Source organism: Bacillus sp. DB-2, from assembly GCF_003315125.1.
Lineage (GTDB): Bacteria > Bacillota > Bacilli > Bacillales > Bacillaceae_G > Bacillus_A > Bacillus_A mycoides.
Genome location: NZ_QNRN01000007.1, coordinates 96,365 through 153,849 on the forward strand (window position 1 = coordinate 96,365; position 57,485 = coordinate 153,849).

Below are 57,485 nucleotides of genomic sequence, written 5' to 3' on the forward strand. Positions count from 1 at the left end.
AAGTAAGAAGAAAGAGAGAATAAAAAAATAAGACCATCACATATAGGATGGTCAAGGGAAGGGGACAATTTATGTCAATTTAATTAGGGATGGAAAGCTGTTCAAAGACACTGGGGAATGTCTTATAAATTAGGGAGGAACAGCTCCGATACATACAATATAAAAGATAGATGTGACCTAGATGTGAACATAGAGTGAAAGAGAGAGGGAGTTTTAAGTAAGAAGAAAGAGAGAATAAAAAAATAAGACCATCACATATAGGATGGTCAAGGGAAGGGGACAATTTATGTCAATTTAATTAGGGATGGAAGCTATTCAAAGACACTGGGGAATGTCTTATAAATTAGGGAGGAACAGCTTCGGTACATATACTATAAAAGGTGGATGTGATCCTCGTGTGAACATGGAGTGAAAGAGAGAGGGAGTTTCAAATAAAAGATAGAAAGAATAAAAAAATAAGACCATCACATATAGGATGGCCTAGGGAAGGGGACAATTTATGTCAATTTAATTAGGGATGGAAAGCTGTTCAAGACACTGGGGAATGTCTTATAAATTAGGGAGGAACAGCTCCGATACATATACTATAAAAGGTAGGTGTGACCCTCGTGTGAACTTGGAGTGAAAGATATGGGAATTTGAAAAGGGATAAAATAGTTGTTGTAAGAGTTATAGTATAAGTGGAGATATAATAGAAAATATTCTTTTGTAAAACGATAGGAGTCTGAATATAAATAAAAGTTGAAATCTATGAAAAAAAGGATTATGCTCAACTATATTATGAGAATATAAGGTTTATCCCGCTACTTGTAGGCTCTTAAAGAGTCTTTATTTATGAGGGGATAAAAGCTTCACTTGATAAAGGGAGTTAGTGATATGGAAGTAGCAAAAAAACAAGGGTTGTATAATCGTTTTATACGATTGAATCCACCACAAATTTTAGCATTAGGCTTTTTTTGTTTAATTGTGGTCGGAGGATTGTTATTAAAGTTACCGTTTGCAACGAAAGTACATATTAGTTGGGTAGATGCTTTCTTTACAGCTACGTCGGCGGCGACTGTAACTGGTTTAGGTGTTGTAGATACTGCGAGTACGTTTACGATGTTTGGTGAAATTGTTATTATGTTTTTAATTCAAACGGGTGGTCTCGGTCTTATGACGATAGCCATTTTAATTGTTTGGGTATTAGGGAAAAAAATTGGTTTACGCCACCGATTATTAATTGGAGAAGCATTTAATCAAACAAATATTGGTGGTCTTGTGAAATTAGTAAAACGTGTTTTTATTTTTTCTATTTGTATTGAGCTAATTGGAGTTATCTTTTTATCGATTCGCTTTATTCCAGAGTTTGGTTTTGGAAAAGGTTTATACTATAGTATTTTTCACGTTATTGCGTCATATAATAATGCCGGCTTTGCGCTTTGGCCAGATAATTTAACAAGATATGTAGGAGATCCTATTATTAATATTGGGATTTGTTCTTTAATTATAATAGGAGGGTTAGGTTTTACGGTATTAATTGATATATGGTATAGCCGTAGTTTCCGAAAATTATCACTGCACTCCAAAATTATGATTGTTGGAACGATAGCACTTAATGTTATTGCGATGATTGTGATTTTTGTATTGGAATATAATAATGTGAAGACTTTGGGGCACTTATCTTTAAATGAAAAATTATGGGCTTCGTTCTTCCAAGGAATTACACCTCGTACAGCTGGTTTTAACACGGTAGATTATGGGGGGATGGAAGAGTCATCGATACTATTTACAATGGTATTAATGTTTATTGGTGCGGGAAGTGTATCGACAGGCGGTGGAATTAAGTTAACGACATTCGTTATTTTAATTACATCAGTTCTTTCTTTCTTTAGAAAGAAAGAGGATTTTGTTTTATTTCAGCGTACGATTAAAATGTCGACAGTAACGAGAGCGTTAGCAATTGTCGTTGCTAGTCAAATACTTATTTTTACAGCGGTATTTGTATTAATGCTTACAGAAGACTTTAGTTTTATTCAGTTATTATTTGAGACAATTTCAGCGTTTGGTACAGTAGGGTTAACAATGGGAATTACTGCGAAGCTATCGGCGTTTGGAAAATGTATTATTATGTTTGTTATGTTTTGTGGATTAATCGGACCGTTAACACTTGTGTTCTCTTTGGCACGACCAGCAAAACAAAAAATTAAATATCCATCAGAAGATGTATTTACAGGATAAGGTATCCCGCATAAAGCGAGATACCTTTTTCTTTTTAAAAAAGAGAGAACAATAAACCAATAAGCGCCACTCGGAATAAAATCGCAATGAGTGCAGCGATACCACCCACAATGGCAGCGGTACCGCCAGTTACAGTAGCCCCGCGATTATAAGCGTAAATACCAAGTAGAACAGACACAAGACCAAATAGTGTTGGGAATGTGAATAATGATAATATTGCTAAGGCAAGAGCAATGAAACCAGCAGTCGATCCAGCTGCAGACGATCTTACATCATCGTTATCTTTATCATCATAATCGATATGCTGTGGTGCAACTTCAGCTGCGTATTCTTCTTTATAATCACTATCTATTCGATCTCTTTTTTTATATTCATCAAATTTCTCAGTCAAAGTAAGGACTCCTTTCATAACAAGGTTCAATAGTAGTATGTTTCTCTTTACTGTTTTTATCCCGCTATTTGCGAGCAGTAAGACTCCTACCTCAAAATTTGGCTGGAGCCCTGCGGCTCGTAAACGCCCGATTGGTGTGGGCTAATAATCAGTGGGGGATGAACAAAACCTCCACTGATTAAAGTTTCACTTTATCCGAACTTGTACAGGGAGTAATATCCAATTGGAAAGTGGAAAATGTTTTTTCAAAATAGGAAAACTTAGTATGACTTCCTCTATTTTGGAAAGTATAAAAAAGAATAATGAGGAAAGGGTGTAGTACATAATGGAACATCCAATTGAAAATTTAATGAAAACAGCAATGACAAATTTAAAAGAGATGGTAGATGTAAATACGATTGTTGGAAGTCCGGTTTCAACAGCTGACGGAAATGTAGTATTAACAGTATCTCAAGTGGCTTTTGGTTTTGGAGCTGGTGGAAGTGACTTTAAAGGGGATTTTATTTCTGAAAAACATAACGGCGGACAAGGGCAGCATAAAGAGAACAAGCAAAGTCATCCATTCGGAGGCGGAAGCGGGGCTGGGGTTTCTATTAGCCCAGTTGCTTTTTTAGTAGTTGGTTCTAACGGTGTGCAAGTGTTGCATCTCAATAGTAGTACACATTTAATTGAAAAAGCGTTAAATACTGTGCCAAGCACTGTGGATAAATTTGTGAATGGTCGCCAAAAGTGAACTTGCATTTTTTAGGAATTATGATATATTAGAAAAAGTGCGCTTTATGACGATCGGAATAATTGAACTGTAAATATATATGATGTGTGGAATAAGGGAGAGGAATTTATGATTAATATCAAAAACTTAGTAGTTGGCTTGTGTATGTTAGTAAGCGGTTTTGTTGTATATGTAATAAAAGAAAAAGCTCCATTCTAAAACAGACAAACCGTTAATGTCTGTTTTTAATTTGTAAAAAATGTTGACAAGTTATTGTATTGGTGTTAAAATTTTAATTCGTGTCTCGGTTAAAGCTAGTGTAAAGTAAATAAATCTTATGAATATAATACGAAAAGTTTGCGAAAGATCGGGTAGTCTTACCAACAACTTTTGTGAACAAACCCTATAAATTGTATATGTAAGCTTTATATGTATACTAGTGAATCAAGGAGCGGTCAGTGGAACCGTAATGATGAGAGAGAGGTAGGGCTTTCATCCAGTATATGTTACTTTCCCGTTAGGTGAATATAAAAAAGAGGGCTCCTTTTGAAAAGGAGCCCTCTTTCTATAAATAAATTGAAACTATAATCAGTGGGACCATTCCATTCCCTTTACATGTTAGCTCACAAATAATGTGATAAAAATGATTAAGTGCGGTTTTCAACTTGCTGACAAATTTCATCTGTTGTTAAACCATGTGCTTTAATTACAGATCCTTTTATCGATGTATCTGCAATGCCCATCATATTAGAATCTTGCCCGGTTACAACGCAACAATCACACCCATGTGCATCATTTTCAGAGTTAAGTGAAACGACTTCATGTCCTTGTTGCTGAAGAGCTTGTTGAACATCTGTTAAAGAGTTCTCAACACCAATTCTAGCCATAATTTTCACCTCCTACCATCTAGTTGCTAGTATGCCCAAGTCCATAGCATATATTTATCCCGCATTAACGGGGCAGTAAAACTTCCACCTCAAAATTCGGCTGGAGCAAAGAAGTTAGGTGGGAGATCAACTGCCCGTAAATGCCCGATTGGTTCAACTAATAATCAGTGGGGGATGAACAAAACCCCCACTGATTATAGTTTCACTTTATGAAAAGATGGTAGGAAGAGAATATTTGTTTAGTCGTTATATACACCAGTAAGCATTTGACTAACGAATTGATCATTTAATGTATCTTGTGCTGAACTGTTATTAGACTGAATATCGATTGAAGCTGTGTAGTTGTTATGTTTCCTACTATTTGGTTCTACTTCAACGTAATTATCGAATTTACAAAATCCTTTCGTATCCATTAGATCAAATAGTTGTAACATTTCTACTACCTCTTGTCTCGTTCCTTTAATTTGTACACACGCCATTGTTATTTCCTCCTTCAATTTGACAAATTGTTTTTTAAAAATAGGATTATGATTACTAAATGAAAAATATGAATGTTATTTTTAGACAGCGTTATTTTTGTTATTTTCCCCCTTTTTCACCAAAAGTCGTTGTATATTCCCGGATTTATAAAATCGGACGTCCGTTTATTGAATACAATAGATTCGTATCAATTGGCGAAAACCCTTCTTTTAAACAAATATTTTTTTAGTAGAATTTGACGAAAAAATTTTTTTGACTTTTTGTAAACGTTAACAATGTTATTAAATCAATATAAACAAAGATGTACGTACGATTAAAAATTAAAAATTTTCTAAAAATTCACTTGATTTATTTGAAAAGGAGAGTAGACTAGGAAACAATAAAAAACTCATAGAACATAGGGGGCGCTTTCAAGTGAACGAGCAGTGGATTTTCTTAAATGGAGAATTTGTTCCAAAAGACGAAGCAAAGGTTTCAGTATATGATCATGGCTATTTATATGGCGATGGAGTGTTCGAAGGAATTAGGGTATATAGCGGTAATGTTTTCCGTTTGAGAGAGCATCTTGTCCGGTTATATGAATCAGCGAAATCCATCATGTTAGAGATTCCATATACGTTAGAAGAAGCAACGAAAATCGTTGTTGAAACGATTCGACAAAACAAACTATCTAATGGATATATCCGCCTCGTTGTATCAAGAGGACCTGGGAACTTGGGATTAGATCCCGATTCTTGTACGAAACCAAATGTAGTAGTAATTGCAGAGCAATTATCTTTATTTCCACAAGAATATTATGAAAAAGGGATTCCGATTATAACAGTTGCAACGCGTCGCAATCGCCCGGATGTTTTATCGCCTCAAGTAAAATCTTTAAATTACTTAAATAATATTTTAGTTCGCATTGAGGCGAAATTAGCTGGAGTACAAGAAGCACTTATGTTAAATGACCAAGGATATGTAGCTGAAGGCTCTGGAGATAATGTATTTATTGTGAAGGGAAATAAATTAATTACACCACCAAGTTCTGCTGGAGCGTTAGAAGGTATTACACGAAACGCGATTTTAGAAATCGGCGAAAAACTTGGATATGACGTAAGAGAAGAATTATTTACAAGGCATGATGTATATGTAGCTGATGAAGTGTTTTTAACAGGAACAGCTGCTGAAGTAATTGCTGTTACGACAGTAGATGGAAGAACGATTGGTTTAGGTAGAACAGGGCCACATACGAATCGTTTATTAGAAGAATTCCGTAAATTAGTTGTAGAAGATGGAGAGAAAATTTACGAAGAAAATAAAGTTGGATAATAGCTCTTATGACATGATAAAGCGTTGATAGGGAGGAGTAGTTGACTGTGAAGCCTCACAGAGAGTCGGTGGTTGCTGGAAACCGATGGTTCACGTCGACGAACATCACCCTTGAGTGCTAAGCTGAAACGTTTGTTTAGGCTTAGACGGTAGCTCCGTTATTAGCTAGACTCATATCCCGAGTCACTGAGGCAAGAGTAATCTTGCAAAGAAGGGTGGTACCGCGAAATCTTTCGTCCCTTCAGCACATAGCTGGAGTGTGGACGTAGGATTTTTTTATTTTATAAATGTTTTAAAAAAGGGGGCTTATAAGAAAAATGTCTTCAAAAACGGAAGAGAAACTGGCAACTGGTGCACAGCTATTGTTAGAAGCGCTAGAAAAGGAAGGAGTAGAGGTGATTTTTGGTTATCCAGGTGGTGCGGTTTTACCTCTATATGATGCGCTTTATGATTGTGAAATTCCGCATATTTTAACGAGGCATGAGCAAGGTGCAATTCATGCTGCTGAAGGATATGCAAGAATTACAGGAAATCCAGGAGTGGTAATTGCAACAAGTGGACCGGGTGCTACAAATGTTATTACTGGTCTAGCTGACGCGATGATTGATTCATTGCCACTTGTTGTATTTACAGGGCAAGTAGCAACAACGTTAATCGGAAGTGATGCTTTTCAAGAAGCAGATATTATGGGACTTACGATGCCGGTGACAAAACATAATTATCAAGTGCGAAAAGCATCGGATTTACCCCGAATTATTAAAGAAGCATTTCATATCGCTAGAACAGGAAGACCGGGCCCAGTCGTAATTGACCTTCCGAAAGATATGGTAGTAGAGCAAGGTGAGCGATGTAGCGACGTACAAATGGATTTACCAGGATACCAGCCTAATTATGAACCGAATCTACTACAAATAAACAAATTATTACAAGCGATTGAGGTCTCAAAAAAGCCATTAATTTTAGCTGGAGCAGGTGTATTGCATGCGAAAGCATCGAAAGAATTAACAAGTTTTGCTCGCAAATATCATATTCCAGTTGTTCATACATTACTTGGTCTTGGTGGGTTTCCACCAGATGATGAACTATTTCTAGGGATGGGAGGAATGCACGGTTCATACACCGCAAATATGGCGTTATATGAATGTGACTTACTTATTAATATAGGTGCAAGGTTTGATGATCGTCTTACTGGGAATTTAGCTTATTTTGCTAAAGAAGCGATTGTCGCACATATAGATATTGATCCAGCGGAAATTGGGAAAAATGTGCCGACTGAAATCCCTATTGTTGCGAGTGCAAAGCAAGCATTAGAGGCTCTACTTACTTTTAAAGAAGGGGAAGTACATCACAATGATTGGCTTTCGTTATTGAATAGTAGAAAAGAAAAATACCCTCTTTCTTACAAAGAACATGCAGAGCGTATTAAACCTCAATATGCAATTGATATGCTATACGAAATTACGAAAGGAGAAGCGATTGTAACAACAGATGTTGGGCAACATCAAATGTGGGCAGCTCAATATTATCCGCTGAAAAACCCAGATAGATGGGTAACCTCTGGGGGGTTGGGAACAATGGGATTCGGGTTTCCAGCAGCAATAGGTGCACAAATCGCAAAGCCTGAAGAACTAGTTATTGCAATTGTCGGTGATGCGGGATTTCAAATGACCTTGCAAGAACTAAGTGTATTAAAAGAGCATTCTTTACCAGTTAAAGTGTTTATTTTAAATAATGAAGCTTTAGGAATGGTAAGACAATGGCAAGAGGAATTTTATAATGGGCGATATTCGCACTCCTTACTTTCATGCCAACCAGATTTTGTTGCGCTTGCCAATGCTTATGGCATAAAAGGTGTTCGTATTGAAGACCCACTTCTTGCAAAGCAACAATTACAGTATGCAATTGAGTTAAGAGAGCCTGTTGTAATTGATTGCCGCGTACTTCAATCCGAAAAGGTAATGCCGATGGTTGCCCCAGGAAAAGGCGTTCATCAAATGGAGGGAGTGGAGAAAAGGTGAAGAGAATTGTAACAGCGACAGTTCGAAATCAAAGCGGTGTGTTAAATCGAATTACAGGTGTTATGACACGTAGACATTTTAATATTGAAAGTATTTCAGTAGGTCATACGGAATCATCGGATATTTCGAGAATGACGATTGTTGTACACGTTGAAAATGAACAGCAAGTTGAGCAGTTAATTAAACAACTTCATAAGCAAATCGATGTACTGAAAGTATCAGATATTACAGAAGAAGCGATGATCGCTAGAGAACTTGCACTTATTAAAGTAGCAACGTCTGTAGCAAGAGCAGAATTATATAGTTTAATTGAACCGTTCCGAGCCGCTGTAATAGATGTTGGGAAGGATTCCATAGTGGTGCAAGTAACAGGTACCCAGGAGAAAGTAGAAGCGTTAATTGAATTACTTCGTCCATATGGTTTGAAAGAAATTGCTAGAACAGGTGTAACGGCATTTACACGTAGTATGAAAAAACAAGATAAACAAGTTATGTTAATTCAATAATTATTTAAAAAATAGGGGGAAATGAAAATGGCGAAAGTTTATTATGAAAAAGACGTAACGGTAAATGTATTAAAGGAAAAGAAAGTAGCAATCATCGGATATGGATCGCAAGGCCATGCGCATGCACAAAACTTACGTGATAACGGATTTGATGTAGTAGTTGGACTGAGGAAAGGGAAGTCATGGGATAAGGCGAAAGAAGACGGTTTTTCTGTATACACAGTAGCCGAAGCAGCAGAAAAAGCAGATGTAGTAATGATTCTACTACCTGATGAATTACAGCCAGAAGTATATGAAGCTGAAATTGCACCAAACTTACAGGCAGGTAATTCTCTTGTGTTCGCACATGGCTTTAATGTTCACTTTGATCAAGTAAAACCGCCAGCTAATGTAGATGTATTTCTAGTAGCACCGAAAGGTCCAGGACATCTAGTACGTCGTACGTTTGCGGAAGGTGGAGCTGTTCCTGCATTATTTGCAGTATATCAAGATGCAACAGGAGTTGCGACTGAAAAGGCACTTTCATATGCAGATGGAATTGGGGCGACGAGAGCAGGTGTATTAGAAACAACGTTTAAAGAAGAAACAGAAACAGATTTATTTGGAGAGCAAGCTGTACTTTGCGGCGGAGTGACTGCACTAGTAAAAGCTGGGTTTGAAACGTTAGTTGATGCTGGTTATCAACCGGAAGTTGCATATTTTGAATGTTTACATGAACTAAAACTAATTGTTGACCTTATGTATGAAGGCGGACTTGAAAATATGAGATATTCAGTTTCAGATACAGCGCAGTGGGGCGACTTCGTATCAGGACCACGCGTTGTAACGGAAGATACGAAGAAAGCGATGGGTGCAGTGCTAGCAGAAATTCAAGATGGTACATTTGCAAGAGGCTGGATCGCAGAGCATAAAGCAGGAAAACCAAATTTCCATGCGACAAATGAAAAAGAAAATGAACATGAAATCGAAGTAGTTGGACGTAAATTACGTGAAATGATGCCGTTTGTACAGCCGCGAGTAAAGGCAGGGGTCAAATAATATGAAGCAAATTTTGTTCATGGATACGACGCTACGTGATGGCGAACAATCACCAGGAGTTAATTTAAATGAACAAGAGAAATTACAGATTGCGAGGCAACTAGAGAGACTTGGTATTAATGTAATGGAAGCTGGATTCGCAGCAGCTTCTGAAGGTGATTTTCAATCGGTAAAACGTATCGCAAATACCATTCAAAATGCTACGGTTATGAGTTTAGCTAGAGCGAAAGAAAGTGATATTCGAAGAGCCTATGAAGCTGTGAGAGGCGCTGTCTCTCCTCGTTTACACGTATTTTTAGCTACGAGTGACATTCATATGAAATATAAGCTTTGTATGTCAAAAGAAGATGTATTAGATAGCATACATCGCTCGGTTACGCTCGGGAAATCACTATTTCCAACAGTTCAATTTTCAGCAGAAGATGCAACAAGAACATCGAGAGCATTTTTAGCTGAAGCAGTAGAAGTCGCGATTCGCGCAGGAGCGAATGTAATCAATATTCCTGATACAGTTGGATATACGAATCCTGAAGAATACTATTCTCTTTTTAAATACTTACAAGAATCCGTTCCTTCTTATGAAAAAGCAATTTTCTCTTGTCATTGTCACGATGATCTTGGGATGGCAGTAGCGAATTCGTTAGCTGCGGTTGAAGGCGGAGCGTTACAAGTAGAAGGAACGATTAATGGAATTGGAGAAAGAGCGGGGAATGCGGCGCTAGAAGAAGTCGCGGTTGCTCTCCATATTAGAAAAGATTTCTATGAAGCAGAATCCTCTATGACATTAAAAGAAATTAAAGCGACGAGTACGTTAGTAAGTCGGTTAACGGGTATGGTTGTACCGAAAAATAAGGCGATTGTTGGAGCAAATGCTTTTGCTCACGAATCAGGTATTCATCAAGACGGTGTATTAAAAGAAGTAACGACGTATGAAATTATTGAACCATCACTGATTGGAGAGTCACAAAATTTATTTGTATTAGGAAAGCATTCCGGGCGCCATGCGTTTACTGAAAAAATGAAAGAACTTGGTTATGAGTTTACAAAAGAAGAACGAGATGTGGTGTTTGAAGCATTTAAAAACTTGGCTGACCGTAAAAAAGAAATTACAGAAGAAGATTTACGTGCGCTTATGCTTGGTGAAGCAGCATTTGCGGCCCAGCAATATAGCATTACTCAATTGCAAGTACATTTCGTATCAAATAGTACACAGTGTGCAACGGTTGTACTAAAAGATGAGGAAGGAAATATGTACGAAGATGCAGCAACTGGTTCTGGAAGTATTGAAGCGATCTATAATGCAATTCAAAGAATTTTAGGATTAGAATGTGACTTAGCGGATTATCGCATACAATCTATAACGCAAGGTCAAGATGCACTTGCACATGTTCATGTTGAATTAAAAGAAGGAACTCATCAAGTATCAGGTTTTGGTGTTGCGCAAGACGTATTAGAAGCATCGGCGAGAGCGTATGTTCATGCGGCCGGAAAATTAAAATCTTTTATTACTCTTGTGAAGTAACTGTTTGATAAGTGAGGGGATCGTCCCTTACTTATCAAAATATATTTCTGAAAATTCAGATAAAAAGGAGTGTTTTAATTGGAAAAACGTATCGTTTGTTTAGCGGGTGATGGTGTTGGTCCGGAAATTATGGAAAGCGCGAAGGAAGTATTGCATATGGTAGAGAGGCTATATGGACATCACTTTCATTTACAAGATGAGTACTTTGGCGGAGCGGCTATCGATTTAAATGGGCAACCATTACCACAGCGAACACTTGCCGCTTGTTTAGCAAGTGATGCGGTTTTACTTGGAGCGGTTGGTGGACCGCGGTGGGATGATGCGAAAGAAAGGCCAGAGAAAGGATTATTAGCTTTAAGAAAAGGACTTGGTGTATTTGCAAACGTTCGCCCTGTAACAGTAGAAAGCGCAACTGCACATTTATCGCCATTAAAAAACGCAGATGAAATTGACTTCGTTGTCGTTCGTGAACTAACAGGCGGTATTTATTTCTCTTATCCGAAAGAAAGAACGGAAGAATCGGCAACTGATACACTTACGTACCATCGTCATGAAATTGAACGTATCGTGTCGTATGCTTTTCAATTAGCGAGTAAGAGAGAGAAAAAAGTAACCTCTATTGATAAAGCGAATGTTTTAGAATCTAGTAAATTGTGGAGATCTGTTACAGAAGAAGTAGCTCTTCGTTATCCTAATGTTGAATTAGAGCACATTTTAGTAGATGCAGCTGCTATGGAGTTAATTCGAAACCCAAGGAGATTTGACGTTATCGTAACAGAAAATTTATTTGGTGATATTTTGAGCGACGAGGCTTCTGTATTAGCAGGGTCATTAGGAATGCTTCCATCAGCGAGCCATGCGGAAAACGGGCCGTCTTTATATGAGCCTATTCATGGATCAGCGCCAGATATTGCAGGTAAAAATAAAGCGAATCCAATTGCGATGATGCGTTCAGTAGCGATGATGCTTGGGCAATCATTTGGATTAACGAGAGAAGGGTATGCGATTGAAGAGGCAATTTCTGCAGTTCTTCAATCTGGGAAATGTACAGCTGATATTGGGGGGAATGAGACGACAACTTCATTTACGAGGGCAGTTATTCAAGAAATGGAAGAGCAGGCACTAGTAGGGAGAGGAAGATAATGGGGAAAAGGTTACTAGATAAGCTTTGGGAGAGACATGTAGTTGTAACGAATGAAAATGGATTGGATTTATTATATATCGATCTTCATCTCGTTCATGAAGTAACGTCACCGCAAGCCTTTGAAGGCTTGCGGCTTGCAAATCGAACTGTTCGGAGACCGGAATTAACGTTTGCAACGATGGATCATAATATTCCAACGAAAGATGTTTGGAATATTACCGATCGCATTGCGAAGCAGCAATTGGATACACTTCGTGACAATTGTAAACAATTTAAGGTGCGATTAGCCGATATTGGTGATGAAGAGCAAGGAATCGTTCACGTTATAGGACCAGAGCTTGGGCTCACACAACCGGGGAAAACGATTGTATGTGGTGATAGCCATACAGCAACCCACGGTGCTTTCGGTGCTTTAGCGTTTGGTATTGGTACGAGTGAAGTAGAACATGTATTAGCAACTCAAACGTTGTGGCAACGAAAACCGAAAGCGATGGGGATTGAATTAAAAGGAAAGTTACCGAAAGGCGTTTATGCAAAGGATATAATTTTGCATCTTCTCTCAAAGTACGGTGTAGCGGTTGGAACGGGTCATGTAATGGAATTCTACGGAGAGACGATTCGTGATATGGGTATGGAAGAGAGAATGACACTTTGCAATATGGCAATTGAAGGGGGAGCGAAAGCTGGCATCATTGCACCAGATGAGAAAACATTTTCTTATGTAAAAGGGCGTGAATATGCACCGAAAGACTATGAAACGTTTACGGGAAAATGGTCGGAGCTTTATACAGATTCAGATGCAATTTATGATTTACATATTTCGGTAGATGTTACGGATTTAGCACCGTATGTCACTTGGGGAACAAATCCTAGTATGGGTGTTCCTATTGATGAAAAATTACCAGAGAAGCATAACGAAAATGATGAAAGAGCATTTTCATATATGGGATTGAGCCCTGGGCAAAGTACGTTTGAAATTCCTGTTAAGCATGTCTTCATTGGTTCTTGTACAAATTCACGTTTATCTGACTTAGAAATTGCTGCATCTGTTGTAAAAGGGAAAAAGGTAAAAGAAGGTGTGCGAGCACTCGTTGTACCAGGATCAAAAAGTGTGAGAGAGCGGGCGATGCAAAAAGGCTTACATCGCATATTTGAAGAAGCGGGATTTGAATGGAGAGAGCCTGGATGTTCAATGTGTCTTGGGATGAATCCAGATCAAGTACCTGAAGGAGAACATTGTGCTTCTACTTCAAATCGTAATTTTGAAGGAAGGCAAGGGAAAGGAGCACGAACACATTTAGTAAGTCCAGCTATGGCTGCAGCAGCTGCGTTATATGGTCATTTTGTTGATATTAGAAAGGAGAGTTACGATGGAACCATTTCATATTCATAAAGGTACTGCCGCAGTACTTATGAATGATAACATTGATACAGATCAAATTATCCCGAAGCAATATTTGAAGAGAATTGAAAGGACGGGATTTGGAAAATATTTATTTGATGAGTGGCGTTACGATAATGAGCGCCATGAAAATCCTAATTTCCCCCTTAATGCACAAGAACGAAAAGGAGCAAGTATATTAATTACAGGTGATAATTTTGGATGTGGTTCTTCAAGAGAACATGCTCCGTGGGCGCTTGCGGATTATGGTTTCCGCGTTATTATCGCCGGAGGATTTGCAGATATTTTTTATATGAATTGTATGAAGAATGGTATGTTACCGATTGTAATGGATAAAGAGATGCGTGAACAACTTGCCAAAACGAATGCGAGAGATCAAATGGAAGTTGATTTAGAGAATGAAGTAATTATTACGAATACGCACAGGTTTCATTTTACAATCGAGAAAATGTGGAAAGAAAAATTATTAAATGGTCTAGATGAAATCAGCATTACGATGCAATACGAACGAGAAATTGGAGAGTATGAAAGAGAGATAGCCTTATATTAAGAAATAACGGAATATTAAAAATGTATTTACATTCAGAATTAACTGTTATATACTATGTGAAAATCAGAGGAGAAAGGGAGTAAGTATTATGAATATCGTGCAATCTATAAAAATGCTTACACAACTACATCATCATACATGAAACCCTTGAACCTAACGTGAAAACGTGTAGGCACAAGGGTTATTCCCGTTGTACCTACACTCTACTAAAGAGCCTTGTAGGTATTTTGTCTACAAGGCTCTTTTTATTTTCGGTTTGGGTGGATCGAATGGGCATAAATTAAAGAGGGAAAGGTGTGTGAAATGAGATGACAAAGTGGAAACGGGCAAATCCGAATGGAACGAGAGATTACTTATTCGAAGAATGTACGTTAATTGAAGAAGTGGAACAAAAATTAAGACGGACCTTTTTAGAGAGAGGTTATGAAGAAATAAGGACACCTACAATTGAATTTTATGATGTTTTTGCATTTCAAAACAGGCCGATAGATGAAGAAAAGATGTATAAATTTTTCGATGAAAAAGGACGGATTATCGTTTTACGCCCAGATATGACAATTCCTTTAGCAAGAGTAATTGGAACACAGAGAGGGGATATTCCTCTTAAAGTAACTTATAGCGGGAATGTATTTCGGGCGAATGAGTCCCTTACTGGGAAATATAATGAAATAGTGCAAAGTGGTATTGAAATTATCGGGATTGAAAATGTAAGGGCTGAAATTGAATGTGTGATAAGCGTAATTCAAGCACTTCAAAAATTAAAGGTGCAATCTTTCACAATTGAGATTGGGCAAGTGCAGTTATATAAATGTATCGTAAAAAAGCTCCCCATTAATGATGAAGAAGAGAAGTTACTTAGAACGTATATTGAAAGTAAAAATTATGCTGGACTCTCACACTTTATAGAAGAAAAGAAATTAAATCGGTGTGATGAAACAGTAAGGTTACTTGAGAAACTACCAAGGTTATTCGGGAGTTTAGATGTTGTTGAGGAAGCAGAAAAACTCGCCTCAAGTAATGAAATGAAAATGGCCATTGCGAGAGTGAAAGAAATATATGAAACAATTGAACAGTTAGGATATGGCTCTTACATATCAATTGATTTAGGTATGGTTCAACATTTGGATTATTATACGGGTGTTATTTTCAAAGGGTATATATATGAAATTGGAGAAGAGATTGTTAGTGGCGGAAGATATGATGAGTTAATTGGAAATTTTGGAGAGATGATGCCAGCGGTTGGGCTCGCGGTGCAAGTAAATCAAATAGTTAAGGCACTTCAAGAGCAGCAAGAACCATATAAACGAAAGAGAATAGATATTATGATTCATTATGAGTTAAATAGATTAGCAGAAGCGGAAAGGTTACGAAATTTACTGCAAAAGGACGGGAAGAATGCCCAGTTATCTTTATTCTCTAATTTAAACGATACTTTTCAATTTGCAAACAAGAATAAAATAATGACAGTCGTTGAGGCGAAGAGTGAGTCACTAGTGGAATATGTATGGAGAGAGAAATGGATCATCCAGAAAGAAGGGGAGGCTTCATGCGTAACATTCAAATTGCGTTGACGAAAGGAAGATTAGAAAAGCATGTTATTCCACTGTTTGAAAAAATTGGAATTGATTGTTCGGAGCTCAAAGATAAAGGAAGAAAACTTGTGTTTAAAAGTAAAAACACAAACATTTCATTTATTTTAGTGAAAGCGGTAGATGTTGCTACTTATGTAGAACATGGCGTAGCTGATATTGGAGTCGTTGGAAAAGATATATTAATGGAATTTGAGAAAGATATATATGAGATGGTCGATTTAGGAGTGGGCGTGTGTAAATTTTGTGTCGCTTCTATTCCTACGTATAATCCGAAGAGTTATCGAAAAAAACGAATTGCTACGAAATATCCGCACATTACTTCTACATATTTTCATGATAAAGGGGAGGATGTAGAAATTATTAAAATAGAAGGATCTGTAGAGATTGCTCCACTTCTAGGTTTGGCAGATGCAATTGTTGATATTGTTGAAACAGGAAAAACATTACAAGAAAACGGGTTAATTGTATTTGAGGAAATGTGCTCTATATCAGCTCGAATGATTGTGAATAAGGCTGCATTGAAAACTAAAAAAGACGAAATATTCTGCATTATAAATATGATGGAACAAGAAATTTTGTCAGGGAAATAGGGGGGACTTTAAATGGAGATAGTTTTTGAAGATTTCCAAGAGGCTTTATCGAAAATAAAATCGCTACGAGAAAGCGCTAATATAATAGAAGAAACTGTTCAAAGAAGTGTAAGTGAAATTGTTCAAAACGTAAGGGAGAGTAAAGATGAGGCTTTATCGTTCTATACAAAAAAGTTTGATGGTGTAGAGACAAAAGATTTTCGTGTAAGTGAGGAAGAAATAAAACAAGCAAGTAAGTTTGTAGAACAAGCTTTTTTAGAAGCGTTAAAAGAGGCGAAGAAAAATATTATCTCGTATCACGAAAAGCAAAAAAGACAATCTATGTTTGATTGCGTGAGTGAAGGGGTAATTAGAGGGCAGCTTATTCGTCCGTTAGAAAATGTAGGTGTATATGTGCCGGGCGGGACTGCTTCGTATCCTTCATCAGTATTAATGAATGTATTGCCAGCAAAACTCGCAGGAGTGAAAAAAATTGTAATGGTAACACCGCCGAAGCAAGGAGGAATTGATCCGCATATTTTAGCTGCTGCAAGTCTTGCAGGTGTAGATGAAATATATATGGCCGGTGGTGCTCAAGTAATTGCTGCTCTAGCATATGGAACGGAATCGATTCCTAAAGTAGATAAAATAGTTGGACCAGGGAATTTATATGTCGCGCTAGCGAAGCGAGAAGTATATGGGATAGTCAATATCGATATGATTGCTGGACCATCAGAAATTGTAGTTATCGCAGATGAAACAGGAAATGCCGAATATATTGCTGCTGATTTATTATCACAGGCAGAACATGACGAGAGGGCAACAGCTATTTGTATTACAACAAATATAAAGCTTGCTAAAGAAGTAGAAAGAGAAATAGAAAGGCAGCTAGAGACGTTGCCTAGAAGTGAAATCGCTCGTGAATCCATAAAAAGAAATGGAGCAATTTTTATTGTCCCTTCTTTAGAAGAGGCGTTTCATTTATCAAATGAAATCGCTCCAGAACATTTAGAGTTACACATAAAAGAGCCAATGAATGCTCTAGCTTATGTAAAGCATGCTGGATCAATTTTTCTTGGTCCATATGCACCTGAACCGCTCGGAGATTATTTGGCGGGGCCGAATCACGTATTACCGACAAGTGGAACGGCAAGATTTTTTTCTCCGTTATCCGTCGATGATTTCGTAAAAAAATCAAGCTTCGTTTCGTATACGGAAGAAGCGTTAAGAAGTGTACAGCATCATATTGTAGAACTTGCAAATAAAGAAGGTTTACATGCACACGCAAGAGCAATCCAAATTAGGTTTAAGGAGGAAGAATAATGCGCGAGTCTAGTCAAGTACGTGAGACGACGGAAACAAAAATTAAATTAAGTTTGCAACTTGATGAAAGTACGAATGTTTCTGTGCAAACAGGAGTTGGATTTTTTGATCATATGCTAACTTTATTTGCTAGACACGGAAGATTTGGTTTGCAAATTGAAGCTGAAGGTGATGTATTCGTTGATGCTCATCATACGGTTGAAGATGTTGGAATTGTACTCGGAACTTGCTTGAAAGAATCATTGCAAAATAAAGAGGGGATTAACCGTTACGGCTCAGCGTATGTACCGATGGATGAATCTTTAGGATTTGTAGCGATTGATATAAGCGGGCGCTCATATATTGTATTTCAAGGTGAATTAACAAATCCAAAGCTAGGGGATTTTGACACAGAATTAACGGAAGAATTTTTTAGAGCAGTTGCTCATGCTGCAAATATTACGTTACATGCTCGCATTTTATACGGAAGCAATACACATCACAAAATTGAAGCTTTATTTAAAGCGTTCGGTCGAGCGCTTAGAGAGGCAGTCGATAAAAATGCCAATATTAATGGTGTAAATTCAACGAAAGGGATGTTGTAATTGATTGCAATTATAGATTATGGAATGGGAAATATTCGTAGTGTGGAACAAGCATTAAAATATATTGGAACAGAGTACATCATAACGGATGATAAAAAAGAAATATTGAGAAGTGATGGAGTTATTTTACCAGGAGTAGGCACATTTCCGAAAGCGATGGGCGTTTTAGAAGAAAAAGATTTAGTATGTGTGCTAAAAGAAGTTGGGAGTTTAGGAAAACCGCTTCTGGGTATTTGCTTAGGAATGCAGCTTTTATTTGAAAAAAGTGAGGAATTACAAAATTGTAACGGATTAAATTTATTGCCAGGTGTTATTCGAAAGTTAAAAGTTCCTTATAAAATTCCACATATGGGGTGGAATGAATTAAAAAAAGAAGGAGAAATATCGCTTTGGAATGGAGTAGAGGACGGTTCTTTCGTATATTATGTCCACTCTTATTATGCAGATTGTCCGAATGAAATTGTGTATGGGGCAAGTGAATATGGAGTGAAAGTACCTGGTTTTGTAGCAAAAGGAAATATATTTGGCGCACAGTTTCATCCTGAAAAAAGTGGGGAAATTGGGATGCGAATGTTAAAAAATTTCAAAGGGGTGGTAGAAGCATGGAAATCTTCCCAGCTATCGATATAAAAGAAGGACGATGCGTCAGGCTTTATCAAGGAGAGTTTAGTAAAGAAACGGTGATGAATGAAGATCCAGTCGCACAAGCAATCATATTTGAAAAACTTGGAGCGAAAATACTACACGTTGTTGATTTAGATGGAGCGATTGTTGGGGAGTCAGTAAATTTACCTGTCATTGAAAAAATATGCAAGGCGGTACGTATTCCGGTGCAAATTGGAGGAGGAGTTCGATCACTCGCGGCAGTGGAGAAGTTGTTGTCAGTAGGTGTAGAAAAAGTGATATTAGGAACGGCTGCCCTTTACGATAAATCATTTTTAGAAGAAGCGGTTCGTCTATATAAGGAGCAAATCATAGTTGGAATTGATGCGAAAAATGGTTTCGTAGCAACGAGGGGCTGGTTAGATGTGTCTGAAATTTCGTACATCGATTTAGCGAAGCAAATGGAAAGTATAGGTGTTCAAACGATTGTGTTTACGGACATTTCAAAAGATGGGACACTTGCAGGACCAAATTTTGAGCAATTAGAGTTACTGCAAAAAAGCGTGGGTATTCGTGTGATTGCATCTGGAGGTGTCGCATCTATTCAACATGTGAAAAGATTAAATGATATGAACATATATGGCGTCATTATTGGGAAGGCACTTTACGAGAAAACGATTGATTTAGAAAAAGTGTTACAGGTAACAAAACTATGTTAGCAAAACGAATTATTCCATGTCTAGATGTGAAAGAAGGGCGGGTAGTAAAGGGTGTGAATTTTATAGGGTTACAAGACGTCGGTGATCCTGTTGAAATAGCCGCATTATATAATGATGCGGGAGCAGATGAAATCGTATTTTTAGACATTACTGCGACGCATGAAGGGCGAAAAACGATTATAGATGTTGTAGAAAAAACTGCTTCAAAAGTATTCATACCTCTCACAGTTGGCGGGGGGATTTCAAGTGTTAAAGATATGTACAATTTACTAAGAGCTGGAGCAGATAAAGTTTCAATAAACTCAGCGGCAGTGAGAAATCCGAAGTTAATCCAGGAAGGTGCGGAGCATTTTGGCTCACAATGTATTGTCGTAGCAATCGATGCTAGAAAAGTAGCAGAAGATAAATGGAATGTATACGTAAATGGCGGAAGACTTAATACGGGAATGGATGCAATCGAATGGGCGAAGCACGTTGCCCAGCTCGGGGCAGGAGAAATTTTGTTGACGAGTATGGATGCAGATGGAACGAAAAACGGATATGATCTTCGTTTAACAGGAGCAATTTCAAACAGCGTTTCTGTTCCAGTAATCGCATCAGGGGGATGTGGTCATGTGAATCACATTATAGAAGTATTTCAAAAGACAACAGTTGATGCAGCATTAGCAGCATCAATCTTTCATTATGGTGAAGCGACTGTACAAGATGTAAAGAGAAAATTAAGAGAAGCAAACGTTGAGGTGCGGTTATGAAACCTAATTTTGCAAAAGGATTGATACCAGCTGTTGTTATCGAGGAAGATACGAAAGAAGTTTTAATGTTAGCTTATATGAATGAAGAAGCGTATGACAAGACGCTGGAAACGAAAAGAACATGGTTTTATTCCCGTTCGAGACAATCGTTATGGAATAAAGGAGGTACATCGGGAAATGTCCAATATGTGCAATCACTTTATTTAGACTGTGATCAAGATGCAATCGTTGTTGTCGTAAAGCAAGTAGGGCCTGCTTGCCATACGGGAGAAAAAACGTGTTTTCACTACAAAATTATATAGGGGGATACATATGGAAGATATCCTTAAGTTATTATTTGAAACAATTGAAGAACGAAAGAAAAATCCACTCTCTGAATCATATACGAATTATTTATTTTCAAAAGGTGAAGATAAAATTTTAAAGAAAATTGGTGAGGAGTGCACCGAAGTAATTATTGCGTCTAAAAATAATGATAAAGAAGAAATAGTAAAAGAAATGGTTGATGTGTTCTATCACTGTTTTGTTCTATTAGCCGAAAAAAATATTCCATTAGAAGATGTCATGCAAGAAATGAAAGAAAGAAATGGAAAGCTTTCGCGAGTAGGGGACAGAAGAGAAATAGATACATTATAAGGGGGAATATGGATGAAAGTGGACTATCACATTCATTTAGAAGAAGGGCCATATTCAATAGGGTGGCTAGCTAAAATAAATGATGCGCTACAATATTTTGAACCGCTTAAAGAAGAAAAACATTCCATGGAATGGCTTATGAAAACACAAGAACGCCTGCAAAGACGTGTGAAGGAAGGTCCATTTACAGCGAAATGGATTGATTTATATTTAGAAGAAGCTGTGCGAAAAGGTATAAAAGAAGTTGGTATTGTCGATCATTTATATCGTTTTCATGAAGCGAAAGGATATTATGAAAAGTATGTAGATATTAGTGATTCTAAGCTTGGTCGCCTGCAAAAAGAATGGTTAGATCAAGTAAGAGTAACGTCTATTTATGATTTTACAAAGGCGATTGAAGAGGCAAAAGAGCGATGGAGTAAACGAGGGATAACGCTCAAACTTGGAATTGAAGCGGATTATTTTATCGGGGGTGAACAAGAGTTAAAAGGTTTACTAGCATTAGGAAACTTTGATTATGTAATCGGTTCGGTCCATTTTATAGATGGATGGGGATTTGATAATCCAGATACGAAAGAGTATTTTGGTACGCATGAGTTACATACTTTATATCACACGTTTTTCGCTACAGTTGAAAGTGCTGTTCGTTCCGAGCTTTTTGATATTATAGCTCACCTCGATAACATAAAAGTATTTAATTATCGATTGGATGAGAATGAACAGCTTTCTTATTATAAGGAAATTGCTCGTGCGTTAGTGGAAACAAATACAGCAACAGAAATAAATGCGGGATTGTACTATCGATATCCTGTGCGCGAAATGTGCCCAAGTCCGCTTTATTTACAAGTATTAGCTAAGCATGGAGTTCCGATTACTCTATCCTCAGATGCCCATTATCCGAATGATTTAGGAAAGTATGTGGAAGAGAATATAAAGACATTACGCAATCATGATATTTCTCACATAGCTACATTTACGAAACGAGTAAGAACGATGAGATTGCTTGAAGAAGAAGGAATAATTTCAAAATGAAACAAGATTTTTTGATGAAAATCACCCTTTTTGTTCAAAATAAGAAAGAATGAAAAGGAGGATAAAAAATGGCGAAACAACAAAATAAACAAAACGTACAAGCGGCAGATCAAGCCTATACTTCTGAAACAAATAATACTGCTAACTCAGTTATTGAGGAACAAATTAGCGATACAGTTGCAGAAGGAACAATCGATGCGAAGCTTGGGAAAGAATCGCAAGAAAAAGCGTAAAAAGAGGGGAGAGTTGCATCTCCTCTTTTTTTATGGAAAAGTGTCGATTTTCAAAACTATAATCAAATTCCTTGGTTTTTATATGTAGATTTCTTACAATGAAATATAAGAGATATCATATTTTGTATAGAAGAGGTGTTAGTAGTGGCGAAAATATTAGTAGCAGGAAAAATTCCAGAAATCGGATTAGAATTATTGAAAAATCATGATGTAGAAATGTACAATAAAGAAGAATTAATTAGTGTAGAAGAGTTAACAGAACGTGTAAAAGATAAAGATGCACTTTTAAGCTTACTTTCTACGAAGGTATCGAAAGAGGTTATTGACGCAGCACCAAACTTGAAAATTATCGCAAATTATGGTGCTGGTTACGATAATATTGATTACACATATGCAGGAGAAAAAGGAATTGCGGTAACGAATACACCGAAAGTATCAACTGAAGCGACAGCAGAATTAACATTTGCACTTCTTTTAGCAGCGGCACGTAGAATTCCTGAAGGTGATACGTTATGTCGTACAACTGGATTTAACGGATGGGCACCGTTATTCTTCTTGGGCCGCGAAGTACACGGTAAGACAATCGGAATTATTGGCCTTGGAGAAATCGGGAAGGCAGTTGCAAAGCGTGCGAGAGCATTTGGAATGAATGTTATATATACAGGACCAAATCGAAAGCCTGAAGCTGAAAGTGAACTGGAAGCGACATACGTAACGTTGGAAGGATTATTACAAACAGCGGACTTTATTACAATTAACTGTGCTTATAATCCGAAATTACATCATATGATTGATGAAGAACAGTTTAAAATGATGAAGAAAACAGCATATATTATAAATGCTTCACGTGGACCAATTATGAATGAATCAGCACTTGCTCATGCACTAAAAACGAATGAAATCGAAGGTGCAGCTCTTGACGTATTTGAATTTGAACCGAAAATTACAGAAGAGCTAAAAGGATTAAAGAATGTAGTACTTGCTCCTCACGTAGGAAATGCAACATTCGAAACACGTGATGCAATGGCTGAAATGGCAGTAAGAAATATTTTAGCTGTATTAAATGGTGAAGAACCTGTAACACCTGTAAATCAAAAAGTATTAGTTACAAAATAAAAAAGAAACCTTCCGAAATACGGAAGGTTTTTTTATTTTTCTTTATTCGCTTTTTTAGAAGGTCTTTGTCTAATAAATTGAGATAACATATACAAAATGTATAGTGGAATGGCAATGAATAAGAAAACAGAAATGTTGCCAAAACTTGTTTGGTACATTGTGATAATAATTCCAACTAAAAATAGTGTAATAATTATGCTATATCGTGGAATTGGTACATCTTTTAAACTTGGGATACGAACACGGCTCACCATTAAAAATGCGAACGTTACAAATACGGTAATGAGAACGATTTTTGGAATGGTATGTGAAAATAATGTTAAGAAAGCAACAAGCCCTCCTGCTGCAGTAATCGGAACTCCAGTGAAATATTTCATAGAAGTAGAAGATGGTGTTACATTAAATCGTGCTAAGCGATATGCTCCGAACAGAGGGAATAATCCCGCTATGTATAGTCCAATGATTCCGTAGTTGGAAAAAGATGTGTAATACATTAAAACAGCAGGTGCTGCGCCAAATGTTACAACATCCGCGAGTGAATCAAGCTCTTTTCCCATTTGTGAATCAACGCGTAATAAACGAGCGACACGACCATCAAGACTATCTAACATCATCCCGATCAGTACTAAAATAGCAGCTGATTTATAATATCCTAAAGATGCATAGCCGATTGACAAAAATCCGCTATATAAATTCCCGAGCGTAAATAAGTTTGGAATAGCTGCTCTATACAAAATCTGATCCCTTGCTTTCTGTTATAAATTCTTAATTAGTGTATGAAAGTTTACTTATTTTATCATACCATAAATTTCTTTCTCAAACGAAAAAAATTCCCAATTTGTGAAAGATTTGAAGTGTAAGTAAAAAAGAAGCAACTTTTCACAAAGTTGCTTCTAACATTATTCAAATTTCGTTGTCATCGTTCCATTTTTATATCGATTGTTAGGATCGAACCGTAATAAATCTCCATAAATCAGTTTGTCAGAGAGTTTTAAATCTGTTTTTGCTTTTTCAATATACGGCTGACATAGCGCTACATCTGCCTCTTCACCGGAGCTTTTTTTGTAGCACATATTTTTTGTGTACACATAATCCTCTGTTACAAAACTACCATCGCGCATTATCATAAGAGGATCTTTTTCTTTTATAAATAAGTCAGTTCCAAATTCAACTGATTGATTCGTTTTAATACCAAGTAAATGAAGTAACGTTGGTTTAATATCAATTTGACCAGATACTTTAGAGATGACCTTTCCCTCTTGGCCAGGCACATGAATAATGAGAGGGACGCGTTGTAATTGCATAGAATCAAACGGTGTAATAGCGTCTTTCCCAAGGAACTGAGCCATAGCTGCATTATGGTTTTCAGAAATGCCGTAATGATCACCATAAATGACAATAACGGAATTATCATATAGTCCTTCGTCTTTCAATTGTTTAATAAATAATTTAAGAGCTTCATCCGTGTAACGAACGGTTGGGAAGTAGCGATTTAAAACACCACTTTCGGAATTAAATTCATCAACATATTGATCTTCTGGATTTAGAAGAAATGGAAAATGATTTGTTAAAGTAATAAATTTCGTATAGAACGGTTGTGGTAAAGATTTTAACTTTGGAATAGATTGCTCAAAGAACTCTTTATCTTTTAATCCCCAACCGACAGACATTTGTTCAGTGCCTGCGTAATCATTTAAATTAAAGTAACGATCATATCCAAGCGCTGGATACATTACGTCACGATTCCAAAACGTTTTATCGTTTGAATGGAAGACAGCAGAAGAATATCCGTATTTCTTTAATTGTTCTGGTGTGGCAGTGTATTCATTTGTTGCATGAGTAAAGAATACAGAACCACGGTCTAACGGATAAAGGGAATTTTCAACGATAAATTCAGCATCAGAAGTTTTACCTTGTCCCGTTTGATGATAGAAGTTATCGAAGTAAAAACTATCTTTTATAAACTCATTTAAAAATGGAGTAATCTCTTTTCCATTTATTTTTTTATTAATAACAAAACTTTGTGTAGATTCCATTGAAATTAAAATTACATTTTTACCTTTTGCAGCTCCAAATAAGTTTTTATCAACTTGCTTATCTTTTGAGTCTGTATAGTTTTTAATTTCAGAGAATCCATCGCCACTTGCAAATACACGCTCAGCTGAAGACTTAGATTGAAGTGTAATATCAAATAGATGATATGTGTATAACCCTAAATTTTTCACGACAGTTTGACGATCAAATGAGCGTGAGAACATTTGTGGTTTATATATAACTGAAACAACAATTTGTAGTGCTAATAATACTGTTACACCGCTAAAGAAAGTTCGCTTCTCAGAGCGAGAAAGGGGTGTTTTATCACCAAATGATGGGAATTTACGCGAAATAAACATTAAAATAATTGCGTCTGCAAATAAAAGTAATGTTTTATACGTAAAGAGTTCTTTTATACTCGTCCCTAAGTCAGCCATATTATTTGTTTGGAATAAAACAGGGAAAGTAACAAAATCGTTATAGAACCCGTAAAACATTGCATTTCCAAATAAAATAAATGACAGTATAAAACTAATTACAATAATAATTCGGTTTCGGTACTTAGATGCAAGTAAAGCGAAACCAAAAAATAAAAGTAACGAAGCTAGTGGATTAATAAAAAGCATAAACTCTTCAAAGAAGTTATCAATTCTAATATCAAATGCTAGCTTGTACACAATATATGTTTTTATCCATAATAAAACGACTGCAACTAGTGCAAATCGCAGTTTTGGAAACAGATTTTGTAGCATAATATACTCCTCTCCTAAAAGCATGACGGTTCTTGTGAGCCGGTTTGATTAGCGCCTCATTTTATATATACGAACAGTCCTTTGTTATTATGTTTATTATACTATGAGTATCATTATACGAAAATAAAAGAGAGTTGTGGGCTTTTTTATAATAATTGAGTAGAAAAAGGGCAGTGGGAGACAATAAAACGGAGTTTCTATGTATGATAATTATCGTGCGCAAAAAGAATCGAGTAATAAAACGGAGGTTATAATGCGAAAATTATTATATTTTATAGTATGCAGTAGTGTTATACTTTTTGCTTCACCGAGTGTGTCGGTAGCACAATATGATGCACCCCTTATGGAAGATGCCCTTTATTCTGTTTTATTTCCAAAAATAAATAAGGCAATTGAAAAACAATATGGGAGCTTGAAGCCTTATCAATGTCCTAAAATTATTAGTTTAAAAAAAGTGTATAGTGGTACATATTTATTTCAAGCGAGTATTGAAGTAACGAAGTATGAACAGGTTGGTGGGCAAATTGTTCCACCATTTGAGAAGGTAACGATTACATTTAATAACGAAGAGGGCGAATGGGAAGTGACAAAGGTTTCAGTAAAGCGCTTACCAAATGATACAAAATTAAACTGTAAAAAAACAATATAAAAAATTGTTTGACAAATAAAATGGTCCTTTGGTATTGTTAATAGCAACAATTAGATGTTTGAAAATTAAATAGACTTACCTCATCTACTCTCAAAGGTAGAGGCCGCGATAGGAAAGAGTAAGCTATGGGAGATTTAGTGGAATCTGTGATCATAGGTTGAAAGGGACTATTGCCGAAATATAAGAATAACCATCTTATTCATATATTGGGACTGCATTGAATAAATGTAGTACTGTCATAAGATTTATTTTATGAAGAGCTATTTGGAGATGTTGATGCGGTTTCTTATTTTGAGAAGATAACAACTCGTTTATTTTTTCAATATATATTTTTCCTAATAAGAAACGCGTGTGAACATTGTTCCGCGCGTTTTTTGTCTATCTAAAAGCGTGCTGCAATGAATAGAAGATTGGGGTTATGAGTTTTAGAGGAAATAAGGGAGGAATTTAAATGTATTTACACGGCACAAGCCGAATCAATGGGCAAGGACACTTAGAAATTGGTGGGTGCGATACGACGCAGCTAGCAAAACAATACGGAACACCACTTTATGTATACGATGAAGAGTCTATTCGAGGAAAGTGCCGCGCGTTTCATCGTGCTTTTAAAGAAAGTGGTTTCTCTTATCAAGTAGCATATGCAAGCAAGGCGTTCTTGTGCATGGAGATGTGCCGAGTAGCTCGTGAAGAGAATATGTCTTTAGATGTTGTTTCTGGAGGAGAATTATATACTGCGCTCCAAGCTGGTTTTCCGGCATCGCGTATTCATTTTCACGGAAATAATAAAACAGAAGAAGAAATGATTATGGCTCTTCAGGCGAATATCGGTTGTTTTGTAGTAGATAATTTCTTAGAATTAGAAATCTTGCACGATTTAGCAATGCAACATGGGAAATTTGTGAACATATTAATCCGTGTAACGCCTGGAGTAGAGGCACATACACACGAATATATAACAACAGGTCAAGAGGATTCGAAATTTGGATTTGGTGTTTCAAATGGTCAAGCGATGCAAGCAATTGAGCTTGCCTTGCAAAAATCAAATTATAATGTGCTAGGAATTCACTCGCACATCGGATCACAAATATTTGAAACGGCTGGATTTGTTCGAGCAATTGAAGTACTCCGCCAATTTTTAGAAGAAGTGAGAGAGCGAACACATTATGTGATGAAAGTATTAAATGTGGGCGGAGGTTTCGGTATACGTTATACGGATTCAGATACACCGTTAACACTTGAAACGTATGTGCACGCTGTAACAAGTAGGATAAGAGAACAATTTACATTATGTGAATATCCGCTTCCAGAAGTATGGATTGAACCAGGTCGTAGTATCGTAGGTGATGCGGGAACAACACTTTATACAGTCGGAGCGGTGAAAGAGATTCCTGGCATTCGGAAATATGTTTCAGTCGATGGTGGAATGACAGATAATTTAAGACCAGCTCTATACGGAGCCCGTTATGAGGCGATGTTGGCGAATCGAGGGAATGATGAGAATGAGGAACTCGTTTCGATTGCTGGGAAATGCTGTGAAAGTGGAGATATGCTGATTTGGGATATTAACTTACCGCAAGTTGCTTCTTCTGATTTACTAGCAATTTCTTGTACGGGGGCATATGGGTACTCGATGGCGAATAATTATAATCGTATTCGTAGACCAGCTGTCGTCTTTGCGAAAGGCGGGACGTCACAAATTGTCGTAGAACGTGAAACATATGAAAATATCATTGGGAACGATCGCATACGTATTAAAGAGCTGGTGTGAATGAGAAAGAAGGAGTTGTCTAGTAAAGGCAACTCCTTTTAAAAAAAGAAAAATAATTAAATATATCGGAAAACTAGGATTGAAAAAAATCAGAATTGTGATAAAATACAAATACAAAGCTTATCAAGAGAAGCTGAGGGAACTGGCCCTACGAAGCTCGGCAACCTGCTTATAGAAAGCAAGGTGCTAAATCCAGCAAAATGGAATCCATTTTGAAAGATAAGGTAAAATATATTACCGAACAGTCTTTTCGAAATGGGAAAGATTTTTTTTATGAATAAAAAGGGGGGGCTGTTTGCGTGAGCGTACGGGAGCATTTTGATGAAGTATCTGAGAAAATTCAAGCGATGCTTGCTGATATGAAATATGGTTCCATTACAATTGTTGTGCAAGATGGAAAAGTGATTCAATTAGAAAAAAGTGAAAAGGTTCGTTTAAAGTAAAAAGCGCTGACTAGAAAAACTAGAGGCGGTTTTAATCTATTTTTAATAGGTTAAAGCCGTCTTTTTGCTTTTACAGGGGGAAAAAACATGTTGACGTACGAAACGTGGAAAGAAAATAGTGTTTCATTTTCTGAAGAAGATGAAACGAAAGGCGCGCTATCAGTATTAAGTTGGGCTTATAAAGAATATAAAGATGAAATTGTATATGCATGTAGCTTTGGGGTGGAGGGAATGGTTTTATTGCATCTTATAAACCAAGTAAATCCATCTGCTAAAGTTGTATTTTTGGATACAAATGTTCATTTTCAAGAAACGTACGAATTAATTAAGAAGGTACGCGAGAGATTTCCTTCATTAAATATTATAGAAAAACAGCCAGAACTTACACTCGATGAACAAGCGAAGCTTCATGGAGAGAAGTTATGGGAAAGTAATCCGAATCTTTGCTGTAGTATTAGAAAAATTTTACCGTTAGAAAAATCATTAGCAGCGGAAAAAGCGTGGATATCAGGCTTAAGAAGGGAACAATCAGAAACGCGTAAGCATACACAGTTTATAAATCAAGATCGTCGTTTTCAATCTATTAAAGTTTGTCCGCTCATTCATTGGACTTGGAAAGAAGTTTGGCGATATGTATATAAACATAGTTTGCCGTATAACCCATTGCATGATGTTGGCTATCCGAGTATTGGGTGTGAGAAATGTACATTACCTGTAGGTGATGGTGGCAACTCAAGAGATGGAAGATGGGCTGGGAAAATGAAGACGGAATGTGGCCTTCACTTTCAATGAGATAGATTTTGAAATAAAGCTAAGAAGGGATATAAGAAGATGAGTACAACAAATGAATTAGTAAACCGCATTGATGAAACATATGAAATATCGAACATTGTAAAGGAAATCGAGATAGACAAAATTGCACTTAGTGATTTAGAACTTTTGGCGACAGGAGGATATAGCCCTCTTACAGGATTTTTAGGGGAGAGAGATTATGATTCAGTAGTAGAAACGCTTCGTTTAGCAAATGGTAGCGTATGGAGTATACCGATTACACTACCGGTAACAGAAGAAGTAGCGGAGAAACTGCAGGTTGGAGAGGAAGTAAAACTTGTCAACGCCGGAAATGTATATGGTGTTATTCAAATAGAAGATATTTTTGTACCAGATAAAGAAAAAGAAGCGTTACTTGTATATAAAACGACGGATGAAGCACATCCAGGGGTGAAAAAATTATATGAACGACCAAATGTTTACGTTGGAGGAGCTATTATTCTTACAAAACGCTTTGGAAATAATCCGTTTCCTTCTTATCATTTAGATCCAATTGAAACGAGAGAAGAATTTAAAAAACGCGCTTGGAAAACAGTAGTTGGATTTCAAACGAGAAACCCAGTACATCGTGCCCATGAGTATATTCAAAAATCTGCCCTTGAAATTGTAGATGGTCTCTTTTTAAATCCGCTCGTTGGGGAAACGAAGTCAGATGATATTCCTGCTGATGTAAGGATGGAAAGCTATGAAGTATTACTTCAAAACTATTATCCGAAAGATCGTGTCTTTTTAGGTGTATTTCCTGCAGCAATGCGTTACGCAGGACCAAGGGAAGCGATATTTCATGCACTAGTAAGAAAGAACTTTGGTTGTACCCACTTTATTGTAGGGCGTGATCATGCTGGGGTAGGAGACTATTACGGAACATATGAAGCGCAGGAAATCTTTACGAATTTTACAGTAGAAGAGTTAGGGATTACGCCGTTATTTTTTGAACATAGTTTTTACTGCACGAAATGTGAAGCAATGGCTTCAACGAAAACATGTCCGCATGGAAAAGAAGACCGTGTCATCTTATCGGGTACGAAAGTACGAGAAATGTTAAGGAATGGTGAGATTCCGCCAAGTACATTTAGTCGTAAAGAAGTAGTGGAAGTGCTAATTAAAGGTTTGAAAAAAGAAGTAGTAACAGAATAGGGAGAGAATGAGATGGATACGAATATTACTTGGCATACAGCTTCTGTTTCAAAAGATGAGAGAAGAGTGAAGAATGGGCATCACAGTTTTGTAGTTTGGTTTACTGGTTTATCAGCTTCGGGTAAATCTACAGTAGCGAATGCGGTTGCTCGCAAACTGTTTGAAAAGAATATCGGAAATTATGTGCTAGATGGGGATAATATTCGCCAAGGTTTAAATAAAGATTTAGGTTTTTCTGAAAGTGATCGCATGGAAAATATAAGACGTATTGGTGAAGTGGCGAAGTTATTTGTAGATCAAGGAACTGTTGTCCTTACAGCGTTTATTTCACCATTTCGAGTAGACCGAAAACAAGTTAGGGAACTATTAGCTGCAGATGAGTTTATAGAAGTGTTTGTAAAATGTCCAATTGAAGAGTGTGAGAAACGTGATCCGAAAGGACTTTATAAAAAGGCGAGAAAAGGTGATATTAAAGAGTTTACAGGTATCGATTCACCGTATGAGGAACCAAAACAAGCAGAATTAATTGTAGAAACGCACAAGTATTCTATTGAAGAATGTGCAGAGCAAATTGTGAAGTACTTACAAGAGCGTAGTTTCATATAGGGGGATAAAAGATGAGTTATGAAAAAGTGTGGGCTAATAATGAAAAATTAAATCAAACAGAGAAAAAGAAATTAGAGAAAGACGGATTAGAAATCTTTAATGATATTCCTTACTATGCGGAGAATGGATTTGAATCTATTCCGAAAGAAGAGTGGGACGCTTTTAAATGGGCGGGATTGTATTTGCAAAGACCGAAAGAAGCGGGCTATTTTATGATGCGTGTCAACATTCCTTCTGGAATTATTACAAATGCGCAGGCAGAGGTGCTGGCTTCCATTGCTGAAGATTATGGGCGTGATGTGTTAGATATTACGACAAGACAGGCGATTCAGTTTCATTGGTTAGAAATTGGGCAAATTCCGGATATTTTTAAGAGGTTAGCTAGAGTTGGTTTATCTTCAGCAGGGGCATGCGGTGATATTACGCGTAATATTACAGGAAATCCACTTGCTGGAATTGATGCGAATGAACTATTTGATACAACATCGATTGTTAAAGAAATATACGATTACTTCCAACATAATGAAGAGTTTTCTAATCTACCACGTAAATTCAAAATGTCTATTAGTTCTAACATTTATAATTCAGCAAATGCAGAGATTAACTGTGTGGCGTTTACACCTGCTACGAAAGAAATAAATGGTGAGGAAAAGGTTGGGTTTCATATAAAAATAGGCGGAGGATTATCAGCTCGTCCATACTTAGCGGAAGAATTAGATGTATTCGTTTTACCAGAAGAAGTGAAGGCAGTGTCGATTGCAATTGCTACTATATTCCGTGATTTTGGATATCGTGAAAAACGCCACTTAGCACGTTTGAAATTTCTTGTCGCTGACTGGGGCGCTGAGAAATTTAAAGAGAAACTAGTAGAATACACAGGCCCATTGCAAAGTAAAGGGGAAAGTGCTCTCAAAGGATGGAATGCAGGATACTTTTATGGCGTTCAAGATCAAAAACAAGCAGGATTAAAGTATGTCGGCTTTAATGTACCAGTAGGGCGTTTACACGCAGAGGAAATGTTTGAGATTGCAAGAATTGCAAAGAAATATGGAAACGGGCAAATTCGAACTTGTAACTCACAAAACTTCATTATTCCGAATGTTCCGCCAGAAAATGTTGCAGGATTATTAAGTGAACCGTTGTTTGAAGCAATTTCAGCAAATCCGAAATCGTTTATCGGTCATGCGGTTTCATGTACTGGCATTGAGTATTGTAATCTTGCGCTAGTAGAAACGAAAGAAAGATTACGCAAAATCGCAGAGTACTTAGATACACAAATTGCACTCGATGTTCCAGTTCGAATTCATATGGTAGGATGCCCGAACTCATGTGGTCAACGTCAAATTGCTGATATTGGTTTGCAAGGGATAAAACTGAAAACGAAGGAAAAGGGAATCGTTGAGGCGTTTGAAATATATGTGGGCGGAACACTATTAGACGGAGGAGCATATAACGAAAAGTTAAAAGGGAAAATAGATGGAGAAGATTTGCCGGATGTTCTCGTGTCCTTTTTAAGTTATTTCCAAAAGAATAAATTACTAGCCGAAACGTTTTATGATTTCGTAGGACGTGTTGGAGTGGAAGAATTACAAATTGTACTAAATCGTGTATTAGAAGAAGTAATAGCATCTTAGGAGGGGCAATATGGACTTATATCGATTTGAAGCTGTATTAGTAAATAGTATTGTTCCAATTGTTGTCGTTGCTCAGAGTGAAGAACAGGCATTTAAGCTTGCGGAAATTGAGCTTGAAAAACATTTTTTACCGTTACCAGAAGTGAAAGAGATTTCTTTGTTTGAAAAAAAGAAGATTCGAAAAGGGGCGGCATTTGTTATTCATGAGTAGAGAACATGTAATACGAAATAATAGTAACTTCCATTCGTGATTAGGAGTGGAAGTTTCATTTTATAGTAGAAATGAGGAGAGATTATGGGGAAGGTTTATATCGTCGGGGCGGGTCCTGGTGATCCGGATTTAATTACTGTTAAAGGGTTGAGATGCATCGAGAAGGCTGATGTTATATTGTACGACCGTCTCGTAAATAAAGAATTGCTTTCTCATGCAAAGCCTGAAGCGGATTTAATTTATTGCGGGAAACTCCCAAATTATCACACGATGAAGCAAGAGACAATTAACACATTTCTTATTAAATATGCGAAAAAAGGAAAAGTTGTAACGAGACTTAAGGGCGGAGATCCATTTGTATTTGGAAGAGGTGGAGAAGAAGCTGAAGCGTTAGCGAAGCAAAGTATCCCATTTGAAATTATTCCTGGTATTTCAGCTGGTATAGCTGCTCCTGCTTATGCTGGAATTCCAGTAACGCATCGCGATGCAAGTGCAAGTTTTGCTGTTGTGACAGGGCACCGGAAAGAAGGGGCTGAAGAGGAAGTGAAGTGGGAAAGTTTAGCGAAAGGTGTAGATACATTAGCGGTCTATATGGGGGTTAGTAATTTACCTTACATATGTGAACAACTAATAAAACATGGAAAAGATCAAAGTACACCTGCCGCTATCATTGAGTGGGGAACGACATCTATGCAACGTACTGTTACAGCGACGTTAGGAACAATTGTAGATGTTGCCAAAAAAGAACGAATTCAAAATCCAAGTATGATTGTTATTGGAGAAGTTGTCCGTTTTAGAGAAAAGATACATTGGTTTGAGAAACAAACGGAAAATGCATATCAAGTAAGCGGAGTATTGTAAAATGAAGGCTGTTATATATATATGTCATGGAAGCCGTTTGAAAGCAGCAAAAGAAGAAGCGGTTGCATTTATTACGTCATGTATGAACCGTGTAGAGGCAAATATTCAAGAAATTTGTTTTTTAGAGCTAGCGAATCCTTCTATTGAAGAAGGATTTCGTACATGTGTGAAGCGTGGTGCTACAGAGATTGTCGCTATTCCTGTTTTTTTATTAGCGGCAGGACATGTAAAGAAAGATATTCCGTTTGAATTACGAAAGTTAAACGAGGAATATCCGGATATCAAAATAGTGTATGGTAATCCATTTGGTGTATCAGAAGTGCTTGTAAAAGCGGTATATAACGGAAGTGGTATTAAAGACTATAAAGAAGAAGTAACACTTTTGCTCGTTGCAAGAGGGAGTAGTGATCCGGAAACTTTACAAGACATAAAGTGGATTTCTTCTTTATTTCAAAAAGAAGAGAACATTAAAGAGGTGGAAGTTTGTTATTTAGCAGCCGCGGAGCCGAAGTTTGATGAGAGGTTGAAAGAAATTGTAGAACAAAAAGAACGGAACATTGTTGTGTTACCTTACTTATTATTTACAGGCTTACTCATGAAACATGTTGAGAAAGAAGTGCGTCAATATGAGTCGGAAGAGATAAAAATAAGTCCCTATTTAGGAAAGAATGTAGCGTTTCGAGAGATGTTAATTCAGAAAACAGAGGAAATATTGAAGGGAGATCAATATGTATCCACTTACAGTGCGAGTTGATAAGAAACGTGTTGTTGTCATTGGTGGAGGGAAAGTAGCGGGGTTTAAAATTATTCCTTTACTAAAACAAGGTGCGGATATTGTTGTAGTAAGTACAGAATTAGATGCAAATTTAGTGAAACTTGTAGAAGAAAAGCAAATTCGTTGGTATCAAAGAGAGTATGAGAAAAGTGATATTAAAGATGCTTTTTTAGTAGTTGCAGCGACTAGTGATTCGGTACTAAATGAACAAATTGCTGAAGATGCCGCAGTGAATCAATTGGTAAATGTTATTACGAATCCGGAAAGTGGAAATGTTCATTTTCCGGCGGCAATTCATCGTGGATTGCTTAATGTAGCTGTTTCTACTGGAGGGGCAAGTCCGAAACTTGCAAAAAAAATTCGTGATGATATCGCAAATAAATATGATGAGAAGTATGAATCGTATCTTGATTTTTTATATGAAGTTAGACTAAAAGTGAAAGAATTACAAGTAGAGAAAAGGCAAAAAAATATATTGTTACAAGAAGTATTAAAGTCGATATATGTTCAAAGTGAACAAAAAAGAGAGCTTTTTTTACAAGAATTAGAGAGGGGAATTTATATAGGATAGTGAGTGAATTGTGCTTTACAAATATAAAAATATAATTTATAATCACAAGTAACTTCAAAAGATGAAATCGATGAGCAAGAAGAGTACGTATATTTGATGCGTTCAGAGAGCTGGGGTAAGGTGTGAGCCCGGTACGATAAAATATACAGAATGGGCTTGCGAGAGGTATGCTGAACATTGCAGTAGGCAACCCGGGTTCCGCCGTTAAAAGGATAGGGTATCGGAATTTTCCTGTACCTGAACAAGTGGGATTTATTGATCCAATTGAGGTGGTACCACGGTATTCTATTACATATATCGTCCTCTACATGCATATTTGCGTGTAGGGGACTTTTTTATTTTCTAAAGGAGGTGTGCGAGTATGAAATGAAAGTGTATAATTGATAAAAGTTATAATATTCAGAAAAGGAGAATTTATGATGAAAGAAACACAGCAATGGACGTCGAAAATTGGCTTTGTACTCGCAGCAGCCGGAGCCGCAGTAGGTCTTGGTGCAATATGGAAGTTTCCATATGTTGCAGGTAATGGTGGGGGAGGCGCATTCTTCCTTGTATTCTTACTATTAACTTTATTTATTGGTATGCCTCTTCTTTTAGCTGAATTTGTTATTGGCCGTAGTACTCAAAAAGAGGCCGTTACAGCTTATAAAGTATTAGTACCGAATAGCAAGTTATATCCTTGGATTGGTCGTATGGGGGTTGTTACTTGTTTTAGCGTACTATCTTTTTATAGTGTTGTAGGTGGATGGATTTTACTTTATTTATACTATAGTGTCACAGGTAGTTTTTGGAACGGAGTAGTCGATTATGGACAATTGTTTGCTGAAACAATTTCAAATCCAGTAAGTGCGATTGGGGCGCAATTCATCTTTATGCTTTGTACCATTTTTGTTGTTAGTAAAGGTGTGGAAAAAGGCATAGAAAAAGCAAGTAAGTACATGATGCCGTTATTATTCATTTTATTTATTGCTATCATTATTCGTGCATTAACACTTGATGGTGCTATGGCTGGGGTAGAGTTCTTCTTAAAACCAGATTTTTCAAAGCTTACAGCAGATACGATTTTATATGCGATGGGGCAATCTTTCTTCTCACTAACGGTAGGTGCCTCGGTAATGGTAACGTATAGTTCGTATTTAAAGAAAGAAGAGCATTTAGCTAAATCAGCAACATCTATTGTAAGTTTAACTGTATTTATTACAGTACTTGCAGGGTTAGCGATTTTCCCAGCGATTTTCGCATTAGGAGTTAAACCGACAGAAGGACCAGGGCTACTGTTTATCGTTCTTCCTGCTGTCTTTGCAAAAATTCCATTTGGACAATTTTTCTTCATTATGTTTTTAGTTTTATTCTTCTTTGCGACTTTAACATCTGCGATTTCAATGCTTGAAATTGTAGTAGCATCTGTTGCGAAAGATAATGAGAAGAAGCGTCCGTCAGCTTCGTTATTAATTGGTATTCTTATTTTTGCAGTTGGAATTCCATCAGCGTTATCGTTTGGAATTATGAGTGATGTGAAAATATTTGGTAAGACATTCTTTGATTTCGTCGATTTTTCGGTAAGTAATGTATTACTGCCACTCGGAGTACTAGCCATTTCGCTATTTGTACCAAATAAAATGAGTAAAGAGCTATTAATGAAGGAATTAGAAGTTACGGAAACGAAAGGGAAAACATTGTTTAATATTTGGTTCTTCTTGCTTCGTTATGTTATTCCGGTAACTGTAATTATCGTATTTTTAAATGCGGTAGGCGTATTTAAAATATTTGCATAATAAAAAGACGGAGATTTCTCCGTCTTTTTATTATGTTGTAGAAGTATTTAATAAGCGATTATATGCTTTATAAGCTGTGACAACTGCGATAAATGATCCAATTAAAAATAACGCTGAGCCGCCGAATGTAAATAACCGGCCGATGTATGTTTCTCTAGCTTCTTCTATTTCTTCTTGTAATTGTGTATTCATATTTATCACCCCGCAAAATATAGGCATTTAGTTGTAGTTTATGTAAAATGCCTAAAAAGTGTGAAGTAGTAAAAAAAACTCGGTATGCACCGAGTTTTTTATAATCCGATATAAGGAGATGGATCAACTGCGTTTGTCTTACCGACATTCCATTCCCCAAGGTGAAGTTCGAAGTGTAAATGTTGTCCGTATGATTGGCCAGTGTTCCCCATAAATCCAAGTTGAGTGCCTTGTTTTACAGTTTGTCCATTAGATACAGAACGGCTACTCATATGTGCATATACAGTTGTATATGTTTTTCCGTTTATACGGTGAGATAAGTATACAACATTTCCGTAACTAGATGATAATTCTGAACGGATAACGACGCCATCTGCAGCAGCTACGATTGGCACTGTTCCTGAAGCTGCGATATCGATTCCTTTATGGTTATCTAAAGAACGTGTACCAAATCCTGAAGTTTTCGATCCAGCGGCAGGTTTAATAAATCCACCTTTGTTCGTATCTTGCGGTGTTGGTGCGGATTGTGTGCTTTCTTTAGCAGAAGCGGCTACCTGTTTTTTTGCTTCCTCAGCCTTACGTGCCTCTTCAGCTTTCCGCGCTTCTTCTGCACGTTTTTCTTCTTCAATTGCTTTTTGAACAGCTTGACGCTGGTTTTCTAAAATGCCTTTTGATTCTTCTAACCCTTCAATCTCTGAATCTACTTTTGCTACTTTCGTATGTAGATCGTTAATAAAAGTTTGTTGCTGTTGTTGGTTACTTTGTAACTCTTGTTGTTTTTGTACTAATTTTTGCTCGGATTCTTTCAATTGTTGCTCTTTTTTCTCAACAGCTTCTTTTTCTGTCGTAACAGCATTCTGATCACTTGTTTGCTTTTTCACAATATCTGTATCGTTATTTAAAATTAAACTTACAGAATACATATTATCAACAAGATCGGCAATATTTGCAGAACTTGTTATTACTTCTGTAATGATACTCGTACGAGGCTTTTCTTGCATAGATTGTAGTCGTTGTTTAATAACTTCCTGTCGTGTATCTATGTTCGTTTGTAATTGCTCTATATGTTTCTTTTTTTCAGTAATAACTTGCTGTGTGTTGCTAATTTCTTTTTTTGTATCGTTTAATTCAGCTTCGTTTTTATTAATAGAAGTAGTTAATTCGTCGATTTTCTTTTGTAATTCCTGGATTTCTTTTTCTATTTGTTCTTTCTCAGCTGATTTATTTTGTAAGTCATTTTGTTTGCCTTCTAATTCGGATTGAATATTAGATAATTTATTCTCATTCGTTTCAGCGTATACGGGTGAAAGTAACGGGGAAACGAAAATCGTTCCAGCTGCTAAAACACTAAATGCTGCAAATTTCTTTTTCATGGTTGTCTTGCTCCTTTCCCTATGAATGTTATATATCATAAGAAGAAGAGTGTCTATCGTTGTAATCATAATGTAAAGAAAATTTTATAATTTTGCTAAGTTTTGTCGGAATTTAGTATCTTTTCGTAGTGTTTGTCATAAATTTAAAATTCTTGAATGTATAGAAAAAGATATCAATTTCTATATTTTTTTAAAAAAACATGGGAAATGATGGAGTTTTCCATAATGAAACAGTATTTTAAAAACCTATCAATCACTAGTGAGGAATCGATTTCATGTGAGGTTTTCTGACATGGAGTTTGTTTTTGTCAAGAAAATTATTTGCATTCGTGCAAACTTATTTTGTTGTCAGATTTTAAATTTTGATTTATGATTTTCAACAGGGACAAAATGTAGTGAATTGTCGAATAATATGTAATACTCTTAATTTCAAGTTTTATAGAGATAGAATGAGAGATAGAGTGACACATCGAAGAGGGGGTTACCACAAGTATGAAAAGAATAGGACTTGCATGGCAAATTTTAATAGGACTTGCGCTTGGTATTGCAGTTGGGGCGATTTTCTTTGGCAATCCGGAAGTGGTGAAGTACTTACAACCAATTGGTGATATTTTCATCCGATTAATTAAGATGATTGTTGTACCGATTGTTGTAGCGAGTATTGTTGTTGGGGTTGCTGGTGTTGGCGATGTTAAAAAGTTAGGTCGACTAGGCGGAAAAACAATTATTTACTTTGAAATTATTACAACGATTGCAATTGCTGTCGGTCTATTAATAGCAAACATTTTCCAACCTGGAAAAGGCGTTGATATGGATAAGTTAACAAAAACAGATATTTCTAAATATACACATACGACAGAGCAAGTACAAAGTCATTCGTTCGCAGATACGTTTGTAAATATTGTTCCGACGAACATTATGAAATCATTAGCTGAAGGTGATATGCTTGCTATTATCTTCTTCTCAGTATTATTTGGTTTAGGTGTAGCAGCAGTTGGTGAGCGTGGCAAACCAGTTCTACAATTTTTCCAAGGTGTAGCAGATGCAATGTTTTATGTAACGAACCAAGTTATGAAGTTTGCACCATTTGGTGTATTCGCATTAATTGGTGTTACAGTTTCTACATTCGGATTAGCTTCATTAATTCCATTAGGGAAATTACTCATTGTAGTATATGGGGCAATGATCTTCTTCGTTGTAGTTGTATTAGGACTTACAGCGAAAATCTTTGGAATAAACATTTTCCAATTCTTTAAGATTTTAAAAGACGAGCTGATCTTAGCGTATTCTACAGCAAGTTCAGAAACGGTTTTACCGAAAATTATGGAGAAAATGGAAAAGTTCGGTTGTCCGAAAGCAATTACATCTTTCGTTATTCCAACAGGTTATTCATTTAACTTAGATGGATCAACTTTATATCAAGCAATTGCGGCAATTTTCTTAGCTCAAATGTACGGTATTGAATTATCCATTACACAACAAATTACGTTATTACTTGTATTAATGGTTACATCAAAAGGTATCGCGGGTGTACCGGGCGTATCATTCGTTGTATTATTAGCAACACTTGGTACAGTAGGTATTCCAGCTGAAGGTTTAGCGTTTATTGCAGGTATTGACCGTATTCTTGATATGGCTCGTACAGCAGTTAACGTTGTAGGTAACTCTTTAGCGGCTGTAGTTATGTCTAAGTGGGAAGGTCAATATGACGCTGAAAAAGGACAAGCCTATTTAAAAGAGATATCTGAAAAGGGTCAAGCAGCTTAATTATAATATGAACAAGCTCTCACATAATATGTGGGGGCTTTTCTATATATAGAAGAGGAGCGGACGTAATGAAACGTAAATATGGTGACGGTTCTTCGTGGAAGCGACTAATAGAGAAGGATTATAGGGTTAAGCAAGTAGAGGATGGAATGTTAGGAATGCTGGACATAAAAAAAGTGAGAGAACCTAGTCATAAAGAATACAATGGTAAACAGCTTTGCATTGCAGGTGATGGGTATACATGGATGCAATATTTTATAAACGGGAAAAACTTTGCAATTACAGCTATGTTAGACAATCAAAAACAATTAGTACAATATTATATCGACGTGACGAAAGAATATAAAATAGACGAGCGTGGTTTACCTTATTTTGATGATTTATATTTAGATGTAGTATTGTTACCGAATGGTGAGATCTATGTACTGGATGAAGACGAGTTAGAGGATGCCTATAAAATTGGTGATGTTACAAAAGAAGAATATGAGTTAGCATGGAATACAACAAAATGGATTATCGCGACGATAAAAAATAGAAAATTTTATTGGATTTCAATATTGGATAAAGAAATCGAAAAGTTAAAATGATTGGTTTATTCATATTTTTGTATAATTACCAAAAAAAATCTATACAAAAAATAATTGACTTTTGTTTTGTAAGCGAGTAAAGTTAGGAAAGAAATTATTATTAAAAAATAAATATGAAACCTTCTTATAAAGAGAGGCGGAGGGACTGGCCCTACGATGCCTCGGCAGCGGACTCGATTTCAGAGTGCTGTGCCAAATCCAGCAAGCGTGTGCTTGAAAGATGAGAAGAGCGTTTCTTATAGATGTATAAGACCTCTTCTCATCGGAAGAGGTCTTTTGTTATTCATTAGAAAAGGTTGAAAACTAGGGAGAGATGATACTTTGAAAGAAACGAGAGGAAATGGTTTAGCTTTATTACCACTTGGAGTATTTTTGGCGCTATTTATTGGTTCTGGAATTAGTACAGGTGATTTCTATAAATTGCCGATACTCGTAGCAATTTCAATTGCTGTAGGAATTGCTTTAGTGATGAATCGTAAGGAAAGCTTTAATGTGAAAGTAGAACGATTTGCTAAAGGTGCAGGAAATCCTGATATTATGATCATGGTTCTGATTTTTGTACTTGCAGGGGCGTTTTCTGAAACAGCAAAAGGAATGGGCGGAGTTGATTCCACTGTTAACTTAGCGTTATCTATTTTGCCACCAGGATTTATCGTTGCTGGAATTTTTGTTATAGGGGCATTTATTTCATTAGCGATGGGAACTTCAATGGGAACAATTGCAGCACTAGCACCAATTGCTGTAGGGATTAGTGGGCAAACTGATATCTCAATAGCACTTGCGATGGCTACTGTTGTGGGCGGAGCGATGTTTGGTGATAATTTATCATTTATTTCAGATACAACAATTGCTGCTGTTCGTTCACAAGGAACAGAAATGAAAGATAAGTTTAAAACGAACTTTTTAATTGTATTACCAGCCGCTATTATTACAATTGTACTATTAGTAATAATTACTTTAGGAAGTGATACACAAGTTAAAGCCCATAGTTTTGACTGGATAAAGATTTTACCGTATGCAGGAGTACTTATTACAGCACTACTTGGCTGGAATGTACTTATTGTGTTAACTGGTGGAACAATATTATCAGGTGCTATCGGCCTTATAGATGGAAGTTACACGTTAGAGAGTTTCTTTAAAAGTGTAACGACTGGAATGGGCGGTATGATGGAGCTAGTACTACTTGCTATATTAATCGGTGGTATGGTTGAACTTATCCAATATAATGGTGGCATTCAATATTTAATGAATCTTTTAACACGTAATATTCGTTCGAAAAAAGGAGCAGAGTTTGGTATTGCTGGCTTAGTGAGTATGACGAATATGTGTACAGCAAATAATACAATCTCTATCATTTTTACAGGTCCGCTTGCGAAAAATATTGCGGATCAGTATGAAATTGATCCCCGTAAATCAGCGAGTGTACTGGATCTTTTCTCTTGCTGTGTACAGGGGTTAATCCCATATGGTGCTCAAATGTTAACAGCGGCAGGATTTGCTGCGTTATCTCCGGTCGAATTGTTACCATATGCATTTTATCCAATTTTAGTTGGAGTATGTGGAATCATTTCTATATTAATTGGTTTCCCGAGATTTTCTAAAGTGGCGGAAAAAAAAGAGTATCATAAAACTGCATAACATAAAGAGACATTTATTATTAGCAGTTGAAAACGCTCGGAGAACATTCTCTGAGCGTTTTTTATTATTTATAAATCCTTTTTCAAATAGTAGTGTTTATAATCTCTTCCTACGTTATCGAGGATACCATACTCTTTATAACCATATTTTTTATAGAAATCTAATGCTTGAAAGCTTAAAGTGTCAACTTTTATAAAATCACAATTTCTTTCTAAAGCGATTTTTTCTACTTCTAATAACAGTTTAGTTCCATACCCTAATGCACGTATATCTTCATCGATGATAAAAGAGTGAATCTCTAACCAATTCCAACAGACTTCACCTAATATTCCCCCGCATATTTTACAATTTTCATCTTTAAGAAATAAATGAATCTCTAAGTATCTGTCTCTTAAATCAGATGGAAAGTACTTTAAATTATATTCATAAAGCTGATTGTTTATATAGTTTTTAGCGGCGGTATTGATTTCTTTCGTAATGTGTAAATTCATGATATATCCCCTTTAATTTAAATGTAGCCTTCTGATTTATTTTAACATAATTTTCTTAATAATATATTTAATGTAATTTAATAAACGTTTGTATGTATTGCTAATTTTTTGGACGCGCAAGTTGAGATTTTCATCCGTTATTGAATAAGAATTTTTCTGTATCTATACGCATCGCATACATGTTCGTTTTGCAAAAGGCTGAATTTAACTCAGTCTTAAGTCTGAGTTAAAAACGGTTCTTAAGCTCGTTATGAAAAAATGAAAAAATAGTTAAGATAAGAGTATCAAATCGAAGGGAGGCAAGCACAAGATGAAACAATTTCTAGTGTTTATCGCAGCCGGTATTTTGGCTTTAATTGCTCTTGGTAGTCTTGCTGGTATTGTAGGATTCGCCATTGGAGCAGGAGTTGTGTACTGGAGCTATAAATCATTTGTGCGAGCTAAATCATTCTTTGGAAAGTTAGCTTGGGGTATTGTTGGTTTAATCGGTTTGTCCATTGCACTTTCTCATTCTCCAGCATTAATCGGTATCGCAGCATTAGTAGTTTTATACTACGGATACCGTGAGTGGAAAAAAGGAAAAAATGTAGTTGTTGATTCTGCTCCAGAAAGTGCTAAACCATATAGCAACTTTGAAGATGAGTGGAACAAGTTAATGAAAAACTAATATAAAATAAATCAAATTATAAAGTAGAAGAGAGGAAGATTATAATGAAACAATCTTTATTCGGACGTGTACGCGATGCAATTTTAGCTGATTTTCATAATGTGTTAGATGAGAAAGAAAGAAAAAATCCAATTGCTATGTTAAACCAATATTTACGCGATAGTGAGCGTGAAATAACAAAAATTGAGAAATTAATTCAGCGTCATAAAACATTAAAATCTAACTTCGCTCGTGAGCTTGAGCAAGCACGTTATTTCGTTAATAAAAGATCAAAGCAAGCTATCATCGCACAAGAAGCAGGCGAATTGCAATTGCATGAACGTGCATTAGAAGAAGTAGCGTATTATGAAGGGCAAGTAACTCGCTTAGAAGAAATGTATGCTGGTGTTGTAGAGCAAATTGATGAGTTAGAGCGTCGTCTTTCAGAAATGAAAAATAAATTAAAAGAAATGAACGCAAAGCGTATGGAATTAATGGCACGTGAAAATATGGCGCATGCAAACCGCCGTATGAATACTGCTATGCATAAAATGGATGAAAATAATCCGTTCTTACGATTCGAAGAAATTGAAGATCACATTCGTGACATAGAGCTTCGTATAAATGAAGAGCATGAGCGTGATACATTTGATATGAAAATTGCAAAACTAGAGAGTGAAATGAAAGAGAAAAATGAAGTATCGTTAACGAAAGAAGTAACAAAATAATTGTAGTATATAATAAAACAGGCTTATGATATAGTGATAGGAGAAAAGGTGTTGGAAAGCAATGCCTTTTCTTCTATGTATATGTGACAAGGAGGGGGGAGCTGAAATGAAGAAGCAATTTTCAAAAACACAATTTATGGGGATGCTCCTCATCATATTTGGATTCGGTCTTTTTCTTGATATGATACTTGGACATTTTGAACCAGGTGGTCTAATATTTGCATTTATTATGATTATGTTTGGAAGACATTATCGAAAAAAGAACCGTTATGTAAGAGGGAATGTATTTTTATTTGTCGGTGGTATTGTCTTCTTATTCTTCTTATTTTCATCAGCGGCATTCGTACTTGTTGTGTTTGCTTGTTTAGCTTTAATTGGTTATCAACTTATTCAACAAGGACATCGGCAAAAAGCAATGAAAGTTGAAATTAAAGAACAGGGATATATAAATGAAGAAAAACAAATATATCGTACAGAACCGTATATAAAAAATATGTTTGTAGGTAATGTACGAATGATGGATCATATTTATGAAATAGAGGATATTAACGTCCAATATGGTGCTTGTGACGTCGAGATTGATTTAACAACTGCTATGATTCCAGAGGGAGAAACGGTTATTGTGATTCGGGGCGTCATTGGTAATATTCGCTTATATGTACCATATGATATTGAATTGTCTTTAAATCATTCTGTTATTGTTGGGCGAGTGCTCCTGCCAGGACACGAAGAAACTGGATTTAACCGTAATGTTACGTTTAGAACAGAACAGTATAAAGAAGCCCCTCGTCGTATTAAAATTATTTCTTCGCTTGTCGTAGGCGATACGGAAGTGAGGAAAGTATAATGAAAAAACAAAGGAATATTTCGTGGATGTATATTCGTTATTCTATGTTGTCCTCTGTGAGTATCGCACTTATTTGTACAATTGTATATGTATGGAAAAGCGAGCAACAAGTTTATGATTTACTCTGGAAAGAATCCATTGCTTCTGTTCCAATTGGCTTGTTTATTATGAGTACGAGTCTTCTTATCGGAGGAATTGTAGGATATGCAATCGGTTATTATATAGAACAGCGTATACAAGGATTAAATACTTTTCTATTTGAAGTAGAGCGAGGGAATTTTCCGAGTGATGTTTCATTTACTGCGGACGATGAATTTCATGAAGTGGAACGAAAAGTAATTGGTCTTGCTCGTCGCTTAGAGGAGCAAGCTGGGCTATTTCAAAAAGTAACGAATGAACGAGCCCATTGGAATGAAGAGATGAGACAAGAAGCGATTTCTCAAGAAAGGCATCGATTAGCGAGAGAGCTACATGATTCTGTAAGTCAGCAGCTTTTTGCAATGTCGATGATGATGTCAGCCATTAATGAGCAAGCAGCTGAAATTCCAGACACGACGAAAAAACAGTTGCAGCTTGTTGAGAATATGGTTGTAAATGCACAATCAGAAATGAGAGCATTGCTCCTTCATTTACGCCCAGTGCAGTTAGAAGGTAAGAAACTAACTGAGGGTATAGAAGAATTATTAACAGAACTGTCTAGAAAGCAACATATGAAAATTGAATGGTTAATTGAACCGATTCAATTAAAAAAAGGTGTAGAGGATCATTTATTCCGTATTGTACAAGAGGCGCTGTCTAATACTTTACGGCATGCGAAGGCAAAGAAAACCGAAGTACGCCTTCGGAAAATTGATCAATATGCGATTTTGAAAATTATTGATGACGGTGTTGGGTTTAAAGTTGGTGTTAATAAGGCTGGTTCATACGGTTTAAGGTCAATGCAAGAGCGAGTTCATGAAATTGGTGGTACATTAAAAGTTCTTAGTTTTCCGAATAAAGGTACGCAAATAGAAGTGAAAGTACCTATTATGATTGAGAGAGGGGGAGAATCATGATAAAAGTATTACTAGTTGATGATCATGAAATGGTTCGAATGGGTGTATCAGCATATTTATCAACGCAGCCAGATATTGAAGTAGTTGGAGAAGCTGAAAATGGAAGAAAAGGTTCAGAGTTAGCTTTGCAATTAAGACCGGATATTATTTTAATGGACCTTGTTATGGATGAGATGGACGGGGTTGAAGCGACACGTGCTATTATTCAAGAATGGCCAGAAGCGAAAATTGTAGTTGTCACGAGCTTTTTAGATGATGAAAAGTTATATCCTGTTATTGAGGCGGGGGCGACAAGTTATTTATTAAAAACATCAAGAGCGAGTGATATTGCAGATGCTGTAAGAGCTACTTATGATGGGGAAACGGTATTAGAGCCGAAAGTTACTGGCAAAATGATGTCTCGTATGCGTCAGAAGAAAGAACAACCTTTGCATGAGGAGTTAACAGAAAGAGAGTCTGAAATTTTGTTATTAATTGCAGAGGGGAAAAGTAATCAAGAGATTGCAGATGAGTTGTTTATTGCCCTTAAAACAGTAAAGACACATGTGAGTAATATATTAAATAAGCTAAATGTAAGTGACCGGACACAGGCGGTTATTTATGCGTTTAGACACCAATTGACGAAATAAGAAGGAAGCTTTGACTATATATGGTCAAAGCTTTTTATTGACGGTTATTTATGTAAACGTTATCATTAAGGTGTTAACAGTACATACAAAGGGGAGAGAGTGTATGTTAGTTCAAACGATATTTGGAATGGATGAAACGAAAAAATTAGGTAACTATGTGAATGCGTTGCAAGCACTTTGTGAACAATATGATATTGAAACAGATCGTATTGCAATTATTGAGGCAACAGAAGAATATTATTTATTTCTAGTGAAGCAAGAAGATTGCTATGATGTTGTAAAAGTAGAAACAGTGGATACGAATATTGATTACTATACGAAAGCTTATAAAGTAAGTAGCTTTAATCATACTTCTTATCAAATGTAAAAAACTCCCGAAATGGGAGTTTTTTTATGATACTTTCGATTCAGGTGAATGCTCCGTTAATGGTACTGTTTTTGCACCACTTAATTTTGCGATAGCAAAACCGATAATAGCCCCAACTAACGCTGGTACTAACCAGCCAATTCCTTCATTATATAATGGAATAAACTCAAAATAAGATGTGATAAATGAAACAGGAATATTCCCTTGTTTTAATCCGTCAAAAACGCTAACAACTGCTGTTCCGATTAAAGCACATACATAAACAGATCGATAGCCACCGAAGTATTTATGAAGTAATGATAATAACACGAGTACAATTGCAACTGGATATACAACAAGTAAAATAGGAACAGAGATGGCGATAATTTTTGTTAAACCTAAGTTGGCAACTAATAATCCTAACAAGCAAATGACACTTGCTAACATTTTGTATGAAAATTTTGTCAATAATGTTGAGAAGTATTGACTGCACGCAGATACAAGTCCAACGCATGTTGTTAAGCAAGCAAGTGTAACGATAAGAGATAACAGAATTAGACCATATGGACCGAATAATTGTTGTACGATAACGGTAAGTAGCTGTCCTCCATTTTTTGCGTATCCGAGAGAGACACTAGTTGTACCGAGCCAGCCAAGTGCACCATATACAAGTACGAGACCAGTAGCGGCAATAAGTCCTGCTTTTGCTGTAGCGATGGCAATTGATTTACGATCACTCACACCTTTTGAGCGAATTGCATTTACAACGATAATCCCAAATGCAAGTGCTGAAATGGTATCCATCGTTAAGTATCCTTCCATAAAACCTTTGAAAATTGGAGAAGTTTGATACTCTTGTATGGCTGGTCCAGATTGCCCGAGGGGTGTAAATACACTCTTAACGAATAATAAAAAAATAGAGAGTAATAAAATAGGTGTTAATACACTTCCGATACGATCGACGAGCTTAGAAGGGTTCAAACTAAGCCAAAATACGATAGAAAAGAAGATGACTGTGTATAAAAATAGCACTAGGCTGCTAGAGCGAATAGTTTCTGGTAAGAAAGAACTAACCCCCATTTCATAAGCGACATTAGCAACACGTGGGATGCCCATAGATGGACCGATTGCAATGTATACAACTACCGTAAAGAATATTCCGAATAATGGGTGAACATGACTTGCAAGTTGTTGCATTCCATTTCCTGATAGAGAAATAGCGATAACAGTAAGTAGTGGTAAGCCGACTCCTGTTAGTAAAAAACCAATCATTGCTGGCCAAAAGTTTTCACCAGCATTTTGTCCAAGCATTGGAGGGAAAATTAAATTTCCTGCCCCAAAAAATAAAGAAAATAGCATAAGGCCTGTGAAAAAAACATGTTTTTTTGATACAGTGTTCATTGTTTTTCCTCCTTTTTTGTAAATTCATTGTAAGAACACAAAAAACTCGTCCCTAAAGAAAGGGACGAGTTATAATTACCCGCGATACCACCCTAATTTATACATGTAGAAATAAATCTATATGTATACGGCTTTGCAACGTACAACATGATACGTGTTCCTTGTAACGGGGGACATCCGGTAAGAACTTACTTTAGCATTCGGTTCTACTTCTCGGAGATGATTTTCGGTTAAGCACTGAACGTTGGCTTTCAGCAAATCGCCAACTCTCTGGGGAACAGTCCTATAACGTACTCGTTCTCGTCAATGAATTTTAATTCAAGTATTCTGACAGTATTTTCACACGTTTTTTTTAGAAAGTCAACATATTTTTTGGGAAATAGACTTTCCTGTAGAAATATAGCTGAGAATATAAGGGTTAATACTATTTGTAAAAATGCTGTAAAACATTATAGAGAATTGTAAAGATTATGGAGAAAATCGATATTTATAGGAGTAAGGAAGGAATTGTTTGAATTTGCAGAGAATAATACAACAATCCACTTGCTGGAAAGAACAAACCAAAAGAGGTGACTGAAATGCTTGCGATGGGAGTATTATTTGGCATTATTGCTATAATTGGTTTTATGTGGTTATATTATTCGCGTTCGTTTAAACAAGCAGAAGTTTTACTCTTTCAAAAAGGTAGTTTGTTGACAAATCAGTCTAGATATTTAGTATGTCCGAAGTGTGGAAGTGCACAGGCCAGGAGTGGAGGGTATCAAGAGTGTTGCAAAATTAGATTATGAAAGAAGGAAGCCTCACATTACTTTGTGAGGCTTCCTTCCTTACAATTTTTTCGCGCTCCAAATTGTCCAACGATCTCTTTCGATGATAGGAGAGACGTTTTGTAATGCCGTTTGGATATGATGTAGAAGTTGAGAAAGTTCATTATCTGTTAGTTCATATAGAATGGATCGGCCTGTTCGAGGAGATAAATCTTGTAGCAAAGCCTCTACAGAATCATGTACTTTTCGTACTTCCCATTGTGTTTGTATGGGGAACGCTTGAAGAGAATATTGTTGTAATTCTTGCTGAATAGTAGTGGTTTTTGGTCTTCTTTTCGCTTCTGTTTCAATGAGTTTTGGAAAGACAGAGAAAAAATATCCACGAAGGTGTTCAGGACTTCCTGGAATTGTACAATCTTCAATAGTTCGGTCTTGTAAAATAAGTATACCGTCTTTTTTTAATATGCGAGAAGCCTCTCGTATAAATGTGGGAATATCATGTAAATGATGAATGACTGCACGAGAAATGACAAGGTCGAATGTTTCATTAGGGAATGAGATATTATGTGCATCACCGTGAATGAATGAAATGTTTGGGAAGTCGTTACAATTTTCTTTTGCAGCTTGTAATATTTCTTTTGAAAAATCAAGCCCAACAACACTTTTGGCTCCCATAAGAGCAAGTTCTTTCGTGTAAATGCCGCCACCACAACCTATATCAATTACTTGTTTATTTTGCACATCTACAATATTGTTTATTGTTTCCTGCCATGAAATATGTGCGTTACGACTTGCATACGTATACTTATTATTTGCATCATGAAAATTAATGGACATTGTAAAATCCTCCCTTCATTGTATAGTATAGCTCATTCTATATAATGTAACGTTTTTGTTTTATGTATGAGAATTATAAGAATTTCTTATTGGAAAAGGAGAATCGATTTGAAAGGAAAATATTTAATGGTTTTATGTGTTATTTTACTCGCGTCGTGTGGTCAAGCAGAGCAAAAGAAAGAATCGAAACAAGTAGAGGAGACAGTGAATGAAGTGAAAGAACCATTACAAATAACTGTTATACAAAAAGGTACAGAAGAAAAAAAATTAAAGAAAATAGATGCGGAGTTAGTGGTGGATATTATAAACAAAGCGGAAAAACAAGAAGTAACGGGTAGTTTTGGTGAACCGGAATATGAAATACAAATTAGTAGTGATGGAAAAAAAGAAACATATTATGCATGGTTAAGAGGAGAAGATCGCCGAGGATGGATTCAATATAAGAAAGATATGTATATGCTTAACGAAAAAGATACGGAAAAGCTTTTGGCTATCTTTCCAAAGATTCCAGAACAAAAAGAAGATGAGATGCAGGTAGGGCCTTTAACGGAAATAACGAAAAAAGATTTGCAGATTACTGCGTTTCATATTAAAGCGGGTGATCAAAAAATGAATTATACAGTACGTTATACGATTTCACAATCACTATATAATAAGTTAGCGAAGGAACAAGAATATTATTTGCAATTAATTTTCCCGGAAAAGGTTCAAAAATTAATTGGCGCAAAAGAGAGTGAAATAATTTCAGCTGAAAAAGTAAAGGAAGGGTATAAACAGTATGAGTTGAATGTTACTGTTCCGATAAAAGATGCTTCAGAATCACAATTAAAATCACTAGAAACCTATTATGATAATCACGATTTACAAATATTAAATAGTAAGAAAGAAAAAGTAGGAGCATTTCAAAACATTATTCAAATTGTTAAAGAGTATGGTGAAAAAATGAATTTACAAAGATAAAGTGAAATTTTAATCAGTGGGGGCATCCCCCGCTGATTCTTACTGCCCGTAAATAGAGGGTAGTAAGAATCATAAAGTCTATATGGCCTTTCCTAGGAAATGATAATAGAGGGGAAAGATCCCCTCTATTATTTTGCTTTTGCAGATGGCTCATTCATTGATTTTCGTGTAATTAGAAAGGAAATCATAAGAGCGGAAAGAATAATAAGGGCTATAAATAAGTGATTTGGCAACCAATCTAATAATAATACGTAGCTGACGGTATAAAAAATAAGAGTTGAAGCTAAAAACGATAGAGCGCCTATCATAAGAGATTGTAATTTCATTTGTATTTACCTCCTTTTATTTTTATTTTTGGCTAAAAATGGATGGAATAAACATTATTTCTAACAATAGAAAAAAATATGTCATAATAGAGAAAAAGAATAAGTTTTGATGAGTGTATATGACTCAATAAAGCGAGATAAAGGAGAGGAATATGAAAAATAATAAAAAAGGATTATGGGGAGTTATAGTTGCAATAGGGTTATTTTTACTATCTAAGTTAAAATGGGTATTTGCAATTTTTAAGTTAGCAAAATTTTCAACAGTATTTAGTATGTTTTTATCGCTTGGTGCATACGCAGTCATATATGGTTGGAAGTTTGGGGTAGCACTCGTATATTTATTGTTTGTACATGAGATGGGGCATTTATGGGCAGCGAGAAAGAAAGGGATACCAACATCGCCAGCAATCTTCATACCATTTATGGGAGCTCTTATTGGGATGAAAGAGATGCCGAAAAATGCAAAAGATGAAGCTTACATTGCATATATGGGACCTCTTTTCGGATTGCTTTCATTTTTACCCGCGATCCCACTGTATATAATCACGAAAGAGCCGTTTTGGGCGCTTATTATTTTACTTGGAAGTATGATTAATTTCTTTAACTTAATTCCAGTTTCTCCATTAGATGGTGGACGAATAATTTCAGTTGTAAGCACGAAAATTTGGGGGGCAGGGCTAGTTTTACTACTCGGCTATTCTATTTACTTCAAGAGTATTTTAGGAGGATTTATTTTTATTATCGGCTGTATGGAACTATATAGAGTAATAAAGAGAGATGAGCCGATTAAGGAATTAGGATATAAAATCGATGGAATGAAAGAATATGTTACTAGGCTTGAAGAGGAATTAAAAGAAACTGATGCGGTGCATCGAACGATTTATATGATTCACCATGAAATGAATGTATTAAGACAAAGAGAACGTGAAAAAGAATTAAAAACAGGAGAACTTCAAAAGATTGAAGTGCTAGAGTACCTTTTACCAAAATTTGAGCCACTTGATTATGTCCCATATGAAGATGAAAAAGAAATGCATACAATTCATATAAGAGAAGCATTTGAAATGTCAGAAAGAAAATTAAATGAATGGGAAACAGAAAAGGAACAACAAGAAAATTATTATAAAGTCGATACGAAAACGAAATGGACAGTATTTGCTTGTTATATCGGATTAATGGCTATACTCGGTTATACAGCTTATGAAGGTTATGTTGTTTTACAAGAGCATTTACCAAGGAGAAGTTTGTAGAAAAATAGTGTCGAAATGAAAAGGAGGATTTAAACAGGAATTACATTTCTGCGAGAGAATGTTACAAGTGTAACAGTACATTGTAATATTCATAGTAGAAAAGGAGTTCTGTATATGAAGAAATTGTTAAGTGTATTGGTAGCTATTACTGTAATGGCAATAGCGAGCTATAGTCTTATGAAAGTACTATTGTATTATGCGAATAAGTCTGCTGGAGTAAATACAGTAGCACAAATAGAAGATGTGCAAGAGAAGAAGAAGACACTCGAATTTGTTCGTACGACACATGAAAGTTATAATAATTTCTTGAACTACGGTAAGGCAGAGAAATATACAGATGGGGATTGGAAACATTTTAAACAATGGTTTCAAGAGCAAGAACCTTCTTTAAAAAATATACATAAAGAAATAAAAAATGAAAAAATAAAACGCGATGTGAATAGAAGTTATGAAATTGTAAAAAAAGGTGTGGGGCTTCAGAATATTGAGTATGTAGTCTATGCTCATCGCGTATATCATGACTTGGATATACTTGTAAATAAATATAAAGGTGAGACGAATGTATGGGGGTATACCGAGTTTGGAGATGGGCAGAATATACAAGTAATTGAACAAGCGATACAAACGAAGTAGTAGGCTAGCTAGAATTCTAGTTAGCCTTTTTTTGAGCCCAATTAATGAGGCTAATAATTAGTAGCGTATGGGAGCACGCCACTAGTTAAAATTTATTTAATATGTTTTTGTTCATATATTTTTCACAAAAACACCATGTTAATAGTGATTAAAATCACAATATGTATTATACAATTCAGTTAAACTAAAAACAGTTAAGGAAATAGAGGAGTGGGATACAATGTTAAGTGCAAAAACAATTGAAATCGTAAAGTCAACAGTACCGTTATTACAAGAAAAAGGCGTTGAAATTACAACGAGATTTTATCAAATTTTATTTTCGGAACATCCGGAGTTATTGAATATTTTTAACCATACGAATCAGAAAAAGGGAAGACAACAACAAGCGTTAGCAAATGCTGTATATGCAGCTGCAATGTACATTGATAATTTAGAAGCTATTATTCCAGTTGTAAAACAAATCGGTCATAAGCATAGAAGTTTAGGTATTAAAGCAGAGCATTATCCAATAGTAGGTACATGCTTACTACGAGCGATTAAAGAGGTCGCAGGCGCACCTGATGAAGTTTTAAATGCATGGGGAGAAGCGTATGGCGTCATTGCTGATGCATTCATTAGCATTGAAGCGGGTATGTATGAAGAAGCTGCACATAAAGAAGGTGGATGGAAAGATTTCCGCAACTTTATGATTGTTAAAAAAGTGAAGGAAAGCGATGTTATTACATCATTTTATTTAAAACCTGAAGATGGCGGGAAAGTTTCTTCATTCATCCCAGGACAATATGTAACGATTCAAATAAATATTGAAGGTGAAACATATACGCATAATCGTCAATATAGCTTATCTGATGCTCCTGGAAAAGAATATTATCGTATTAGTGTAAAGAAAGAAAAAGGTGTAGATACACCAGATGGTAAAGTATCTAATTACTTACATGATCATGTAGGGGAAGGAGATGTCTTACCAGTAAGTGCACCAGCGGGAGATTTCGTATTAAATATGGAGTCAACATTACCTGTCGTACTAATTAGTGGTGGAGTAGGTATTACACCGATGATGAGTATGTTAAATACGTTAATTGAACAAGAATCAAAGCGTAATGTATGCTTTGTTCATGCGGCGATAAATAGTAATACACATGCGATGAAAGAGCATGTTGAGACAGTAGAAAAAGAGTATGAACAAGTTAAAGCATATACTTGCTATTCTTCACCGACAGAGCAAGATGTGGAAATGAAGAATTTTGATCAAGAAGGATTCATTGAACGTGAATGGTTACAAACTATTATTCCAACGACTGAAGCAGAATTTTATTTCTGCGGTCCAGTACCATTTATGAAACATATAAATACTGCATTAATTGATTTGGGTGTTAAACAAGAGAACATTCATTATGAATTTTTCGGTCCCGCAGCAAGCTTACAATAGGTTAACGTTGCCAAGCAAAAAAACGAGGTATTATTTTACCTCGTTTTTTGCTTGTTCTCTAAGTAAGCGATTTACTGTTTCGCGGCGTACACCTATGAGCTGACCAATTTCAGTTTGTGTTAATATTTCATAAATAGGGATGTCACCTAAATAAAAGGTGAACCACTCTTGTAAACGATGAAGGCGCTCTTTAGGAGAGACAGTTGTCAATTGATCGATACGCTGTTGCATCATTCTTAACTTCGATTGTAATTGTATAGCGATATTTTCATATGATGCAGGATTTGCCTGAAGTTTGTCGTACCATTCATTGCTAATTATAGGCTCAACTTCTGTTTTCATTAAAGCGATAGCTGTACCGTGATATTCCTTCGGTGAAATTAAAGAATGGTGAGGTATCGTTTCACCAGGAACGATAATATTAAATAAAAATGGTGTTCCGTCTTCTTCTAACCGAATAACTTTTAATAAACCTGTTTTTATAAAATATAATGGACCGTCCTCACCTTGACGGAATAATACATCTCCCTTATGTAGAATCAATGTTAGCCCCCTATTAAAACATTTCTATTTCTTATATTTTAGCGTATATGTATAAAGACAATATGCTTTTTAAACAGCAATTTCATTGACGAAATGTATGCTATTACAGTAGTATACTATTTAGTGTGTAATAGTACTAGCAATGAATACGCTGTAGGGGGTTTAGTATATTGTTAGATGCGATGAAGATGACGGATATGAGAATTCCGGCGAATGCTATCATTCATGTAGAAGAGATGAAAGGTGGAGTCGTTTTATCCGTTGAAATAGACGGCCAAATTATTTATACGATGGCTTATGATGAAGAAACAGATAGTTATGCTGAATTATATGATCGAAAGGATAAGAGGGCGTGCCAAGTACATGAAGACTTTATGGGATGGTCACTTCTTCACTAAAAAGATGTCAATATGACATCTTTTTTTATTGAATCGATAGATTATACAAAGAAATGAAATATAAGGATAAAATTTGTAATAAATGATTTTGCATTGTTAGCGCTTTGTAACTGTAAGATAACTGTTTTTTCGCTATCATAAAGATAACAGTCATAGCTATAGGAGTGATCAGCTTGAAGAAATTACATATTTCAAATTTTATGCTATTAAGTGTTTGTTTAGTTTTATTTGTTCTCCTAGGAGCCTTTTTATATTCATGTGTATAAGAAAAAACGCATTCTAGAAAGAACGCGTTATAAAAATGAAGTAATGATTAATCTAGTTCCAAGAATAATTAATGTGATACGTAATAAATTAATTACTGCATTACCGCTTAATTTTGTGTTAATATAAGCCCCGATTTTTCCGCCAATCCATGCACCAGGAATAAGAATTAATGCATAAGCCCAGCTGACATTTCCTAGAGAGATGTGAGTTAAAGAACTTACAATTGCTGAGAGAAATACGATAAACATTGAAGTTGCTACAGCAATGTGTGCTGGGAACGCAAAAAGGAGCATCATCGCTGGCACAAGTAAGGCACCACCACCGATTCCAAATAATCCGGATATAAATCCAACTATAAAGGCAATAAAGATAGCGAGAAATGGTGGAAATTGATAGTCTACAGTATTTCCTTCGTTATCTGTAAAAGATCGCTTAATTACAGTCATATTTGATAGGGAAAGAGGTTTCAATTTGTCTCGTAGTATAAGAAGAATGGAGACGAATATAAGAAAAATCCCAAAGTATAAAGAAAATGTATCTTGGTTTAAAAATTTGTTTGCCCATGATCCGATAATACCACCAGGGCCACTCCCGATAAATAAAATAAGTCCACTTTTATAATCTACCCGTTTATGTTTCATATAAGTAAGGGTAGAAGCCAGCCCTGTAAAAACGACTGTTACCATAGAAGTTCCTACTGCGAGTTGTGGTGATAAACTGTGTAATCCAATTAATAACGGAACGATAATAATTCCGCCTCCAAGTCCGACTAGGCTCCCGACTGTCCCGGCGATTAATCCAATGAAAAGTAACATGATGTATTCCAAAATTGCCAACTCCTCTATATAACTTATCCATCAATCATTATACACGCTTTTTAATAAGAAATAGGCTTGTTCACAAAAAAGTCGTCTTCCTAGAAAAATAAGGAAGACGACTTTTGATTAAAAGATTAAGTGTAATAAGTAGTAAAATAATGCAGCTAAAG

The 57,485-nt window shown here is 36.1% G+C and carries 64 protein-coding genes, 3 riboswitches and 3 other annotated features (1 of these 70 cut by a window edge); of the genes, 50 read left to right on the plus strand and 14 right to left on the minus strand.

Going from position 1 to position 57,485, the window contains the following annotated elements; translation table 11 throughout:
• The first annotated feature begins 876 nt into the window (after positions 1-876).
• On the plus strand, positions 877-2,220 hold the full coding sequence (locus DET63_RS13620; protein WP_002011730.1) for a TrkH family potassium uptake protein: 1,344 nt from the start codon (positions 877-879) through the stop codon (positions 2,218-2,220).
• 34 nt (positions 2,221-2,254) lie between these two features.
• Here the strand turns inward: DET63_RS13620 and DET63_RS13625 are convergent, their stop codons facing one another.
• Complete coding sequence (locus DET63_RS13625) at positions 2,255-2,629, minus strand: imidazole glycerol phosphate synthase (protein WP_080515469.1); 375 nt, start codon at positions 2,627-2,629, stop codon at positions 2,255-2,257.
• 307 nt (positions 2,630-2,936) lie between these two features.
• On the opposite strand from DET63_RS13625, the gene ytfJ reads away from it, so the two are divergent.
• Both ytfJ and DET63_RS13635 read left to right on the plus strand, forming a co-directional pair.
• Positions 2,937-3,344 carry a GerW family sporulation protein gene (ytfJ, locus tag DET63_RS13630; protein ID WP_002030645.1) on the plus strand — a complete coding sequence of 136 codons (408 nt, stop codon included), beginning with the start codon at positions 2,937-2,939 and terminating at the stop codon, positions 3,342-3,344.
• A 108-nt stretch (positions 3,345-3,452) separates the two neighbouring features.
• Positions 3,453-3,542 carry a hypothetical protein gene (locus DET63_RS13635; protein ID WP_000608225.1) on the plus strand — a complete coding sequence of 30 codons (90 nt, stop codon included), beginning with the start codon at positions 3,453-3,455 and terminating at the stop codon, positions 3,540-3,542.
• Positions 3,543-3,970: 428 nt separating this feature from the next.
• Here DET63_RS13635 and DET63_RS13640 read toward each other — a convergent pair whose 3' ends face one another.
• Entirely contained in the window at positions 3,971-4,210 is a 240-nt protein-coding gene (locus DET63_RS13640; protein WP_002011725.1) for a YkuS family protein, read from the minus strand.
• 239 nt (positions 4,211-4,449) lie between these two features.
• The gene (locus DET63_RS13645) at positions 4,450-4,689 is read right to left on the minus strand and encodes a DUF3911 family protein (RefSeq protein WP_002011724.1); all 240 of its coding nucleotides are present in this window, start codon (positions 4,687-4,689) and stop codon (positions 4,450-4,452) included.
• Positions 4,690-5,104: 415 nt separating this feature from the next.
• Here DET63_RS13645 and ilvE point away from each other — a divergent pair, with 415 nt between their 5' ends.
• From ilvE to DET63_RS13745, 20 genes are all read left to right on the plus strand, one after another.
• Positions 5,105-6,001 carry a branched-chain-amino-acid transaminase gene (ilvE, locus tag DET63_RS13650; RefSeq protein WP_002011723.1) on the plus strand — a complete coding sequence of 299 codons (897 nt, stop codon included), beginning with the start codon at positions 5,105-5,107 and terminating at the stop codon, positions 5,999-6,001.
• Between the two features lie 15 nt (positions 6,002-6,016).
• Positions 6,017-6,245 (plus strand) — a binding site (T-box leader).
• 73 nt (positions 6,246-6,318) lie between these two features.
• Positions 6,319-8,019 (plus strand): acetolactate synthase large subunit, encoded by a 1,701-nt coding sequence (gene ilvB, locus DET63_RS13655; RefSeq protein WP_016093002.1) that lies wholly within the window; start codon positions 6,319-6,321, stop codon positions 8,017-8,019.
• Positions 8,016-8,525, plus strand: coding sequence for an acetolactate synthase small subunit (gene ilvN, locus DET63_RS13660; RefSeq protein ID WP_000822948.1), 510 nt, complete (start codon positions 8,016-8,018; stop codon positions 8,523-8,525). The genes ilvB and ilvN overlap by 4 nt, the downstream gene beginning before the upstream one ends.
• Before the next feature lie 27 nt (positions 8,526-8,552).
• Positions 8,553-9,563 carry a ketol-acid reductoisomerase gene (gene ilvC / locus DET63_RS13665; RefSeq protein ID WP_113937004.1) on the plus strand — a complete coding sequence of 337 codons (1,011 nt, stop codon included), beginning with the start codon at positions 8,553-8,555 and terminating at the stop codon, positions 9,561-9,563.
• A 1-nt stretch (position 9,564) separates the two neighbouring features.
• Complete coding sequence (gene leuA, locus DET63_RS13670; protein WP_113937005.1) at positions 9,565-11,085, plus strand: 2-isopropylmalate synthase; 1,521 nt, start codon at positions 9,565-9,567, stop codon at positions 11,083-11,085.
• A gap of 78 nt (positions 11,086-11,163) precedes the next feature.
• Entirely contained in the window at positions 11,164-12,228 is a 1,065-nt protein-coding gene (gene leuB, locus DET63_RS13675; RefSeq protein ID WP_113937006.1) for a 3-isopropylmalate dehydrogenase, read from the plus strand.
• Entirely contained in the window at positions 12,228-13,622 is a 1,395-nt protein-coding gene (gene leuC, locus DET63_RS13680; RefSeq protein ID WP_002011716.1) for a 3-isopropylmalate dehydratase large subunit, read from the plus strand. Before leuB ends, leuC begins: the two co-directional genes overlap by 1 nt.
• Positions 13,600-14,181: a 3-isopropylmalate dehydratase small subunit gene (gene leuD / locus DET63_RS13685; RefSeq protein WP_113937007.1), complete on the plus strand. Its 582-nt coding sequence runs from the start codon at positions 13,600-13,602 to the stop codon at positions 14,179-14,181. Before leuC ends, leuD begins: the two co-directional genes overlap by 23 nt.
• 308 nt (positions 14,182-14,489) lie before the next feature.
• Positions 14,490-15,752: an ATP phosphoribosyltransferase regulatory subunit gene (locus DET63_RS13690; protein ID WP_002064441.1), complete on the plus strand. Its 1,263-nt coding sequence runs from the start codon at positions 14,490-14,492 to the stop codon at positions 15,750-15,752.
• Positions 15,728-16,363, plus strand: a complete 636-nt coding sequence (hisG, locus tag DET63_RS13695; protein ID WP_033708301.1) for an ATP phosphoribosyltransferase — start codon at positions 15,728-15,730, stop codon at positions 16,361-16,363. Before DET63_RS13690 ends, hisG begins: the two co-directional genes overlap by 25 nt.
• A 12-nt stretch (positions 16,364-16,375) precedes the next feature.
• A complete protein-coding gene (gene hisD, locus DET63_RS13700; RefSeq protein ID WP_002126285.1) occupies positions 16,376-17,665 on the plus strand; it encodes a histidinol dehydrogenase in 1,290 nt (429 codons plus the stop codon).
• Positions 17,665-18,249: an imidazoleglycerol-phosphate dehydratase HisB gene (gene hisB, locus DET63_RS13705; protein WP_002030662.1), complete on the plus strand. Its 585-nt coding sequence runs from the start codon at positions 17,665-17,667 to the stop codon at positions 18,247-18,249. Before hisD ends, hisB begins: the two co-directional genes overlap by 1 nt.
• A complete protein-coding gene (gene hisH, locus DET63_RS13710) occupies positions 18,250-18,879 on the plus strand; it encodes an imidazole glycerol phosphate synthase subunit HisH (protein ID WP_002011707.1) in 630 nt (209 codons plus the stop codon).
• Positions 18,852-19,571 carry a 1-(5-phosphoribosyl)-5-[(5-phosphoribosylamino)methylideneamino]imidazole-4-carboxamide isomerase gene (gene hisA / locus DET63_RS13715; protein ID WP_113937008.1) on the plus strand — a complete coding sequence of 240 codons (720 nt, stop codon included), beginning with the start codon at positions 18,852-18,854 and terminating at the stop codon, positions 19,569-19,571. The genes hisH and hisA overlap by 28 nt, the downstream gene beginning before the upstream one ends.
• Positions 19,565-20,323: an imidazole glycerol phosphate synthase subunit HisF gene (hisF, locus tag DET63_RS13720; RefSeq protein WP_113937009.1), complete on the plus strand. Its 759-nt coding sequence runs from the start codon at positions 19,565-19,567 to the stop codon at positions 20,321-20,323. The genes hisA and hisF overlap by 7 nt, the downstream gene beginning before the upstream one ends.
• Positions 20,320-20,625: a phosphoribosyl-AMP cyclohydrolase gene (gene hisI, locus DET63_RS13725; protein ID WP_002086731.1), complete on the plus strand. Its 306-nt coding sequence runs from the start codon at positions 20,320-20,322 to the stop codon at positions 20,623-20,625. The genes hisF and hisI overlap by 4 nt, the downstream gene beginning before the upstream one ends.
• A 10-nt stretch (positions 20,626-20,635) precedes the next feature.
• The gene (gene hisE / locus DET63_RS13730) at positions 20,636-20,959 is read left to right on the plus strand and encodes a phosphoribosyl-ATP diphosphatase (RefSeq protein ID WP_002086729.1); all 324 of its coding nucleotides are present in this window, start codon (positions 20,636-20,638) and stop codon (positions 20,957-20,959) included.
• A gap of 12 nt (positions 20,960-20,971) precedes the next feature.
• Positions 20,972-21,991 (plus strand): histidinol phosphate phosphatase domain-containing protein, encoded by a 1,020-nt coding sequence (locus tag DET63_RS13735; RefSeq protein WP_113937010.1) that lies wholly within the window; start codon positions 20,972-20,974, stop codon positions 21,989-21,991.
• A 68-nt stretch (positions 21,992-22,059) separates the two neighbouring features.
• Positions 22,060-22,224, plus strand: coding sequence for a YozQ family protein (locus DET63_RS13740; protein WP_002030670.1), 165 nt, complete (start codon positions 22,060-22,062; stop codon positions 22,222-22,224).
• A gap of 144 nt (positions 22,225-22,368) precedes the next feature.
• Positions 22,369-23,340 (plus strand): 2-hydroxyacid dehydrogenase family protein, encoded by a 972-nt coding sequence (locus DET63_RS13745; protein ID WP_235661794.1) that lies wholly within the window; start codon positions 22,369-22,371, stop codon positions 23,338-23,340.
• 32 nt (positions 23,341-23,372) lie between these two features.
• Here DET63_RS13745 and pssA read toward each other — a convergent pair whose 3' ends face one another.
• Entirely contained in the window at positions 23,373-24,074 is a 702-nt protein-coding gene (pssA, locus tag DET63_RS13750) for a CDP-diacylglycerol--serine O-phosphatidyltransferase (RefSeq protein WP_002011698.1), read from the minus strand.
• Positions 24,075-24,239: 165 nt separating this feature from the next.
• Positions 24,240-26,126: an LTA synthase family protein gene (locus DET63_RS13755; protein ID WP_113937012.1), complete on the minus strand. Its 1,887-nt coding sequence runs from the start codon at positions 26,124-26,126 to the stop codon at positions 24,240-24,242.
• Positions 26,127-26,379: 253 nt separating this feature from the next.
• Between DET63_RS13755 and DET63_RS13760 the strand changes: the two genes are divergently transcribed.
• The 12 genes from DET63_RS13760 (at position 26,380) to DET63_RS13815 (ending at position 37,387) form a co-directional block, all read left to right on the plus strand.
• A complete protein-coding gene (locus tag DET63_RS13760; protein WP_181777917.1) occupies positions 26,380-26,775 on the plus strand; it encodes a DUF3888 domain-containing protein in 396 nt (131 codons plus the stop codon).
• Between the two features lie 89 nt (positions 26,776-26,864).
• A riboswitch (Lysine riboswitch) is annotated at positions 26,865-27,046 on the plus strand.
• Between the two features lie 180 nt (positions 27,047-27,226).
• On the plus strand, positions 27,227-28,543 hold the full coding sequence (gene lysA, locus DET63_RS13765) for a diaminopimelate decarboxylase (protein WP_113937014.1): 1,317 nt from the start codon (positions 27,227-27,229) through the stop codon (positions 28,541-28,543).
• A 117-nt stretch (positions 28,544-28,660) separates the two neighbouring features.
• A riboswitch (SAM riboswitch) is annotated at positions 28,661-28,769 on the plus strand.
• Between the two features lie 73 nt (positions 28,770-28,842).
• Complete coding sequence (locus DET63_RS13770; protein ID WP_000116159.1) at positions 28,843-28,986, plus strand: YezD family protein; 144 nt, start codon at positions 28,843-28,845, stop codon at positions 28,984-28,986.
• Positions 28,987-29,073: 87 nt separating this feature from the next.
• Complete coding sequence (locus tag DET63_RS13775) at positions 29,074-29,778, plus strand: phosphoadenylyl-sulfate reductase (RefSeq protein ID WP_113937015.1); 705 nt, start codon at positions 29,074-29,076, stop codon at positions 29,776-29,778.
• Positions 29,779-29,817: 39 nt separating this feature from the next.
• Complete coding sequence (gene sat, locus DET63_RS13780; protein ID WP_113937016.1) at positions 29,818-30,954, plus strand: sulfate adenylyltransferase; 1,137 nt, start codon at positions 29,818-29,820, stop codon at positions 30,952-30,954.
• A gap of 12 nt (positions 30,955-30,966) precedes the next feature.
• Positions 30,967-31,560: an adenylyl-sulfate kinase gene (cysC, locus tag DET63_RS13785; protein ID WP_002011691.1), complete on the plus strand. Its 594-nt coding sequence runs from the start codon at positions 30,967-30,969 to the stop codon at positions 31,558-31,560.
• Positions 31,561-31,571: 11 nt separating this feature from the next.
• On the plus strand, positions 31,572-33,194 hold the full coding sequence (locus tag DET63_RS13790) for a nitrite/sulfite reductase (protein ID WP_002193231.1): 1,623 nt from the start codon (positions 31,572-31,574) through the stop codon (positions 33,192-33,194).
• A gap of 10 nt (positions 33,195-33,204) precedes the next feature.
• A complete protein-coding gene (locus tag DET63_RS13795; protein ID WP_000366913.1) occupies positions 33,205-33,405 on the plus strand; it encodes a DUF3906 family protein in 201 nt (66 codons plus the stop codon).
• An 84-nt stretch (positions 33,406-33,489) separates the two neighbouring features.
• Positions 33,490-34,266 carry a uroporphyrinogen-III C-methyltransferase gene (gene cobA / locus DET63_RS13800; protein ID WP_002030683.1) on the plus strand — a complete coding sequence of 259 codons (777 nt, stop codon included), beginning with the start codon at positions 33,490-33,492 and terminating at the stop codon, positions 34,264-34,266.
• A gap of 1 nt (position 34,267) precedes the next feature.
• Entirely contained in the window at positions 34,268-35,020 is a 753-nt protein-coding gene (locus tag DET63_RS13805) for a sirohydrochlorin chelatase (RefSeq protein ID WP_002030685.1), read from the plus strand.
• The gene (locus DET63_RS13810; RefSeq protein ID WP_002166092.1) at positions 34,995-35,612 is read left to right on the plus strand and encodes an NAD(P)-binding protein; all 618 of its coding nucleotides are present in this window, start codon (positions 34,995-34,997) and stop codon (positions 35,610-35,612) included. The genes DET63_RS13805 and DET63_RS13810 overlap by 26 nt, the downstream gene beginning before the upstream one ends.
• A 61-nt stretch (positions 35,613-35,673) precedes the next feature.
• Positions 35,674-35,920: a binding site (T-box leader), on the plus strand.
• 111 nt (positions 35,921-36,031) lie between these two features.
• Entirely contained in the window at positions 36,032-37,387 is a 1,356-nt protein-coding gene (locus tag DET63_RS13815) for a sodium-dependent transporter (protein WP_002086712.1), read from the plus strand.
• A gap of 30 nt (positions 37,388-37,417) precedes the next feature.
• Here the strand turns inward: DET63_RS13815 and DET63_RS30255 are convergent, their stop codons facing one another.
• Positions 37,418-37,579 (minus strand): hypothetical protein, encoded by a 162-nt coding sequence (locus DET63_RS30255; protein ID WP_002158647.1) that lies wholly within the window; start codon positions 37,577-37,579, stop codon positions 37,418-37,420.
• 98 nt (positions 37,580-37,677) lie between these two features.
• The gene (locus tag DET63_RS13820) at positions 37,678-38,952 is read right to left on the minus strand and encodes a murein hydrolase activator EnvC family protein (RefSeq protein WP_113937017.1); all 1,275 of its coding nucleotides are present in this window, start codon (positions 38,950-38,952) and stop codon (positions 37,678-37,680) included.
• Between the two features lie 492 nt (positions 38,953-39,444).
• On the opposite strand from DET63_RS13820, the gene gltP reads away from it, so the two are divergent.
• The 3 genes from gltP to DET63_RS13835 all read left to right on the plus strand — a co-directional run bounded on the left by gltP (position 39,445) and on the right by DET63_RS13835 (position 42,944).
• Complete coding sequence (gene gltP / locus DET63_RS13825) at positions 39,445-40,719, plus strand: glutamate/aspartate:proton symporter GltP (RefSeq protein WP_002086711.1); 1,275 nt, start codon at positions 39,445-39,447, stop codon at positions 40,717-40,719.
• 68 nt (positions 40,720-40,787) lie between these two features.
• Positions 40,788-41,306 carry a ribonuclease FAU-1 family protein gene (locus tag DET63_RS13830; RefSeq protein WP_012260619.1) on the plus strand — a complete coding sequence of 173 codons (519 nt, stop codon included), beginning with the start codon at positions 40,788-40,790 and terminating at the stop codon, positions 41,304-41,306.
• 121 nt (positions 41,307-41,427) lie between these two features.
• A riboswitch (SAM riboswitch) is annotated at positions 41,428-41,533 on the plus strand.
• Positions 41,534-41,627: 94 nt separating this feature from the next.
• The gene (locus DET63_RS13835) at positions 41,628-42,944 is read left to right on the plus strand and encodes a Na+/H+ antiporter NhaC family protein (RefSeq protein WP_113937018.1); all 1,317 of its coding nucleotides are present in this window, start codon (positions 41,628-41,630) and stop codon (positions 42,942-42,944) included.
• A gap of 68 nt (positions 42,945-43,012) precedes the next feature.
• On the opposite strand, the gene DET63_RS13840 is transcribed toward DET63_RS13835, so the two are convergent.
• Positions 43,013-43,435: a GNAT family N-acetyltransferase gene (locus DET63_RS13840; protein WP_113937019.1), complete on the minus strand. Its 423-nt coding sequence runs from the start codon at positions 43,433-43,435 to the stop codon at positions 43,013-43,015.
• A 310-nt stretch (positions 43,436-43,745) separates the two neighbouring features.
• Between DET63_RS13840 and DET63_RS13845 the strand changes: the two genes are divergently transcribed.
• From DET63_RS13845 to DET63_RS13870, 6 genes are all read left to right on the plus strand, one after another.
• Complete coding sequence (locus DET63_RS13845; RefSeq protein ID WP_113937020.1) at positions 43,746-44,102, plus strand: lmo0954 family membrane protein; 357 nt, start codon at positions 43,746-43,748, stop codon at positions 44,100-44,102.
• Between the two features lie 44 nt (positions 44,103-44,146).
• Entirely contained in the window at positions 44,147-44,809 is a 663-nt protein-coding gene (locus DET63_RS13850; RefSeq protein ID WP_002011675.1) for a PspA/IM30 family protein, read from the plus strand.
• Positions 44,810-44,915: 106 nt separating this feature from the next.
• Complete coding sequence (gene liaF / locus DET63_RS13855; RefSeq protein WP_113937021.1) at positions 44,916-45,656, plus strand: cell wall-active antibiotics response protein LiaF; 741 nt, start codon at positions 44,916-44,918, stop codon at positions 45,654-45,656.
• The gene (locus DET63_RS13860; protein ID WP_002011673.1) at positions 45,656-46,711 is read left to right on the plus strand and encodes a sensor histidine kinase; all 1,056 of its coding nucleotides are present in this window, start codon (positions 45,656-45,658) and stop codon (positions 46,709-46,711) included. Before liaF ends, DET63_RS13860 begins: the two co-directional genes overlap by 1 nt.
• Positions 46,708-47,340, plus strand: a complete 633-nt coding sequence (locus DET63_RS13865) for a response regulator (RefSeq protein WP_000598709.1) — start codon at positions 46,708-46,710, stop codon at positions 47,338-47,340. Before DET63_RS13860 ends, DET63_RS13865 begins: the two co-directional genes overlap by 4 nt.
• Before the next feature lie 10 nt (positions 47,341-47,350).
• The gene (locus DET63_RS13870) at positions 47,351-47,707 is read left to right on the plus strand and encodes a DUF3992 domain-containing protein (protein WP_113937022.1); all 357 of its coding nucleotides are present in this window, start codon (positions 47,351-47,353) and stop codon (positions 47,705-47,707) included.
• Between the two features lie 24 nt (positions 47,708-47,731).
• Here DET63_RS13870 and brnQ3 read toward each other — a convergent pair whose 3' ends face one another.
• Complete coding sequence (gene brnQ3, locus DET63_RS13875) at positions 47,732-49,087, minus strand: branched-chain amino acid transport system II carrier protein BrnQ3 (protein WP_113937023.1); 1,356 nt, start codon at positions 49,085-49,087, stop codon at positions 47,732-47,734.
• A gap of 57 nt (positions 49,088-49,144) precedes the next feature.
• Positions 49,145-49,403, minus strand: a binding site (T-box leader).
• Between the two features lie 262 nt (positions 49,404-49,665).
• Between brnQ3 and DET63_RS13880 the strand changes: the two genes are divergently transcribed.
• Positions 49,666-49,875 carry a hypothetical protein gene (locus DET63_RS13880; RefSeq protein ID WP_000880630.1) on the plus strand — a complete coding sequence of 70 codons (210 nt, stop codon included), beginning with the start codon at positions 49,666-49,668 and terminating at the stop codon, positions 49,873-49,875.
• Positions 49,876-49,914: 39 nt separating this feature from the next.
• Here the strand turns inward: DET63_RS13880 and DET63_RS13885 are convergent, their stop codons facing one another.
• Complete coding sequence (locus tag DET63_RS13885; protein WP_113937024.1) at positions 49,915-50,691, minus strand: class I SAM-dependent methyltransferase; 777 nt, start codon at positions 50,689-50,691, stop codon at positions 49,915-49,917.
• A 108-nt stretch (positions 50,692-50,799) separates the two neighbouring features.
• On the opposite strand from DET63_RS13885, the gene DET63_RS13890 reads away from it, so the two are divergent.
• On the plus strand, positions 50,800-51,651 hold the full coding sequence (locus DET63_RS13890) for a YhfM domain-containing protein (RefSeq protein ID WP_113937025.1): 852 nt from the start codon (positions 50,800-50,802) through the stop codon (positions 51,649-51,651).
• A gap of 128 nt (positions 51,652-51,779) precedes the next feature.
• On the opposite strand, the gene DET63_RS13895 is transcribed toward DET63_RS13890, so the two are convergent.
• Positions 51,780-51,977 carry a hypothetical protein gene (locus DET63_RS13895; RefSeq protein ID WP_000776287.1) on the minus strand — a complete coding sequence of 66 codons (198 nt, stop codon included), beginning with the start codon at positions 51,975-51,977 and terminating at the stop codon, positions 51,780-51,782.
• Between the two features lie 152 nt (positions 51,978-52,129).
• Between DET63_RS13895 and DET63_RS13900 the strand changes: the two genes are divergently transcribed.
• The 3 genes from DET63_RS13900 to hmpA all read left to right on the plus strand — a co-directional run bounded on the left by DET63_RS13900 (position 52,130) and on the right by hmpA (position 55,289).
• A complete protein-coding gene (locus tag DET63_RS13900; RefSeq protein ID WP_113937026.1) occupies positions 52,130-53,227 on the plus strand; it encodes a site-2 protease family protein in 1,098 nt (365 codons plus the stop codon).
• A gap of 114 nt (positions 53,228-53,341) precedes the next feature.
• Positions 53,342-53,860 carry a hypothetical protein gene (locus DET63_RS13905; protein WP_113937027.1) on the plus strand — a complete coding sequence of 173 codons (519 nt, stop codon included), beginning with the start codon at positions 53,342-53,344 and terminating at the stop codon, positions 53,858-53,860.
• A 220-nt stretch (positions 53,861-54,080) separates the two neighbouring features.
• Positions 54,081-55,289 (plus strand): NO-inducible flavohemoprotein, encoded by a 1,209-nt coding sequence (hmpA, locus tag DET63_RS13910; RefSeq protein ID WP_113937028.1) that lies wholly within the window; start codon positions 54,081-54,083, stop codon positions 55,287-55,289.
• Positions 55,290-55,319: 30 nt separating this feature from the next.
• Here hmpA and DET63_RS13915 read toward each other — a convergent pair whose 3' ends face one another.
• Positions 55,320-55,832 carry a Crp/Fnr family transcriptional regulator gene (locus tag DET63_RS13915; protein WP_002086692.1) on the minus strand — a complete coding sequence of 171 codons (513 nt, stop codon included), beginning with the start codon at positions 55,830-55,832 and terminating at the stop codon, positions 55,320-55,322.
• A 170-nt stretch (positions 55,833-56,002) separates the two neighbouring features.
• Here DET63_RS13915 and DET63_RS13920 point away from each other — a divergent pair, with 170 nt between their 5' ends.
• A complete protein-coding gene (locus DET63_RS13920; RefSeq protein WP_002086691.1) occupies positions 56,003-56,230 on the plus strand; it encodes a hypothetical protein in 228 nt (75 codons plus the stop codon).
• A 293-nt stretch (positions 56,231-56,523) separates the two neighbouring features.
• Here DET63_RS13920 and DET63_RS13925 read toward each other — a convergent pair whose 3' ends face one another.
• On the minus strand, positions 56,524-57,324 hold the full coding sequence (locus tag DET63_RS13925; RefSeq protein WP_002086690.1) for a sulfite exporter TauE/SafE family protein: 801 nt from the start codon (positions 57,322-57,324) through the stop codon (positions 56,524-56,526).
• Between the two features lie 117 nt (positions 57,325-57,441).
• Positions 57,442-57,485, minus strand: partial view of an inorganic phosphate transporter gene (locus DET63_RS13930; protein ID WP_002030715.1) — the end only. Its footprint extends 955 nt past the window's final position; the window shows 44 of its 999 coding nt (coding positions 956-999); its start codon lies beyond the right edge, outside the window; its stop codon occupies positions 57,442-57,444.

Excerpts from the sequence above, each read along its gene's own strand:
- leuD (WP_113937007.1), top strand. The coding sequence starts at position 13,600 with ATGGAACCATTTCATATTCATAAAGGTACTGCCGCAGTACTTATGAAT.
- DET63_RS13775 (WP_113937015.1), top strand. The coding sequence starts at position 29,074 with ATGTTGACGTACGAAACGTGGAAAGAAAATAGTGTTTCATTTTCTGAA.
- hisG (WP_033708301.1), top strand. The coding sequence starts at position 15,728 with ATGCGTAACATTCAAATTGCGTTGACGAAAGGAAGATTAGAAAAGCAT.
- DET63_RS30255 (WP_002158647.1), bottom strand. The coding sequence starts at position 37,579 with ATGAATACACAATTACAAGAAGAAATAGAAGAAGCTAGAGAAACATAC.
- DET63_RS13815 (WP_002086712.1), top strand. The coding sequence starts at position 36,032 with ATGAAAGAAACACAGCAATGGACGTCGAAAATTGGCTTTGTACTCGCA.
- ilvC (WP_113937004.1), top strand. The coding sequence starts at position 8,553 with ATGGCGAAAGTTTATTATGAAAAAGACGTAACGGTAAATGTATTAAAG.
- DET63_RS13850 (WP_002011675.1), top strand. The coding sequence starts at position 44,147 with ATGAAACAATCTTTATTCGGACGTGTACGCGATGCAATTTTAGCTGAT.
- liaF (WP_113937021.1), top strand. The coding sequence starts at position 44,916 with ATGAAGAAGCAATTTTCAAAAACACAATTTATGGGGATGCTCCTCATC.
- hisA (WP_113937008.1), top strand. The coding sequence starts at position 18,852 with ATGGAAATCTTCCCAGCTATCGATATAAAAGAAGGACGATGCGTCAGG.
- DET63_RS13620 (WP_002011730.1), top strand. The coding sequence starts at position 877 with ATGGAAGTAGCAAAAAAACAAGGGTTGTATAATCGTTTTATACGATTG.
- cysC (WP_002011691.1), top strand. The coding sequence starts at position 30,967 with ATGGATACGAATATTACTTGGCATACAGCTTCTGTTTCAAAAGATGAG.
- cobA (WP_002030683.1), top strand. The coding sequence starts at position 33,490 with ATGGGGAAGGTTTATATCGTCGGGGCGGGTCCTGGTGATCCGGATTTA.
- DET63_RS13865 (WP_000598709.1), top strand. The coding sequence starts at position 46,708 with ATGATAAAAGTATTACTAGTTGATGATCATGAAATGGTTCGAATGGGT.
- hisF (WP_113937009.1), top strand. The coding sequence starts at position 19,565 with ATGTTAGCAAAACGAATTATTCCATGTCTAGATGTGAAAGAAGGGCGG.
- DET63_RS13735 (WP_113937010.1), top strand. The coding sequence starts at position 20,972 with ATGAAAGTGGACTATCACATTCATTTAGAAGAAGGGCCATATTCAATA.
- DET63_RS13740 (WP_002030670.1), top strand. The coding sequence starts at position 22,060 with ATGGCGAAACAACAAAATAAACAAAACGTACAAGCGGCAGATCAAGCC.
- hisE (WP_002086729.1), top strand. The coding sequence starts at position 20,636 with ATGGAAGATATCCTTAAGTTATTATTTGAAACAATTGAAGAACGAAAG.
- DET63_RS13645 (WP_002011724.1), bottom strand. The coding sequence starts at position 4,689 with ATGGCGTGTGTACAAATTAAAGGAACGAGACAAGAGGTAGTAGAAATG.
- ytfJ (WP_002030645.1), top strand. The coding sequence starts at position 2,937 with ATGGAACATCCAATTGAAAATTTAATGAAAACAGCAATGACAAATTTA.
- DET63_RS13760 (WP_181777917.1), top strand. The coding sequence starts at position 26,380 with ATGCGAAAATTATTATATTTTATAGTATGCAGTAGTGTTATACTTTTT.
- DET63_RS13845 (WP_113937020.1), top strand. The coding sequence starts at position 43,746 with ATGAAACAATTTCTAGTGTTTATCGCAGCCGGTATTTTGGCTTTAATT.
- ilvB (WP_016093002.1), top strand. The coding sequence starts at position 6,319 with ATGTCTTCAAAAACGGAAGAGAAACTGGCAACTGGTGCACAGCTATTG.
- DET63_RS13820 (WP_113937017.1), bottom strand. The coding sequence starts at position 38,952 with ATGAAAAAGAAATTTGCAGCATTTAGTGTTTTAGCAGCTGGAACGATT.
- DET63_RS13755 (WP_113937012.1), bottom strand. The coding sequence starts at position 26,126 with ATGCTACAAAATCTGTTTCCAAAACTGCGATTTGCACTAGTTGCAGTC.
- DET63_RS13805 (WP_002030685.1), top strand. The coding sequence starts at position 34,268 with ATGAAGGCTGTTATATATATATGTCATGGAAGCCGTTTGAAAGCAGCA.
- DET63_RS13830 (WP_012260619.1), top strand. The coding sequence starts at position 40,788 with ATGAAACGTAAATATGGTGACGGTTCTTCGTGGAAGCGACTAATAGAG.
- DET63_RS13625 (WP_080515469.1), bottom strand. The coding sequence starts at position 2,629 with ATGAAAGGAGTCCTTACTTTGACTGAGAAATTTGATGAATATAAAAAA.
- DET63_RS13885 (WP_113937024.1), bottom strand. The coding sequence starts at position 50,691 with ATGTCCATTAATTTTCATGATGCAAATAATAAGTATACGTATGCAAGT.
- DET63_RS13790 (WP_002193231.1), top strand. The coding sequence starts at position 31,572 with ATGAGTTATGAAAAAGTGTGGGCTAATAATGAAAAATTAAATCAAACA.
- gltP (WP_002086711.1), top strand. The coding sequence starts at position 39,445 with ATGAAAAGAATAGGACTTGCATGGCAAATTTTAATAGGACTTGCGCTT.
- hisB (WP_002030662.1), top strand. The coding sequence starts at position 17,665 with ATGCGCGAGTCTAGTCAAGTACGTGAGACGACGGAAACAAAAATTAAA.
- hisI (WP_002086731.1), top strand. The coding sequence starts at position 20,320 with ATGAAACCTAATTTTGCAAAAGGATTGATACCAGCTGTTGTTATCGAG.
- sat (WP_113937016.1), top strand. The coding sequence starts at position 29,818 with ATGAGTACAACAAATGAATTAGTAAACCGCATTGATGAAACATATGAA.
- brnQ3 (WP_113937023.1), bottom strand. The coding sequence starts at position 49,087 with ATGAACACTGTATCAAAAAAACATGTTTTTTTCACAGGCCTTATGCTA.
- lysA (WP_113937014.1), top strand. The coding sequence starts at position 27,227 with ATGTATTTACACGGCACAAGCCGAATCAATGGGCAAGGACACTTAGAA.
- DET63_RS13690 (WP_002064441.1), top strand. The coding sequence starts at position 14,490 with ATGACAAAGTGGAAACGGGCAAATCCGAATGGAACGAGAGATTACTTA.
- DET63_RS13635 (WP_000608225.1), top strand. The coding sequence starts at position 3,453 with ATGATTAATATCAAAAACTTAGTAGTTGGCTTGTGTATGTTAGTAAGC.
- leuA (WP_113937005.1), top strand. The coding sequence starts at position 9,565 with ATGAAGCAAATTTTGTTCATGGATACGACGCTACGTGATGGCGAACAA.
- hisD (WP_002126285.1), top strand. The coding sequence starts at position 16,376 with ATGGAGATAGTTTTTGAAGATTTCCAAGAGGCTTTATCGAAAATAAAA.
- leuC (WP_002011716.1), top strand. The coding sequence starts at position 12,228 with ATGGGGAAAAGGTTACTAGATAAGCTTTGGGAGAGACATGTAGTTGTA.
- DET63_RS13795 (WP_000366913.1), top strand. The coding sequence starts at position 33,205 with ATGGACTTATATCGATTTGAAGCTGTATTAGTAAATAGTATTGTTCCA.
- DET63_RS13640 (WP_002011725.1), bottom strand. The coding sequence starts at position 4,210 with ATGGCTAGAATTGGTGTTGAGAACTCTTTAACAGATGTTCAACAAGCT.
- DET63_RS13905 (WP_113937027.1), top strand. The coding sequence starts at position 53,342 with ATGAAGAAATTGTTAAGTGTATTGGTAGCTATTACTGTAATGGCAATA.
- hmpA (WP_113937028.1), top strand. The coding sequence starts at position 54,081 with ATGTTAAGTGCAAAAACAATTGAAATCGTAAAGTCAACAGTACCGTTA.
- DET63_RS13860 (WP_002011673.1), top strand. The coding sequence starts at position 45,656 with ATGAAAAAACAAAGGAATATTTCGTGGATGTATATTCGTTATTCTATG.
- DET63_RS13810 (WP_002166092.1), top strand. The coding sequence starts at position 34,995 with ATGTATCCACTTACAGTGCGAGTTGATAAGAAACGTGTTGTTGTCATT.
- DET63_RS13840 (WP_113937019.1), bottom strand. The coding sequence starts at position 43,435 with ATGAATTTACACATTACGAAAGAAATCAATACCGCCGCTAAAAACTAT.
- DET63_RS13895 (WP_000776287.1), bottom strand. The coding sequence starts at position 51,977 with ATGAAATTACAATCTCTTATGATAGGCGCTCTATCGTTTTTAGCTTCA.
- DET63_RS13900 (WP_113937026.1), top strand. The coding sequence starts at position 52,130 with ATGAAAAATAATAAAAAAGGATTATGGGGAGTTATAGTTGCAATAGGG.
- DET63_RS13880 (WP_000880630.1), top strand. The coding sequence starts at position 49,666 with ATGCTTGCGATGGGAGTATTATTTGGCATTATTGCTATAATTGGTTTT.